This is a genomic window from Comamonas sp. (assembly GCF_036666375.1).
Classification (GTDB): Bacteria; Pseudomonadota; Gammaproteobacteria; order Burkholderiales; family Burkholderiaceae_C; genus Comamonas.
On the sequence record NZ_JAVWWA010000012.1, the window covers coordinates 1 to 55,743 of the forward strand.

A 55,743-nucleotide genomic window follows, 5' to 3' on the forward strand; every position below is an offset into this window, starting at 1 on the left:
CCCTAGGCGCCGATTTTCAAAACCGTGAATCCTTTTCAATCGGGAGATTTATGCTGAATCCTAAGAAATCGCCGTACACCACGCCGCTTGATGCCGCCCCAGGCATGGAACACTGGACCGCCAAACGCCGGGATTTCCTGCGCATGATGGGATATGGCGCCAGCGCCGCCGCGGTCGCGCCGCTGCTTGCGGCCTGCGGCGATGCCAACAGCCAATCCTCGATCAGCGAATTGCGCAGCCGGCTGGTGCAGGACGAAGCATTCTGGACCCAGGTCCAGTCCATGTTCGTGCTCAACCCGCAGCGCACCTACATGAACATCGGCACCGGCGGCTCCATGCCGCAGGTGGTGCTCGATGTGTTTGCCAAGGAAAACCTCCTCAAGGCCGAGGATTCAAGCAGCGGCTACGGCAATCTGCTGGACCTGCGCCAGCAGGTGGCGCCGGGCTTCGGCGTCGATGCCGACGAACTCGCGTTCTCGGCCAACACGTCGTCGGGAATGTGCCACGCTATCCTGGGAATCGACTGGCAAAAGGGCGACGTGGTCGTGACGACCAACCACGAGCACGGCGGCGGCAACACGCCGCTGAGCATAGCGGTGGCGCGCTACGGCATCGAAGTCTCGCGCATCGCCATGCCCGTGGGCAACGACCAGACCGCGGCCACCTACACCAACCTGTTCGACGAACGCATACGCGCGCTCAAGGCCCAGGGCAAGCGCGTGCGCGCCATGATGTGGTCTTCGCCGACCTACGTGACCGGCACCATGCTGCCGATCGCCGAACTCATGCAGGTGGTCAAGACCCATGAGCTGATCAGCATCGTCGACGGCGCCCATCTGCCCGGCATGATGGCCTATGACTACGCGGCGCTGGGCATGGACTTCATGTCGGGCGCGGGCCACAAATGGCAATGTGGCCCGGGCTCGACCGGCATCCTGGTGATACGCAACAAGATACGCGCCTCCAATCCGCTGCCGCTGCCCAAGTGGTATCCGGTGCACTCGAGCAGCTACTCGGCGCTGGAGCGCACGACGAATGGCACGGCAACCTACGACATCGCGGCCAGCGTCACCAGCTGCGGCAGCCTGCATGTGCCGATGTACAAGGCCTTGGCCCAGGCCTGCGCAAGCTGGGACACCATAGGACGCAAGAAGATAGAGACCTATGACCTGGCGCTGTCGTCCTACCTCAAGGAACGCATCGCCGAGCGCTGGGGCGTGGAGTCGCTGTACTCGCCCAAGGACGATCCCAAGCTGCTGTCGGCGCTGACCTGTTTCAACCCCTTCGCCAACAAGGCGGACGTCAAGGACGCGCAGAAATCGACGGCCTTCGTCAACCGCATGCTCAGCGACTTCGGTCCGGGCTTTGTGATCCGCAACGCCAGCTTTGCTGTCATAGGCGATAGCGCCAACCACAACGGCATTCGCATCTCGACCCACCTGTGGCACGACGCCAACGACATCGACCGGCTCGTGGATTCGATGTGGTCGCTGCGCAATTCGATGGCCTGAACCTTTGCTTCAATATTTACGGAGAACCTCTTCCATGACCTCTACCCGATCCATTCTCACGGCGCTGGGCGCCGCCCTGCTGCTCAGCACCCAGATTGCCGCTGCCCAGGACATCCGCGCGGTGTCATCGGCCGATGCCCCCAAGGCCATAGGCCCCTATTCCCAGGCCGTGGCTGCAGGCAAGGTGATCTATCTTTCGGGCCAGATTCCCATAGACCCCAAGACCGGCGAGCTGATGAAGGATGCCCCCATAGAAGCCCAGACCCGTCTGGTGCTGGAGAACCTCAAGGCCGTGCTGGCTGCCGAGAAACTGACGATGGCGCACATCGTCTCGACCACGGTCTACATGAAGGATCTCAACGATTTCGGCAAGATGAACGAGGTCTACGCAGGCTTCTTCAGCGGCGTCGCGCCCGCACGCGCCACGGTGCAGGTGGCGCGACTGCCACGCGATGTGGCAGTGGAAATCGGCGCAATTGCGGTCAGGCCTTGAACTGAATCGGTACGCCTGCGCCGCGGCGCAGGCGCAAGCCAGGCGGCCTCGGCTGCCTGGCTTTTTGCATTGCCGGCAGGCTTCGCTACGCCCCCTGACTACGCGAGCACGGCAGGGCGCAACCGCCTTGCTCCGCACGAATCAAGCTGCGCGCACCACTGTAGGCGTGGGAACCACCGTCGGCGTGGGCACGGCTGTCGTCGGCTCCTTGCGCGCCGGCGCCAAGCCCTTGGCCGCGCTGTGCCGCTGGAAGGCCTGCTCTTCCCATTCATGGATCTCCTGCTCCAGACGCTGGGCGCGTGTGGCATACATCTCCGCGGAGGACTGGTAGTACTCGGCGGCAATCGTGTGCTCGAGCACGGCCATGCGCGCTTCCTGCAGGTAGGCGCGTGTGCGGCGGATATAGCGGGGTTCGGACAAGCTCCCACCAAAGATTCTGCTGAACAACATGTCTGCTCCTCCTTCACGGCTTGCGCGCAACACAGGCATTTGCAACGTCTGCCGATAGACGTAAATTAAGGGCAAGCGGGCGCAACCTCTGTCAACACAAGACACCATCGGCTGTAGGATGCGCCCCTACCCCATTCAGGCGACCCTGGCGCCGCAGGCCTGCGAAAATGCCACCGTCCCATACGGAACGATCCCATGTCCAAATCCCTCGCCTGGCTTGCGCCGCACGACCCCTTTCCCGGCGTTGAACAGACCTGGGGCGAAAGCGATCCCATTCCCGGCCTGCTGGCCGCGGGCGGCCAGCTCGATGCCCAGCACCTGCGCAGCGCCTACAGCCAGGGAATCTTCCCGTGGTTCAGCGCGGGCCAGCCCATCCTGTGGTGGTCGCCCGACCCGCGCATGGTGCTGCAGACCGATGCCTTCCGGCTGCACCGCTCGCTGCGCAAGACACTGCAACGCTTTCGCGCCACGCCGGGCTGCGAGATCCGCGTGGACAGCGCGTTCGAAACCGTGATCCGCAGTTGCGCGCAGACGCCGCGCGACGGCCAGGACGGCACCTGGATCGTCGAGAGCATCGTTCAGGCCTATTGCGAGCTGCACCGCCAGGGTGACGCGCACAGCATGGAGACCTGGGTCGACGGCAAGCTCGTGGGCGGCCTGTACTGCGTGGCGCTGGGCCATGCCGTGTTTGGCGAGTCGATGTTCGCGCACGCCACCGACGCCTCGAAAATCGCGCTGGCCGCACTGGTCGCGCTGTGCCGCCGCCACGGCGCCCCGCAGATCGACTGCCAGCAGGCCACGCCGCACCTGGCCTCGCTGGGCGCGCGCACCATGGCGCGGCGGGATTTTCTGGCCGAAGTCGAGCGCCAGCGGCACAAGCCGCGCATGGATTGGCGCTTCGACGCCGTATACTGGGACGAGCTGAGCACCGCATGACGCAACTCAACGACCTCCCTCTTCAGGCACTGCAGTTCTATGCAACTGCGGCTTATCCCTGCAGCTACGTTGCCGGGAGGATGGCGCGCTCGCAGGTGGCAACGCCCAGCCATCTGATACAGAACGCGACCTATTCCGAGCTGGTCACGATGGGCTTTAGGCGCAGCGGCATGTTCACCTACCGCCCTTACTGCGACGGCTGCCGCGCCTGCGTTCCGCTGCGCGTGCTGACCCAGGCCTTCAAGCCTGATCGCAGCCAGCGCCGCGCCATGGCGCAGCACCAGGACCTGCAGGCTTCCATCTGCCGCCTGAGCTTCAGCGACGAACACTACCAGCTTTACCTGCGCTACCAGCGCCAGCGCCACAGCGGCGGCGGCATGGACGAAGACCGCATCGACCAGTACACCCAGTTCCTGCTGCAAAGCCGCGTCAATTCGCGACTGGTCGAGTTCCGGGCGCCCGCGACCGACGATGCGCCCGGCGCGCTGAAAATGGTCTCCATACTCGACGTGCTCGAAGACGGCCTGTCGGCGGTCTACACCTTCTACGAGCCCGAACCGCATGTGAGCTACGGCACGTTCAATGTGCTGTGGCAGATCGACCAGGCGCGCACCATGGGCCTGCCCTACGTCTATCTCGGCTACTGGATAGAAGGCAGCGCCAAAATGGATTACAAATCACGCTTTCTGCCGCATGAAGTGCGCATCCAGGACCTCTGGGAACGCATAGACCGGCGGCCGCGCGGCGCGCGCGAGCAAGCGGTTTCGTAGGCCCGCAGCGCCACTCGTGCGCGCGCCTGCGGGCAGGCGCTAGAATCGCGCATTGCCGCCCCGCTTCCGCATTATGAAAATCACCGATCCCGGCACTCCTTCCATACCCAGCGTCCAAGTTCTAGAGCGCATGTTCACCCTCATCGACGTGCTGGCCTCGCGCGAGGAAGCGGTGTCGCTCAAGGAAATCAGTGAAAAGACCGGCCTGCATCCGTCCACCGCGCACCGCATTCTCAACGACCTGACCATAGGCCGCTACGTCGACCGCCCCGAGTCGGGCAGCTACCGGCTGGGCATGCGCCTGCTCGAGCTGGGCAATTTGGTCAAAGCCAGGCTGAACGTGCGCGAGGCCGCGATGGCACCCATGCGCCTGTTGCACAAGCAGATCCAGCAGCCTGTGAACCTGAGCGTGCGCCAGGGCGACGAAATCGTCTACGTCGAGCGCACCTACAGCGAGCGCTCGGGCATGCAGGTGGTGCGCGCCATCGGCGGCCATGCACCGCTGCACCTGACGTCCACGGGCAAGCTGTTCCTGGCCGCCGACGATCCGCAGCGCGTGCGCGCCTACGCCACGCGCACCGGCCTCGCGGGCAATACCCACAACTCCATCACCCAGCTGGGCGTGCTCGAGAGCGAACTCGCCAAGACGCGCCAATACGGCATTGCGCGCGACAACGAGGAGCTGGAACTGGGCGTGCGCTGCATCGCGGCCGGCATTTACGACGACCAGGGCAAGCTGGTCGCGGGACTGTCGATCTCGGCGCCCGCCGACCGCATCGACGACGGCTGGCTGCCGCGGCTGCAGTCCACGGCCGCGGAAATTTCCATGTCGCTGGGCTTTGCGGGCTGGCGCTCGGTCGACGGCATGCCTGCCAGCAGTACGGCCGGATAAGACAAAGCCCCCCAGCGGTCTGCACCGCTGGAGGGCTCATGTCTTGCGGTCCTTGCGGACCTGTCAAAGGCCGGCGGCCTTCAACCCTTGATTTTATGGCTGGCCAGAACCGCGGACGCACCCGACTGGTTCTCGACCCAGTGGCGCACGCGCTCGGCATCGGCCAGGCGGCTGAACTTGCCTGCGGAATCGAGGAACACCATGATCAGCTTGCGGCCGGCGACTTCGGCCTGCATCACCAGGCATTGGCCGGCCTCGGAGATATAGCCGGTCTTTTGCAGACCGATTTCCCAGGCCGGGCTCTTCACGAGGCGGTTGGTATTGTTGTACTGCAGCGTGCGTGGGCCCTGGGCCACTTCGTAGCTGGGCGAAGTGCTGAGCTCGCGCACCAGCGGATCGCCATGGGCCACGTTGACCAGCACCGCGAGATCGCGCGCGCTCGACTGGTTGCGGCTGGACAGCCCCGTGGGCTCGACATATTTGGTGTCGGCCATGCCCAGCAGCTTGGCCTTGACATTCATCTGCGTGACGAATGCCGCGAGACCACCGGGATAGGTACGGCCCAGCGCATGGGCGGCGCGGTTTTCGCTCGACATCAGTGCCAGGTGCAGCATTTCGCCACGCGTGAGCGTCGCGCCCACGCGCAGGCGCGAACTGCTGCCCTTTTCGGTGTCCACGTCGTCCTGAGTAATGGTCAGGACCTCGTCCATGGGCAGACGCGCCTGCGAGATGATCAGCCCGGTCATGAGCTTGGTCAACGATGCAATGGGCAGCACCGCATGGTCGTTCTTGCTCAGCAGCACTTCATGCGTTTCCTGGTCCACGACCAGGGCCACGCTGGACTTCAGATCGAGCGGATCGGTGACGTCATGCAGGCCCGCGAGCTGACCGAACGACTGGCGTGCGGGCGCGTAAGCGACCGCTCGCACCGGACTGCGCGCACTGGCGGCAACGGCCCGGCCGGCCTTGCCAGCGGCGGCCTGCTTGCGCGGCGCGGCCTTGACCTTGGCGGTGTTGACGGCCTTGCTGGCGCGCGCGGGCTTGCTCGCGCTGCTGGCCTGCTGCTTCTTCGCCACTTTCTTTTGCGCCGCGGAAGCCCCGGAAAAGGCCAGTGCTCCGCTCAATGCAAAGGCGGCCGAGACCTGAAATAGACGGGCGATCACGGTGCGGTGACGGTGGTGCATCCAAATGCTCCAAGCAGCAAAAAATAGAAAAACAGGGAAGCCGAATCAAAAAAGTCGCACAAAACAACAAGTTGCACGACTTTCATGAGAATGTAAGCGAGATTATAGAGCCGACCTTCAACCTTGCGCCACCACCATTTCGCTGCTGCTGTGCAATTTGTTCAACGCGCTGAGGTAGGCCTTGGCCGATGCGACCACGATATCGGGGTCAGCGCCCACTCCATTGACCACCCTGCCGCTGCGTTGCAGCCGCACCGTGACCTCGCCCTGGCTCTCGGTCGAATCGCTGATCGCGTTGACCGAATACAACACCATGTCGGCACCGCTTTGCACCTGTGACTCGATCGCCTTGAACGACGCATCGACCGGCCCGTTGCCATCCGACTCGGTCTTGAGTTCCACGCCATCGCGGCTGAAGACCACACGCGCATGCGGGCGCTCGCCGGTCTCGCTGTGCTGGGCCAGCGAGACGAACACGAACGGATCGTGGTGGCCCAGCGCGCCCTGCTCGCTGACCAGCGCCAGGATGTCCTCATCGAAAATCTCGCTCTTGCGGTCGGCGAGCTCCTTGAAACGCGTGAAAGCCTCGTTGACCGCGGCTTCGCTGTCGAGGTCCACGCCCAGTTCCTGCAGGCGCTGGCGGAATGCATTGCGCCCGCTGAGCTTGCCCAGCACGATCTTGTTGGCCGACCAGCCCACATCCTCGGCGCGCATGATCTCGTAGGTGTCGCGCGCCTTGAGCACGCCGTCCTGGTGAATGCCCGAGGCATGGGCAAACGCATTCGCGCCGACCACGGCCTTGTTGGGCTGCACCACGAAGCCCGTGGTCTGGCTGACCATGCGGCTGGCGGCGAGGATATGTTCGGTGGCGATGTTCACGTCGAGGCCGAAGTAGTCGCGCCGCGTCTTCACGGCCATCACCACTTCCTCGAGCGAGCAGTTGCCCGCACGTTCGCCCAGGCCGTTGATCGTGCACTCGACCTGGCGCGCGCCGCCTATCTTCACGCCGGCCAGCGAGTTGGCCACGGCCATGCCCAGGTCGTTGTGGCAATGCACCGACCAGATCGCCTGGTCGCTGTTGGGAATGCGCTCGCGCAGGTTGCGTATGAACTCGCCGTAGAGCTCGGGAATCGCATAGCCCACGGTATCGGGCACGTTGATCGTGGTCGCGCCTTCGGCGATCACGGCTTCGATCACCCGGCACAGGAAGTCGGGGTCGCTGCGGTAGCCGTCTTCAGGGCTGAACTCGATGTCGGCAATCAGGTTGCGCGCGAAGCGCACCGACTGGCGCGCCTGCTCGAGCACCTGCTCGGGCGTCATGCGCAGCTTCTTCTCCATGTGCAGCGCGCTGGTCGCGATGAAGGTGTGGATGCGCCCGCGCTGCGCATCCTGCAGCGCTTCGGCCGAACGCGAGATGTCGCGGTCGTTGGCGCGCGCCAGCGAGCAGATGGTCGAGTCCTTGATGGCGCGCGCGATGGCCTGCACCGCCTCGAAGTCGCCCTGGGAGCTCGCGGCGAAGCCGGCCTCGATCACATCCACCTTGAGGCGCTCGAGCTGGCGCGCGATGCGCAGCTTCTCGTCGCGCGTCATGGATGCGCCCGGCGACTGCTCGCCGTCGCGCAAGGTGGTGTCGAAAATGATGAGTTGGTCTGTCATATGCACGCTCCAGAAAGAGACATCCGCCGACTTTACTCCGACAACTTCCGACACCGGCCCGGGGTTACCAGGCCTTGCGGGCTCAGACCGTGGCGGCGGCCACGGCGACCGGAGCGCGCTCCAGGCCCGAAACGATGGCGCTGATCGACGCCGAGACGATGTTCGCGTCCATGCCCACGCCATACACGACATGCGTGTCATCAACGCGCAGCTCCACATAGGCTGCAGCCTGGGCGTTGGCGCCCGCGCTCACCGCATGCTCGGCATAGTCGAGCACGCGGATGCTGCGGCCCGTGGCTTCGCTGAGCGCGCCGACAAACGCATCGATGGGGCCCGTGCCCTCGCCGCTCAAGGCGCGCACTTCGCCGTTGATCAGGAACTCGCCGCTGATGGCCACCGTGCCGCTTTCGCCGCTCAGGCGGTACTGCGGACGGCGCGTGGCGTCGAGGCGGTATTCGGTCTGGAACAGGCTCCAGAGATTCTGCGCCGTCAATTCCTTGCCGCTGGCATCCATCTCGCGCTGCACGGCCTGGCTGAATTCAATCTGCAGGCGGCGCGGCAATTGCAGGCCGTATTCGCTTTCAAGCAGATAGGCGATGCCGCCCTTGCCCGACTGGCTGTTGACGCGGATCACGGCTTCGTAGCTGCGGCCCAGGTCCTTGGGGTCTATGGGCAGGTAAGGCATGTCCCAGATGTCGCCTTCCTGGCGCGCGCTGAAGGCCTTCTTGATCGCGTCCTGGTGCGAGCCCGAGAACGAGGTGTAGACCAGGTCGCCGACATAGGGGTGGCGCGGGTGCACGGGCAGCTGGTTGCAGTGCTCGACCGTGGCGCGGATGTCGTCGATCTGCGAGAAGTCCAGGCCGGGATGCACGCCCTGGATGTACATGTTGAGCGCAACGTTGACGATGTCGAGGTTGCCGGTGCGCTCGCCGTTGCCGAACAGGCAGCCTTCGAGGCGGTCGGCGCCGGCCATCAGCGAGAGCTCGGCCGCTGCCGTGCCCGTGCCGCGGTCATTGTGCGGGTGCACCGACAGCACGATCGAATCGCGGCGCTCGAGGTGGCGGTGGGTCCACTCGACCATGTCGGCGAACAGATTGGGCGTCGAATGCTCGACCGTGGTCGGCAGGTTGATGATGCACTTCTTCTCGGGCGTGGGCTGCCACACGGCGGTGACGGCGTCGATCACGCGCTTGGAGAAGGCCAGCTCGGTGTCCGAATACATTTCGGGCGAATACTGGAAGGTCCAGTCGGTCTGCGGATAGTCGGCCGCGATGTCCTTGAACAGCTGGGCATTGCTGCGCGCGAGCTCGACGATCTCGTCCTCGTTCATGTTCAGCACCACGCGGCGCATCACGGGCGCGGTGGCGTTATAGAGGTGGACGATGGCGCGCGGCACGCCGGCCAGGGCTTCGAAGGTGCGGCGGATCAGGGGCTCGCGCGCCTGGGTCAGCACCTGCACCGTGACGTCCTCGGGAATGCGGTCTTCCTCGATCAGCTTGCGCATGAAGTCGAATTCGACCTGGGACGCGGAAGGAAAGCCGACTTCGATTTCCTTGAAGCCAATTTCCACCAGCTGCTCGAACATGCGCATCTTGCGCGGAATGTCCATGGGCTCGATCAGGGCCTGGTTGCCGTCCCGCAGGTCCACGCTGCACCACACCGGAGGCTGGCTGATCACCGCATCGGGCCAGGTGCGGTCAACGAGGCGGACGGGGGGAAATGCACGGTACTTGCTGGCGGGATTCTGCAACATCTTGGCTCTTTCGGAAAATTGAAAAGGGGGGTGTGCACCAGCGTTCCACAAAACAAAACGGCCCGTCGCTGATGCTACGGGCCGTAAGTAGGGGGAATGCGCGCGCGCTACTAGATCTGCCCGTGGGACATGGTTAGTAGGGCTAGCGACAGGTTTTGCATGAGGATCACTTTAGCACAAATAATTTGGCACTTGCCTTATTTGTGTAAACCGCGTTCTTCGGGCTCATCCTTGGAGGTGCTGATCACGCTGACCTGCTGGCCCTTGGCCTTGCGCCAGGCGTAGACCGCGTAGCCGCTGAAGCCGTAGAGCACGAACACGCCGAACAGCACCGTGGGCGCGTGGATGTTGATCACCGCGATCGCCAGCGCGATCAGCACGATGGCCGCAAACGGCACGCTGCGCTTCATGTGGACATCTTTGAAGCTGTAGAAAGGCACGTTGGTGACCATGGTCAGGCCCGCGTACAGCGTCAGCGCGAACATGGTCCAGGTCAGTTGCGTCCAGGTCAGCAGGCCGTCGGCGCCGCGCATCAGGCCCGAGTCGCTGAGCAGCCAGATGAAACCCGTGACCAGCGCGGCAGCGGCTGGCGAAGGCAGGCCCTGGAAGTAGCGCTTGTCGACCACGGCCGTGTTGACGTTGAAGCGTGCCAGGCGCAGCGCCGCGCAGGAGCAGTAGACAAAGGCCGCGATCCAGCCCCAGCGTCCCAGGCCCTTGAGCGCCCACTCATAGGCGATCAGCGCCGGCGCGACGCCAAACGACACCATGTCGGACAAGGAATCCATCTGCTCGCCAAACGCGCTTTGTGTATTGGTCATGCGCGCCACGCGGCCGTCGAGGCTGTCGAGCACCATGGCGCAGAACACGCCGATGGCCGCCAGCTCGAAACGGCCGTTCATGGCCATCACGATCGCATAGAAGCCGCCGAACAGCGCTGCCAGCGTGAACAGATTGGGCAGGATATAGATGCCCTTGCGGCGCTTGCGCACCACCACACCCGGGGTTTCCGTCAAATCGTTGCCGTCATGCATGTAATAAACCTCCACCACCGTGCCCGTTCGAACGGACCGCTGAAATCGCCATATGAGAAGGAGCGCCTTGACGCGCTCCATGTGTGTTGCAGTGTACCCGCGTGGACTGCACCGACATTCATAAATATGGGGCCCCGCATGCGCCGCGGGTGTAGGAGCCGGCCCATCCTTGGCCTGGGCATAAAAAAAGCCACCTTGCGGTGGCTTTCGATGACCGGTGCAGGGCCTGCGCCCTGCGTCCCATCAGTTCTTGGTTTGATCGACCAGCTTGTTCTTGGCGATCCAGGGCATCATGGCGCGCAGCTGGCCACCGACCTTTTCGATCTGGTGATCGGCGGTGTTGCGGCGGCGGGCGGTCATGCTGGGGTAGCCGGTGCGGCCTTCCAGGATGAACATCTTCGCGTATTCGCCGTCCTGGATGCGCTTGAGCGCATTGCGCATGGCCTGGCGCGATTCGGCGTTGATCACTTCGGGGCCGGTCACGTACTCGCCGTATTCGGCGTTGTTCGAGATCGAGTAGTTCATGTTGGCGATGCCGCCTTCATAGATCAGGTCGACGATCAGCTTGAGTTCGTGCAGGCACTCGAAGTAGGCCATTTCAGGCGCGTAGCCGGCTTCGACCAGGGTTTCGAAGCCCATCTTGATCAGCTCGACCGCACCGCCGCACAGAACAGCCTGTTCGCCGAACAGGTCGGTCTCGGTCTCTTCCTTGAAGTTGGTCTCGATGATGCCGGCCTTGCCGCCACCGTTGGCCATCGCGTACGACAGCGCCAGGTCACGGGCCTTGCCCGACTTGTCCTGGTGCACGGCGATCAGGTGGGGCACGCCGCCGCCTTGCGTGTAGGTGTTGCGCACGGTGTGGCCGGGAGCCTTGGGAGCGACCATCCACACGTCCAGATCGGCGCGCGGCACGACCTGGTTGTAATGCACGTTGAAGCCGTGGGCAAACACCAGCGAAGCGCCTTGCTTGATGTTGGGTTCGACGTTGTTCTTGTACACGGCTGCGATGTCTTCATCGGGCAGCAGGATCATGACCACGTCAGCGGCCTTCACGGCGTCGTTGACTTCCATCACATTGAGACCGGCCTTTTCGACCTTGGGCCACGAAGCGCCACCCTTGCGCAGGCCGACCACGACCTTCACGCCGCTTTCGTTCAAGTTCTGTGCGTGTGCATGGCCTTGGCTGCCGTAACCGATGATTGCAACGGTCTTGCCCTTGATCAGGCTCAGGTCGCAGTCTTTGTCGTAGAAAACTTTCATGTTGGCTCCAGTGGATGGGTTCTTAGGGGGTAAAAAAGGAAAGGCAGGGGGAAAATTCAAACGCGCAGGATGCGCTCGCCGCGACCGATGCCGCTCGCGCCGGTGCGCACGGTCTCGAGGATCGCAGCGCGTTCGATGGCCTGCAAAAAGGCGTCGTTCTTGGACTGGTCGCCCGTGAGTTCGATGGTGTAGCTCTTGTCGGTCACATCGATGATGCGGCCGCGGAAGATGTCGACCAGGCGCTTCATTTCTTCGCGCTCCTTGCCCACGGCCCGGACCTTGACCATCATCAGCTCGCGCTCGGCATAGGCGCCTTCGGTCAGGTCCACCACCTTGACCACCTCGATGAGGCGGTTCAGGTGCTTGGTGATCTGCTCGATCACGTCTTCCGAGCCCGTGGTCTGGATGGTCATGCGCGACAGCGACGGATCTTCCGTCGGCGCCACGGTCAGGGACTCGATGTTATAGCCTCGCGCCGAAAACAATCCGACCACGCGCGACAGCGCGCCGGGTTCGTTCTCGAGCAAGACTGCAATGATGTGCTTCATGGGTACAGATTCCTCTTTTCGCCGCCCTCCCCCGCGCACGGTAATGCGCGGGCTTGGCGGACAATAGATTCGTCAAAATGGGGGCCATCGGAAGATGGCCGGGAAGTGAGGCGTTGGGGCCGGGGCCCCTGCGCTCAGAGGTCTTCGGTGCCGAGCAGCATTTCGGTGATGCCCTTGCCGGCCTGGACCATGGGGAACACGTTCTCGGTCGGATCGGTGCGGAAGTCGAGGAACACCGTGCGGTCCTTGAGGCGGCGTGCCTCGCGCAGCGCGGGCTCGACGTCTTCGGGGCGCTCGATCAGCAGGCCCACATGGCCGTAGGCCTCGGCGAGCTTGACGAAGTCCGGCAGCGCGTCCATGTAGCTGTGGCTGTAGCGGCCCGAGTACTCGATCTCCTGCCACTGGCGCACCATACCGAGATAACGGTTGTTGAGCGAGCAGATCTTGATCGGCGTGTTGTGCTGCAGGCAGGTCGACAGCTCCTGGATGTTCATCTGCACCGAGCCTTCGCCCGTGATGCAGAACACTTCGGCGTCGGGCTTGGCCAGCTTGATGCCCATGGCATAGGGGATGCCCACGCCCATCGTGCCCAGGCCGCCGGAGTTGATCCAGCGGCGCGGCTCGTCAAAGCGGTAGTACTGCGCGGCCCACATCTGGTGCTGGCCCACGTCGGACGTGATGTAGGTGTCGGTGCCGCGCGTCATGTTGAACAGCGTCTCGACCACGTACTGCGGCTTGATCACATCGGGATTGCTGTTGTCGTAACGCAGGCAGTCGCGCTCGCGCCAGCCCTCGATGGTGTCCCACCAGGCGGCGAGCGCACCGGCATCGGGACGCGCGGGCGTCTCGCGCAGCATGGCGATCAGCTCGCCCAGCACGTCCTTGACGTCGCCGACGATGGGCACGTCGACACGCACGCGCTTGGAAATCGACGAAGGATCGATGTCGATGTGGATGATCTTGCGCTCGACCGACAGGAAGTGCTTGGGGTTGCCGATCACGCGGTCGTCGAAGCGCGCGCCCACGGCCAGCAGCACGTCGCAGTTCTGCATCGCGTTGTTGGCTTCGATGGTGCCGTGCATGCCCAGCATGCCCAGGTACTTGCGCTCGCTCGCGGGATAGGCGCCCAGGCCCATCAGCGTGTGGGTCACCGGCATGCCCAGCATGTCGACCAGCGTGCGCAGCTCGTTGCAGGCATTGCCCAGCAGCACGCCGCCGCCCGTATAGATATAGGGGCGCTTGGCGCTCAGCAGCAGCTGCAGCGCCTTGCGGATCTGGCCGCTGTGGCCCTTCTTGACCGGGTTGTACGAGCGCATCTCTATGCTCTGCGGATAACCGGTCCAGGCGGCCTTCTTGAAGGACACGTCCTTGGGGATGTCGACCACGACCGGACCGGGACGGCCCGAGCGCGCGATGTGGAAGGCCTTCTTCATCGTCGCCGCGATATCGCGCACATCCTTGACCAGGAAGTTGTGCTTGACGATGGGGCGCGTGATGCCGACGGTGTCGCATTCCTGGAAGGCGTCGGTGCCGATGGAGGCCGTCGATGTCTGGCCGCTGATCACGACCAGCGGAATGCTGTCGGTATAGGCGGTGGCGATGCCGGTGACGGCGTTCGTCAGGCCGGGGCCCGAGGTGACCAGCGCCACGCCGACTTCGCCGGTCGCGCGGGCAAAGCCGTCGGCGGCATGTACGGCCGCCTGTTCGTGGCGCACCAGCACATGCTGAATGGTGTCTTGCTTGTAGAGTGCGTCGTAGATATACAACACAGCGCCACCCGGATAACCCCACAGATGCTGCACGCCTTCGGCCTGGAGCGACTTGACGAGGATTTCGGCACCCATCAATTCAGTGGGACGCGGAGTGGACGACGCTGCTGCAGCGGCAGCGGAGGAGAGCTCTGCCTTGGAAATTTCCATGATCAACCTTTGCGAATTTCTCTAACGAAAAACCTTGGGTGCCCCTGGCCTGAGCCCTTGTGAGGCCGGTTTGGGACTTGAGGCCATGGCCATGGGCGAAATGTGTGGACGCCGGACCGTGACCCGTTTGCTTTTTTGATTTGCGCCCGGATTATCGCACTGCGGCGCAATGCCCTGGCATCCAGGTGCGGCAAAATATTCGATGGATGCGATAATTCGCTTCGACCTGAGCTGACGCCCGCCGTAATCGGCAGGCCGCAGCCGCAATCCCTTTCTGGCCACGGCGCCCTTTTCGCGGCAGGCTGATCTCTTTGGCAACCGAACAAGAACTCTCGCAATTTCTCAAGGATGTGGAAAAACGCGCTTTCAAGCGCGCGCTCTACCATGTCCGCGATGATGAGGCGGCGCTCGACATTGTCCAGGACAGCATGCTCAAGCTGGCCCACCATTACGGGGACAAGCCGCCCGCAGAGTTGCCCATGCTGTTCCAGCGCATCCTGTCCAACTGCACGCTCGACTGGTTCCGGCGGCAGAAAACACGCAATGCGGTGTTCTCGCGCATGAGCGATTTCGAGCCCGAAGGCGACGACGGCATGGACTTTGACCTGCTCGAGACCTATGCTGGCAACGGAAATGAACAGACGGTACAAAGTGCGGAAGAGCACACTCAGCGGGTACAAACGCTACAAAGCATAGAAAAAGAGGTCCAGGAGCTGCCAACACGTCAACGCGAAGCCTTTTTGATGCGTTATTGGGAGGAGATGGACGTCGCAGAGACCGCAGCCGCCATGGGTTGCTCTGAAGGCAGTGTGAAGACACACTGCTTTCGCGCCATTCAGACCCTCAGCAAGGCACTGAAGGCCAAAGGAATCCAGTTATGAACATTGCAGTATCACCCTCGGTAGAGCAGGCCGCCGATCATTTCGCCCGGCGCGTGACCGCGCGCCTGAGCGAAAACAACCAATTGCTGGCCTACGACATCAGCGAACGTCTGCGCGCCGGGCGTGAGCGCGCGCTGTCCGAGCGCCGGCGTGAAGTGCTGGTCCACCAGCGCGTCACGGCCAGCGCCGTGCAGAACCAGGGCGGCGTCGCCTCCCTGGGCGCGCCCGGACGGCACAGCTGGTGGCGCGGTGCGCTCACCGCGGCGCCGCTGGTCGGTCTGGCCATCAGCCTTGCGGTCTTCATCACCTCGCAGACCGATTTCGGCACGCACGAAGTCGCTGAAGTGGACGCCGCGCTGCTCACCGACGACCTGCCGCCTTCGGCCTACACCGATCCAGGCTTCCTGCAATTCATCCAGACACCGCCCGCGGTCTCGACACTCTGATCCTAGCGATTTCCCGGTTGCATGCCCCCTGTCCCGCGCACTGAACACCGTAATTTGAGCAGCGTCGCCCTCGCGTCGGCGCTGCTGTTGGCGTTCACCGCGCTTGCGGCCTGGGTCGTGCCGCAGGTGCGGCAGGCGCCCAGCGCGCTGGCCATGGCCACGGTCGCGCAGGCGCCTTCCGCGGATTCGGACGCGCCGCGCAACGGCCTGTCGCAGCGCCGCCTGCTGGCCGCCGGCCCCAACTGGGGTGAGCTCACGAAAGCCCAGCAACGCGTGCTGCAGCCGCTGGAAAAGCGCTGGCCTTTCATGGGCGAAGTGCAAAAGAGCCGCTGGATCGTGCTTGCCGGCACCTTCGACACGCTGCCCGCGCAGGAACAGCTCAAGCTGCGCGACCGCATGGAGTCCTGGGCCAGCCTCAGCGCCCAGCAGCGCAGCCAGGCCAGGCTCAACTACGCGATCACCAACCGCATGGCGCCCAAGGACAAATGGGCGCAATGGGAAGCCTACCAGGCGCTCAGCGACGAACAAAAGCGCGCGCTTGCGGCCAAGGCTGCCGCGGCCAAGCCCGCGGGCGGCGCGGCGCCGGCGCTGCGCCCCGTGCCGGCGAAGAAGCTCGCACGCGTGCCGGCCGCCACGGCGACCGTGACCACCGCCCCCAACCTGCCCAATCTGCCCAAGATTCCCACGCCCACGGCCCAGGCCACACACCATATCGCGCCGCCCGCGCCGGCGGTCGCCGTCGAAACCCGTCCGGTGACCATGCCCAGCGTGGTCGAGACCGCGCCCGTCAACCTGTCGACCGCAACCGCCCTGCCCCTGCCAGCGCTGGCGCCTCTAGGCGGCGACACGACCGCGGGCACGGGGCTGGGCGATCCGCCACCACCGTAATGCCTTCCTCCAACACGCTTTCCACGGCTGAACCGCACACTCCCGGCCTGCGCCGGCGCATGGCCTGCTGGCTCTATGAAGGACTGCTGCTGTTCGGCGTGGTGTTCATCGCCGGCTATCTGTTCGGCACGCTGAGCCAGACGCGCAATGCGATGGACAACCGCCACGCGCTGCAGGCCTTCCTGTTCGTGGTGTTCGGCATCTACTTCACCTGGTTCTGGTCCAAGGGCCAGACGCTGGCGATGAAGACCTGGCATATCCGCGTGACCGACAAGTCGGGCCGGGCGCTGAGCCAGGGCCGGGCGCTGGCGCGCTATCTGCTCAGCTGGCTGTGGTTTCTGCCGCCGCTGGCGGTGATTGCGCCGTTCCAGCTGCCCGCGGGCGAGACCACGGTGCTGATGCTGGGCTGGATCGCGGTCTGGGCGCTGCTCAGCCGCCTGCACCCGCAGCGCCAGTTCCTGCACGATGCGCTGGCCGGCACGCGCCTGGTGCACGACGCCCAAGGTGAAGCGCGCGCCCGGCTCAAGCGGCGCAAGGCCGACGGACTGGCCTAGGCTAGCGTATCCTCTCGGCCCATGCCTCCAGAGATTCCACCGGTCAACCTGCAGAAAACCCGCCGCGGTCTGCACCGCATATGGCATGCGACCGGCTACTCGCTGCAAGGCCTGCGCGCGGGCTGGGGCGAAAAAGCGTTTCGCACCGAAGCCATTTTGGCGCTGTGCCTGCTGCCGTTTGCTCCCTGGCTGGGCCGCAGCTGGAGCGAAAGCGTATTGCTGGTCGCCAGCGTCGTGCTGGTGCTGATCGTCGAGCTGCTCAACAGCGGCATCGAATCCGCGATCGACCGCATAGGCCCCGAATGGCATGCGCTTTCCAAGCGTGCCAAGGACATGGGCAGCGCCGCGGTGCTGCTGGCCGTACTGCTGTGCGCGGGCACCTGGCTGTCCGCCCTTTACTTGAAATTCCTATGACGAACTCCACCAAACCTGCTTTTTCCCTTTGCGTCTACCTGGGCTCGCGCCCCGGCGTCAACCCGCTGTTCACCGAAGCCGCGATCGCAGTCGGTACGTGGATAGGCGCGCATGGCGGCCAGCTGGTCTATGGCGGCGGACGCTCGGGCCTGATGGGCACCGTGGCCGAAGCCACGCGCCTGGCCGGCGGCCGCGTGGTCGGCATCATTCCCCAGGCGCTGGTCGACAAGGAACAGGCCAACCATGCCTGCGACGAGCTGCACATCGTGCAGACCATGCACGAGCGCAAGGCCATGATGGCCGAGCGCTCGGATGCCTTCGTGGCCCTGCCCGGCGGCATAGGCACCTTCGAGGAACTGTTCGAAGTCTGGACCTGGCGCCAGCTCGGCTACCACGACAAGCCCATAGGCCTGCTCAACACCGATGGCTATTACGACAACCTGCTGACGTTCCTGGCCACCAGCGTGCAAAGCGGCCTGATGGGCGAATGGCAGATGGGGCTGATCGAGCACCATGCCGACGCGGCCGTGCTGCTGCCGTCGCTGATCGAGGCCGCGGGCACGGCCGACGAAACCAAGGCGCTGCGCGAAGTTATCTGAGGCGCGGCGACTGGGCAGCGCTGCGACCGTTCGCCCTGAGCCTGCCTCGCCGGCCGCGCCGAAGGCTGACCGCACCCGAGCCAAGATGGAGCACCAACGACGCAGGTCGCCAAATCCTGCGCTCGAAGATCAGATGGCGGAAGCGTCCAGATCGCCGGTACGGATGCGCACCACGCGCTCCACGGGCGTGACGAAGATCTTGCCGTCGCCGATCTTGCCGGTGCGCGCCACGTTGACGATGGCGTCGACGCAGCGGTCCACATCTTCGGTCTTGACCACGACTTCGATCTTCACCTTGGGCAGGAAATCGACCACGTATTCCGCGCCACGGTAAAGCTCGGTATGGCCCTTCTGGCGGCCAAAGCCCTTGACCTCGGTGACCGTGAGGCCGGTGACGCCGCAATCGGCCAGCGCTTCGCGCACCTCTTCGAGTTTGAACGGCTTGATGACAGCGGTGATCATTTTCATGGGAACTCCTGGATGTGGGAATGCGTTGGCGCCATGCATTGCTGCATCACGCCCGGAATTTATTGGTGATCGGATAGCGCCAATCCTTGCCGAAGCTGCGGCGCGTGAGGCGCACGCCTATCGGCGCCTGACGGCGTTTGTGCTCGTTGATCTGGATCAGGCGCGTCACGCGCTCGACATCGGCCGCGGCAAAGCCCGCGGCCACGATGTCCTGCACCGATTCGTCATTTTCCATGTATCGCTCGACAATGGCGTCGAGCACTTCATAAGGCGGCAAGCTGTCTTGGTCTTTCTGGTCCGGGCGCAGCTCGGCGCTGGGCGGGCGCGTGATGATGCGTTCGGGAATCGGATTGCTGCCGGTGGCGAACGGATCGTGCGCATTGCGCCAGTTGGCCAGCGCGAACACCTGGGTCTTGACCAGATCCTTGATCACCGCGAAGCCCCCGGCCATGTCGCCGTAGAGCGTGCAGTAGCCCGTGGCCATCTCGCTCTTGTTGCCTGTGGTCACGACCAGCGCGCCGAACTTGTTCGACAGCGCCATCAGCAGCGTGCCGCGGATGCGCGCCTGCAGGTTCTCTTCGGTCGTGTCTTCGGCGCGGCCGGCGAAATCGGCGGCCAGCGCGGCCTTGAAGGCCTCGAACTGCGGCACGATGGAAATTTCCTCGTAGGCCGCGCCCACGCGCTCGGCCATGTCGCGCGCATCGATCCAGCTGATGTCCGCCGTATAGGGCGAAGGCATCATCACCGTGCGCACCTTGTCGGCGCCCAGCGCGTCGACGGCAATCGCCAGCACCAGCGCCGAGTCTATGCCGCCCGACAGGCCCAGCAGCACGCCGGGAAAACGGTTCTTGCCCACATAGTCGCGCACGCCCAGCACCAGCGCGCGCCACAGCTGCTCGTGCGCGCTGGCCAGCGGCTGCACCTCGCCCTGCAGCGCCAGCGCGCCGCCCTGGGCCGTCACCTGCACGCTCATCAGGCTTTCCTCGAAGCCCGGCGCGCGCGCAACCACCGCGCCGTCGGCGCCGAGCGCGAAAGAATGACCGTCGAACACCAGCTCGTCCTGGCCGCCGACCAGATGGGCATAGACCACGGGCAGGCCGGTTTCCTGCACGCGCTCACGCAGCATGGCTTCGCGCACCGAGGGTTTGTCGCCATGGAAAGGCGAAGCATTGATGACGGCGAGCAGCTGCGCGCCGGCCTGGGCGGCGCGCTGCGCCGGGCCGGGCAGCCAGGCGTCCTCGCAGACCAGCAGGCCGATGCGCACGCCGTCGACCTCGAACACGCAGGGCGCGTCGCCGGGCGTGAAATAGCGCTGCTCGTCGAACACGCCGTAATTGGGCAGGGCCTGCTTGGCATAGCTGGCTTCGACAACCCCGTGGCGCAGCACGCTGGCCGCGTTGTGGCACAGTCGCTCGCCGGCCAAGCGCCGCGGATGGCCCAGCACAATCGCCAGGCCCGTGAGGTCGGCGGTTTCCCGTGCTACGGTATGCAGCGCCTGCTCGCAGGCATCGAGAAACGCGGGCCGCAGCAGCAGATCTTCGGCCGCGTAGCCGCACAGCGCGAGTTCGGGCGTGAGCAGCACGCGCGCGCCGGCCGCATGGGCCGCGCGTGCGGCGTCGATGATTTTTTGCGCATTGCCAGGCAGGTCGCCCACAACAAAATTGCGCTGAGCAGTGCAGATGGAGAACGTCATGGATAGAAATCAGGCCGACAAGGCCCATCGCAAAAGCGCTTCTCCCGGAGCAGGAAATTCGGCACGCGACGCCGGGAGCAGGCATGGCTGAAAGCGCAATTATCACCCGCGTGTTCACCGCGGTGCAGGAGATCCCCGCGCAGGCCTGGAATGAGCTGCTCGCGCGCCAGCCCGTGCCCACGCCTTTCATGCGCCACGAGTATCTGGCAGCGCTCGAATCCAGCGGCAGCGCAACGCTGGAAACCGGCTGGCAGCCCTGCTTCATCACGCTGTGGGCAGGCGAAGAACTGGTCGCGGCATGCCCGCTCTATGCCAAGAACCATTCTTCGGGTGAATACGTGTTTGACTGGGCCTGGGCGCGCGCCTATGCCGAGCATGGCCTCGAGTACTACCCCAAGGCGGTGATTGCCGTGCCGTTCACGCCCGTGCCCGGCTCGCGCCTGCTGGCGCGCGACGCGGCGCTGCGCGCGCTGCTGGCGCAGACCGTGCGCCGCTGGGTCCAGGCCCAGGACGGCTGGTCGTCGGTGCACGCACTGTTCACCGAGGAGGCCGATCTCGCGGCCTGCCGCGCCGACGGCTGGATGCAGCGTGGCGGCGTGCAGTTCCACTGGAACAACCAAGCGCTCGATGCCGCCGGCCCGCGCGCGCTGCGCGATTTCGACGATTTTCTCGCGCAACTGCAGCAGGAAAAGCGCAAGAAGATCCGCCAGGAACGCCGCAAGGTGGCCGCGGCCGGCGTCACGTTTCGTGCGCTGCATGGCGCACAGATAGAGACCGCGGACTGGGATTTCTTCTACAGCTGCTACGCGCGCACCTATTACGAGCATGGCAACGCACCTTATCTTTCGCGCGACTTCTTCGCGCGCCTGGGCGCGCAGATGGCTTCGCACTGGCTGCTGTTCATCGCCGAGCGCGCGGGCGCGCCCATCGCCGCAAGCCTGATCGCGCTCAACGCCGCTGCGGCCGAAGATGCGGGCGCGTCAGGCGGCGTCGCCTATGGCCGCTATTGGGGCGCGCTCGAGCGCGTCGATTGCCTGCACTTCGAAGCCTGCTATTACCAGCCTATCGAATGGTGCATTGCGCACGGCGTGGCGCACTTCGAGGGCGGCGCGCAAGGCGAGCACAAGATGGCGCGCGCGCTGCTGCCCACGCCCACGGCCAGCGCCCACTGGATCGCCCACCCGGCGTTTGCCGATGCCGTGGACCGGTTTCTCGCGCGCGAAGGCGCGGGCGTGCAGGACTATCTCGAGGAGCTGCAAGCGCACAGTCCGCTGCGCGCAGCCAGCCCGCCGGCCGCGCAGCCGCAGCCTTAGAAGCTTTCCCAGTCGTCGGTACCGGAGCCGGCCTGCGCAGGCCGGCCGCGCGAGCTGACGCTCAGCGGCACCGCGGGCGCGGCGGCGCTCGGCACGGCAGGCGCCGCCTTCACTGCCACAGGCTTGCGCGGCGCGGCTGGCGCCGGGGCGCTGCGTACTGCGGGCTGCACCCGGGCAACGCTGGCATGGCCGTCATCGAGACGGAACACCGCGACAGCCTGGACCAGTTCCTGGGCCTGGCGCTGCAGGCTGTCGGCCGCGGCCGCGCTTTGCTCGACCAGCGCCGCGTTCTGCTGCGTTGTCTGGTCCATCTGCGTGATCGCTTCGCCGACCTGGGCCACGCCCGTGCTCTGCTCGCTGCTGGCCGCGCTGATCTCGCCCATGATGTCGGTCACGCGGCGTATCGCGCCCACCACTTCGGTCATGGTCTCGCCGGCGAGATCCGCCTGCTGCGTACCCTGCGCCACGCGCTCGACGCTGGCCGTGATCAGCGCCTTGATTTCCTTGGCCGCCTCGGCGCTGCGCTGCGCCAGGCTGCGCACTTCACTGGCCACGACCGCAAAGCCCCGGCCCTGCTCGCCCGCGCGCGCCGCTTCGACGGCGGCGTTGAGCGCAAGAATATTGGTCTGGAACGCAATGCCGTCGATCACGCCGATGATGTCGGCGATCTGGCGGCTGCTGTCGTTGATGCCCTTCATCGTGCCCACCACCTGGGCCACGACGTCGCCGCCCTGCACCGCCACGGTCGAGGCGTTGAGCGCCAGCTGATTGGCCTGGCGCGCGTTGTCGGCGTTCTGGCGCACGGTCGAGCCCAGTTGCTCCATCGACGCCGCGGTCTGCTCGAGTGCGCTGGCCTGCTCTTCGGTGCGGCCCGACAGGTCGTTGTTGCCCGAAGCGATCTGGGCGCTCGCCGTGGCCACGGCTTCGGAGCCCTGGCGCACGTTGGCCACGATGTTGCGCAGGTTGTCCTGCATTCCGGCAAGGCGGCGCAGCATCTGCGCGGTTTCGTCCTTGCCGCTGGCATCGATCTGCGAAGTCAGATCGCCATTGCGGATGGCGCCGGCGACATCGGCAGCCCGCTGAATCGGGCGGGTGATCGAACGCGTGGTCAGCGCGCCCAGCAGCAGGCCGGCGAGCAGCGCCAGCGCTGCGCCGGCGGCCAGCACCACCTGGCTGGTCGTCGCCGACTCCTGGGCATCTGCCTGTACGGCCAGCAGGCTCTTGGCGGCGCTGTCGGCGACCTGGAAAACGGAATTCAGGTAGCTGTCGGCGAGCGGCTTGAGACGGGTCTCGAGCTCTTGCGAGACATCGTCGCCCTGTGCCAGACGCTTTTGCAGACTGGCGCGCAGTTCCGAATACGCCTTGCGCTTTTGTGCCACATCCGCCATCAGTGCCCGGCTCTGCTCGTCCTGCACCATGGCTTCGATCTGCTTTTGCGCCGCGCTGACGCTATCGCTGGCGGCCGCCATGTCCTTGCGCAAAGTCGCGAGAAAAACCGGATCGCTGCTGCGCATGACGGCCGAAGTACGCACCCAGTTGGCTTCGATCCACGACGCCCAGCGCTGGGTGAGCAGGCTGCGCTGCGTGTGCACCGTGGCAATTGCCTGATTGGCCTCCTTGAGCGACTCGAGGCGCCAGACGCCCATGCCGGCGATCCCGGCGGTAATCAACAACAGGATGGAAAACGCCAGGGTCAGGCGGGTGCCGATTTTCAAGTGTGCGTAGCGCATGAGTCTTGCCTCTGATGAATCGCCCCGGTGGCCCGGGATCAATGTAATGAATTGTCTCGCGCACTCTAGCTGAGACGAAAATGCCCCGGAGCATCACTACGCCATTGCCCGAGCGGCGCACAGGCCGCTCCTGCGTGTCGGGTCAGCCCACAGCGGCCTTGAGCAGGCCCATGTCGGCCGAACTCAACAGGGCTTCGATGTCCATCACGATCAGCATGCGCTCGCCGACGGTGGCGATGCCCTTGATGAAGGCTTCGTCGACCTGCGACTGGAACTGGGGCGTGGGGCGGATCGCGTCCAGCGCCAGATTGACCACATCGGCGACCGAATCCACGACCACGCCGAGCACGGTGTCGGCCACATTGAGAATGATCACCACGGTGAACGCCGTGTACTCGACGGTGGGGCAGCCAAGCTTCATGCGCAGGTCGACGATGGGCACGATCACGCCGCGCAGATCGACCACGCCCTTGATGAAGTCGGGCGCGTGCGCAATGCGCGTGGGCGTCTCATAGGAGCGGATTTCCTGCACGCGCAGGATGTCGATGCCGTACTCTTCCTGGCCCAACTGAAAAGTCAGGAACTCGGCCTTGGCCACCTGGGCCGTCTGGGAAGCGGAGCGCGAACGCAGGCCGCCGGAAGAAGAAAGATTCGAAAGCATGAAGGCTCCCTTGGGTTGAGATCGCCGCGTTGGCGGACGCATCTGGATCGCGGATGCACGGCGGGCCACAGGCGTCAAGCCTTGTCTCCCGCGCCGATTCCAGGTCTGTGTGAATGGGGATCCGGCGGCATGGGCAGCGCCCGCGCACGACCGGATTACATATTGTCACTAAAAAGCGAGGGCAGGCCCCAAAAAAAGGACTTGTCGCGTCAGAACGTTTCCCAATCGCTGTCGGCGGTCTGGCGCGCCACGGCTGTTGGAGCAGCCGGCGCCAATGCCGCTGGCGCGGGTGCTGCGGCAGCCGGTGCTGCGGCAGCCGATGCTGCGGCAGCCGGTGCTGCGGCAGCCGGCGCTGCGGCCACCTGCGGCACCTTGGCCGGCGCGCGCGGCGCCGCAGGCAGCTCGGTGGCGCGCGCAGTGGGGTGCTGGACTGTGGGCAGCGCACTGGCGCTCGCGGCGCGCTGGTGCGCGTCCTGCGCGAGTCGGAACACCGCCACGGCCTGGACCAGATCCTGCGCCTGGCGCTGCAGACTGTCGGCTGCAGCCGCGCTTTGCTCGACCAGCGCCGCGTTCTGCTGCGTTGTCTGGTCCATCTGCGTGATCGCTTCGCCGACCTGGGCCACGCCCGTGCTCTGCTCGCTGCTGGCCGCGCTGATCTCGCCCATGATGTCGGTCACGCGGCGTATCGCCCCGACCACTTCGGTCATGGTCTCGCCCGCCAAATCTGCCTGCTGCGTGCCCTGCGCCACGCGCTCGACGCTGGCCGAGATCAGCGACTTGATCTCCTTGGCGGCTTCGGCGCTGCGCTGCGCAAGGCTGCGCACTTCGCTGGCCACCACGGCAAAGCCCCGGCCCTGCTCGCCCGCACGCGCGGCTTCCACGGCCGCGTTCAGCGCGAGGATGTTGGTCTGGAACGCAATGCCGTCGATCACGCCGATGATGTCGGCGATCTTGCGGCTGCTTTCGTTGATGCCCTTCATCGTGCCGACCACCTGGGCGACCACGTCACCGCCCTGTGCCGCGACCGCCGACGCATTCAGCGCCAGCTGGTTGGCCTGGCGCGCGTTGTCGGCGTTCTGGCGCACCGTCGAGCCCAGCTGCTCCATTGACGCCGCGGTCTGCTCGAGCGCGCTGGCCTGCTCTTCGGTGCGGCCCGACAGGTCGCTGTTGCCCGAGGCGATCTGCGCGCTCGCCGTGGCCACGCCCTCGGCGTTGTTGCGCACGCTGTTGACGGTCTGCACCAGGCTGATCTGCATGCGCTGCAAGGCCGTGAGCAGATCGCCCATTTCGTCCTTGTTGCCCGGCGCAATCGACTGCGACAGATCGCCCAGGGCGATGTGGTTCGCCGCATCGACCGCCTGCCGCGCAGGCCGCGTCACGGAGCGCGTCACCAGTGCGCCGAACAATGCCGCGATGACGGCGCTCAGGGCCACTCCGGCCACCACCCAGAGGCGTGCGCTGTCATAGGCCGCGGCCGCCGCCTGCTGGGCCTGCCGGGCGCGCTGCTGGCTGATCGCATTGAGCCGGCCCACGGTTTCCGTGAGCGCCACGAACGCCGTTTCCGACGCGCCGCGGTAGACATTGCCGACCGCGTCGCCCAGCAGCGAATCCTGCTCGAGCAGCGTGTAATCCTTTTCCTTGGCGGCCTGGAACAGCGCTTCGCGGCTGCCGACATAGCTTTTGCGTTCGGTCTGGTACTGGGCCATCAGCGTGCCTTCTTCGGCATTGTGGTCAAGCGCTTCATAGGCGCGTTCCAGCGTCTGCAGCTGCTCCATGATGGCCGGTGCCTGCGTTGCCAGCGCGGCAGCTTCCTCGGCGCTCTTGGCCGACATCAGGCCGGCGTCCAGGCGCCGCAGACGGTTCCACTGCACGCGGATATCACCGGTATCCGACACGCTTGGCAGTGCCTGCCCGCCCAGAAAGCTCGCGGCCGCATTGATTTTCTGCAACTGCCACAGCGCCAGGCCGCCGACCGCCACTGTCAACAGCACCACCAGAAAAAATCCCAGCCCCAGCTTCAATCCCAGGCGCATATCAGCCAACTTCATTGTGTTTGTCTTTCCAACGCTTGCCATCCCCTCATCCGCCCGCGCGCACCTCCCCGGCACCTGCAGGCGGATGCCCCACAACAAAACAGCGTGCTGTCATTGCTGACAACACGCTGCGAATTCAACGCCCATCGCCCGGTAGGCACGCCCGGCTCGCCGTTCTGCAACGGCGTCGCTGAAAGCGCGTGCGGCAGGCCATGGCTTGCGCTGCGGCTCAGGCCTTGTAGTTGGCGATGCCGTCGACGATTTCCTTCTTGGCGGCGTCCACGCCTTGCCAGCCTTGCACCTTGACCCACTTGCCCTTTTCGAGGTCCTTGTAGTGTTCGAAGAAGTGCGAAATCTGCGCCAGCGTGATTTCAGGCACGTCGGCAATCGATTCGATCTTGGCGTATTGCGGCAGGATCTTGGCGGTGGGCACGGCCAGCACCTTGCCGTCGACGCCGGCTTCGTCTTCCATCATCAGAATGCCCAGCACGCGGCAGGGCACGACCACGCCCGGGGGCAGCGGGAACGGCGTCATCACCAGCACGTCGACCGGATCGCCATCGCCCGACAGGGTTTGCGGAACATAGCCGTAGTTGGTGGGGTAGTGCATGGCCGTGGTCATGAAACGGTCGACGAAGATCGCGCCCGATTCCTTGTCGACTTCGTACTTCACGGGATGGGCGTTGGCCGAGATTTCGATGACCACGTTGAACGTGTCGGGCGCATTCTTGCCAGGGGAGACTTTGTCGAAGGACATGATGATGTTGAGTTGAGTGAAACAAGAGGTCCGCAGCGGGATTGGCCATGATTTTAGGCGCAGCCTCGGGTCGCCCCGGCATGCACCGGGAAAATCAACCCGGCAACCAGGCGGCAGCGCTCGCATGCACTGTTTTTGACCTCAGGGTTTCCATGCGTTATTAAAATCCGCAGGCATGCGTCAATAGGGTGTTGTCCATTCACCGCCCGGTATGTCGTGATGCTGACGCAAGCGCCTTCACCTCTTTATTCGCCGCTGCTGCCCGAACACCTGATCATCCTGCGTTCGGGCCGCTGGTTCCATGAACTGCCCAAGGCCCTGGCCCAGCAGCTCACGGGATTGGCCCGCGTGCAGCAGCTCGCCGCCGGCGAAGCCGTGTTCGTGCGCGGCGATCCACCCGGCGGGCTCTACGCGGTGCTGCGCGGCACGCTGTCCATCTCCAGCGCCGGCAGCGGCGCCCACGCGCGCAGCACGCTGCTGACGCTGCTCGAGTCGCCGGCCTGGTTTGGCGAACTGTCGCTGTTCGACCAGTCACCGCGCATCCATGATGTCTACGCCACCGAACCAAGCTGCGTGCTGCAGGTGCCGCTGGCGCCGCTGCTGCAATGGCTGGAGCAGCATCCCGAACATTGGCGCTCGCTGGCGCTGCTGGTCACGCTCAAGCTGCGCCAGGCGCTGATCACGCTGGAGGACCAGTCGGTGCTCGCCGCGCCGCAGCGGCTGGCGCGCCGGCTGGTGAACATGGCCGAAGACTACGGCCTGCGCCTGGACACCACGCAGTCGCGGCGCATGCTCAATCTGTCACAGGAACAGCTCGCGCGCATGCTCGCGCTGTCGCGCCAGACCACCAACCAGATACTGCAGGAGCTGCAGCAGCGCGGCATGATCCGCCTGTACCGCGGCAAGCTGGAGATCCTGGACCTGGCGAAGCTGCGCGAAAGCTGCCTGGCAGTGGCGCCCATGCTGACCTGAGCCGCGCACAGGTGCTTGCCTGGGCGGCGTTTGTTCGCTACGGTGGGGGCATGCGGCAGCTCAACGACAGCGCCGGTCCCGAAGAATCCACGATGCCCCTGACAGAAATTCCCCACCGCACCCCCCAACATCTGCGCGATGTGCGCTATCGCAGCTTCGAGCGCCCCGACGGCCTCTGGGACATAGAAGGCGAGCTGCACGACAGCAAGGCCGTGGACCGCGTGCTGAGCAGCGGGCAACTGCTGCGCGCGGGCACGGCCATCCACCACATGTGGATACGCGCCACCATCAACGACGCGCTGCAGGTACAGGCCATCGAGGTGGCCATGGACTCCCACCCGCTGGGCAACTGCCCCGAAGCCGCGGCCGCGCTGCAGAAGATGGTCGGCTGCCATATGGGCCGCGGCTGGCGCAAGTCCATCCAGGAACATCTGGGCGGCGTCAGCAGCTGCACCCATTTGCGCGAACTGCTGTTCAACATGGCGACGGCGGCGTTCCAGTCCATGCCCAACGTGTTCGCCGACGGCGACCCCGGCCAGCCGCCACGCCACCTGGGCCAATGCCTGGGCTGGGACTTCGACGGCCCGGGCGTGGCTGCGCACTACCCGCAGTTCGTGCACTGGCGCCCCCAGCCCGTGGCCGGCAAGTCCGGCGCCTAGCCCCGGTGCCCACTCAAGCATCCCGCACGCCCGGGCCGAACGCCGCCGATTGCGGCAAAATACCTCCCATGGCTGTACGAGTGATTCCTCTGGTAGATCAGCGCACAGCAGCCTTGACGGCGGCTGTGCCGCAACTGCCCACCTCCCCTTCCGGTCATTTGCTTGACCAGTTGGGCAGGCCGCTGCGTGATCTGCGCATCAGCGTCACCGATCGCTGCAACTTCCGCTGCCAGTACTGCATGCCCAAGGAGGTGTTCGACAAGAACTACACCTACCTGCCGCACAGCGCCTTGCTGAGCTTCGAGGAAATCACGCGCCTGGCGCGCGTCTTCCTGGCCCACGGTGTGCAGAAAATCCGCCTCACCGGCGGCGAGCCGCTGCTGCGCAAGAACCTCGAGGCCCTGGTAGAGCAGCTCGCGGCGCTGCGCACCGCCGCAGGCCTTGCGCCCGACGTGACGCTGACCACCAATGCCTCGCTGCTCGCCCGCAAGGCACGCGCGCTCAAGGATGCGGGCCTGAACCGGCTCACCGTGAGCCTGGACGCGCTCGACGACGCGGTGTTCCGCCGCATGAACGATGTCGACTTTGCCGTGACCGACGTGCTCAAGGGCATAGAAACCGCCCAGGCCGTGGGCTTCGGGCGCATCAAGGTCAACATGGTGGTGCAGCGCGGCACCAACGACGACCAGATACTTCCCATGGCGCGCTTTTTCCGCGGCACGGGCGTGACGCTGCGCTTCATCGAATACATGGATGTGGGCGCGACCAACGGCTGGTGCATGGATGAAGTCCTGCCTTCGGCCCGGGTGCGCGAACGCCTGCAGGCCGAATTCCCGCTGGTCGCGCTCGCGCCGGGCAGCACGGGCGAGACCGCGGCGCGCTGGGGCTATGCGAACGCTCAGGGCGAATACGATCCCGCTCTGGGCGAAGTCGGCTTCATCAGCAGCGTCACCGAAGCCTTCTGCGGCGACTGCAACCGCGCCCGGCTGTCGACCGAAGGCAAGCTGTACCTGTGCCTGTTCGCCTCTCAGGGCTGGGATCTGCGCAGCCTGCTGCGCGCCGGCGCCAGCGATGCAGAGCTGGCCGGCGCGATCGCGCCGCTGTGGCAGCAGCGCAGCGACCAATACTCGCAATTGCGCAGCAGCCTGCCGCCCAGCAGCGCCAGCCCCGGCCGGCGCATAGAGATGAGCTACATCGGTGGCTGAAGCCCCCGCCCACGACATCACCGGCCTGGTGCTGGCCGGAGGCCGCGGCACGCGCATGGGCGGCATAGACAAGGGACTGCAGCCGTTTCGCGGCCTGCCCCTGGCCCAGCATGCGCTGCAGCGGCTCGCGCCCCAGGTCGGCAGCTGCCTGATCAACGCCAACCGCCATCTTGACCACTACGCCGGCTTCGGCGTGCCGGTCTGGCCAGACAGCCTCAGCGACTACGCGGGGCCGCTGGCCGGCTTCCTCAGCGGCCTGGCGCATTGCAGCACGCCCTGGCTGCTGACCGTGCCCTGCGACACGCCGCTGTTCCCGCACGATCTCGCGCAGCGCCTGGCCCAGGCCGCGGCCGCGCACGATGCCGACATCGTGTTTGCCGCGGGCCGGGAAACCGACGCCCAGGGCCGCACGCGCTGGCGCGAGCAACCCGTGTTCTGCCTCATGCGCGCCACGCTGCAAGCCAGCCTGGCGCACTACACGACCCAGGGCGGACGCAAGATCGACACCTGGGCGCGCGCGCACCGCTGCATCAGCGTGGCGTTCGATCGCCCCGAAGACGACGCGCGCGCTTTCGCCAACGCCAACACCCTGGAAGAACTGCACGCACTGGAAAACGCCCGATGACCTCCCTGCCGGAAATTGCCGCCCGCCTGCAAGGCTATGACCCCGACGACCTGGACGTCGCCACGGCCCAGCGCTTTCTGAGCGCCTTGGTGAGCGCGCCCGAAGAAACCGAAACCCTGGCGCTGAGCCAGGCCCTGGACCGGGTGCTGGCGCATGACCTGATCTCGCCGATCAACGTGCCCGCGCACGACAACTCCGCAATGGACGGCTATGCGTTCGCCGGCGGCGCGCTGCAGCCCGGCCAGGCCCTGAAGCTGCGCATCGCGGGCCGCGCGCATGCGGGCGCCACCTGGGAGCGTGCGCTTGCGCCCGGCGAATGCCTGCGCATCATGACCGGCGCGGTCATGCCGCCGGGCCTGGACACCGTGGTGCCGCAGGAGCTCGTGACGCTGGCCGACGACGGCCATGTCGAGATCGCGCCCGATTTGCTGCAGCCCGGCGCCAACCGCCGCCATTGCGGCGAAGACCTGCGCCAAGGCGCGGTGGCGCTGGCGCGCGGCGAACGCCTCACGCCGGCGGCCCTCGGCCTGCTCGCCAGCCTGGGGCTGGCGCAGGTTCAGGTCTTTCGCCGGCTGCGCGTCGCGTATTTCTCCACCGGCGACGAGATTCAGAGCCCCGGCGAGGCACCGCGCGCGGCCGCGGTCTACGACAGCAACCGCTACACCATCTGCGCGCTGCTGCGCCGGCTGGGTGTCGAAGTCATCGAAGGCCCGCCCGTGGGCGACGATCCGGCGCTGCTCGAAGCCGCATTGCGGCGCGCGGCCGGCGAAGCCGATGCGGTGATCACCAGCGGCGGCGTGAGCACGGGCGACGCCGACCATCTGCGGCCGCTGCTGCAGCGCCTGGGCGAAGTGATCTTCTGGCGCATCGCGATGCGTCCCGGCCGGCCGCTGGCCGTGGGGCGGCTGGGCAGCGGACACCGGCCCGCCATACTGTTCGGCCTGCCGGGCAACCCGGTCGCGGCCATGGTGGCTTTCATTGCGCTGGTGCAGCCCGCGCTGCAGCAGATGATGGGCAGGCGCGCACAGCCCCAGCCGCTGCTGCAGGCCGTCAGCGGCGAAACCCTGCGCAAGCGCCCGGGCCGCACCGAGTACCAGCGCGGCATCGTCAGCACCGGCACCGACGGCAGGCTGCAGGTGCGCACCACGGGCAACCAGGGCTCGGGCGTGCTCAGCTCGATGGTGCAGGCGAACGGCCTGATCGTGCTGCACCATGACCAGGCGACGGTGCAGGCCGGCCAGGCCGTCGACGTGCTGATGTTCGACGGCGCGATATGACCTTACAAATCACCCCCGAGCCGGCATAATCGGCGCTCAGGCGCTGGTCTGCCTCCTCGGAGGCGCAGCATTTTTGCCACCCCTTCAGGGCACGACAACATCTGCATGCGTTCCCGCTCGCCTTCTCCGCCACCGACTGCCGAAGTCGCGACCGATGCCCTGCCGGCCTTGCTGCTGCAAGCCATCGAGCAGGCCTTCAATGCCGTGCTGATCACCGATGCCGCCGAGAACGACCACCGCATCGTCTATGTCAATCCCGCGCTGTGCGCGATGACCGGCTATGCGGCGCACGAACTGCTGGGGCGCAATCCGCGCATGCTGCAGGGCCCGCACACCTGCCCCATGGTCATCGCGGAACTGCGCAGCTGCGTTGCCGAAGGCCGGTTCTTCAAGGGCTCGACCTTCAACTACCGCAAGGACGGCACGCCCTACCTGCTCGAATGGAACATCTCGCCGGTGCGCGACAGCCACGGACGCATCACCCACTTCGTTTCGGTGCAGCACGACCTGAGTGCGCTGGCCATGGCCAGGGCGTCGTCGGACATCTTCGCGCGCACGCTCGATGCGACCGAGGACGGCGTGCTGATCTGCAACCATCTGGGAATCATCGAGTTCGCCAACCAGGGCTACGAAAAGATCACCGGCCTGCGCGCCAGCGAACTGATAGGCCGCAAGCCTTCGGTCGCCCAGTCCGGTCAGCATGAGCCGGCGTTCTATACCGAACTCTGGGCCAGGCTCAAGGACGGCCGGCCGGTGCGCGAGATATTCATCAACCAGCGCACCGACGGCACGGAGGTGCATTGCGAGCAGAGCATCACGCCGCTGCGCAACCGCGAAGGCGAGGTCACGCACTATGTGAGCATGGTGCGCGACATCACGGCCAAGGTGCTGTCGGAGCGCGCATTTCGCGAACAGATGCAGCACGACAGCCTGACCGGCGCGCTGACGCGCACCTCGGGCAGCCTGCACCTGGAGAAGGCCGTCGCCGAGTCGCGCGCGGTCGGCGCCGCACTCGCGCTGGCGCTGGTCGATGTCGACTATTTCAAGCAGGTCAACGACCGCTTTGGCCATCCCACGGGCGACAAGGTGCTGACCACGGTGGCCAGGACCGTGGCCGCATGCCTGCGCACCAGCGACAAGATCATCCGCTGGGGCGGCGAGGAATTCCTGCTGATCATGCCGGGCTGCGACCAGGCCAATGCCGTCGCCACGCTGGACCGCTGCCGGCATGCGGTGCGCCAGGCCTGCGCCGACATGCTGCCCATGCCCATCACGATTTCCGCGGGCGTGGGCCAGATCGAACCCGGCCAGGAGCTGGCCGACTGCATTGAACGCATAGACCAGTTGCTGTACCGTGCCAAACAAGAAGGCCGCGATCAGGTGCGCGCGGTGCGCAACAGCGACGGCTGAAGCCCTGGCCGGGCAGTGGCCCGGCCTTCACTCATTCAACAGGAACCCCGCATGCCTTTCCAGACCCAGCCCATCACTCCTGCCCCTTCCGCGCAAGACGTGCAGGCCCTGCGCGGCAATACCGTGCTGGAGTTCGGCACCGACTGGTGCGGCTGGTGCAAGGGCGCGCAGCCGCTGATCCGCGAAGCGCTCGAATCGCGCGCCGATGTGCAGCATCTGAAGATCGAAGACGGCCCGGGCCGGCCCCTGGGGCGCAGCTTTCGCGTCAAGCTCTGGCCCACGCTGGTGTTTTTGCGCGACGGCCAGGAAGTGGGCCGCAGCGTGCGCCCGCAGGACGGCGCGACGCTCGCGGCCGAACTCGCCAGGCTGCCGCGCGACTGAGGTCAGCCCCGACCCAGGGCCTTTTCCACGCCCTTGTTGGCCAGCATGTCGGCGCGCTCGTTGCCCGGATCGCCCGCATGGCCCTTGACCCAGCGCCAGTCGATGCGGTGGCCGCTCTTGCTGACCAGTTCGTCCAGGCGCTGCCAGAGTTCCACGTTCTTCACGGGCTCCTTGGAGGCCGTGCGCCAGCCCTTGGCCTTCCAGCCGTGTATCCATTCGGTGATGCCCTTGAGCACGTACTGGCTGTCGATGAACAGCGTCACGTCGCAAGGCCTCTTGAGCGCGGCCAGGGCCTCGATCACCGCCTGCATTTCCATGCGGTTGTTGGTCGTGCCCAACTCGCCGCCGAACAATTCCTTTTCCATGGTCCCGGCGCGCATCAGAACGCCCCAGCCTCCGGGTCCGGGGTTGCCCTTGCAGGCACCGTCGGTATAGATCACTACTTGATTCAACTTCGTCTTTCTCTAGGTTTCTCGATGGCTGCGGTGGGCCAGCGGCGCGGCCGCGGCGGCCGCGGACTGCTGGCGCTGGCGCCAGGCCGGCTCCAGCAGTCGCATTCCCGGCACGCGCTTGGTCGCCACCACGCAATAAACGCCCCCGAGTATGGGCCACGCGCGCTCGCCCAGCGCGTCCATCCAGCCCCAGCGCTGATGCCATTGCGCGGATTGCACCGCGGGCCGGTGGCAGCCGAACTCGACCGCCTGCACGTCCAGCGCCAGCAGCCGCAGCCAGTCGCGCAGCCGCCAATAGCCTATGGCACTGCGCACATCGGGCAGGCGCGCGCTGCGCGGCGAAAGCGCCGACTGCATTCCCCACCAGCTCGCAGGGTTGATGCCGCAGATCACCACCCGCCCTTCGGGCACCAGAACGCGCGCCACTTCGCGCAGCGCGCCATGCGGGTCGGCGGTGCGTTCCAGCGTGTGCGGCAGCACCAGCAGGTCGAGGCTGGCTTCGGCAAACGGCAGGGCCGACGCTTCGAGCACGGCCTGGGCGGGCCAGTCCTGTGCGGGCGCAATGCCGGCCCATGCGGCGGCCTCGGCACCCGATTCGAGCGCCAGCCAACGATGGGGCATGCGGTTGGCGCGCAAGCCCTGTAGCATAGGCAACCCCAGCTGCAGGCTATGGTAGCCAAACACATCCGCCACGGCTTCGTCGCAGCGTTGCTGCTCCCAGTCGAGCAGATAGCGCCCGGTAGGGGAATCAAGCCAGTGGTGCATCCCTATAATTTTGTCGCTCATGAACCTGTTGCCGCTGCCCGCTTTTTCTGACAACTATATTTGGATGCTGCACGACGGCCGCAATGCCCTGGTCATAGACCCGGGCGAGGCGGCTCCCGTGTTCGCGGCCTTGGAGCGCCATGCGCTGCAATTGCAATCCATTCTAATCACGCACCACCATCCTGATCATGTCGGCGGCGTGGCAGCGCTGCGCGCGGCCACCGGCGCGCAGGTCTGGGGCCCGGCGCGCGAGACCCTGCCCGAGCCGGTGACGCGCGTGCAGGGCGGCGATCAGGTCGACGTGCTGGGCGGCCCCTGGCAGGTGATCGACGTGCCCGGGCATACCGCGGGCCATATTGCCTACTACAGCGCCACGGCCATGCCCGAGCCCGTGCTGTTCTGCGGCGATACGCTGTTCTCGGGCGGCTGCGGGCGGCTTTTCGAGGGCACGCCCGCGCAGATGCAGCAGTCGCTCGACGCACTGGCCGCGCTGCCCGACAACACCCAGGTGTGCTGCGCGCATGAATACACACTTTCTAACCTTCGCTTTGCGCTGGCGGTGGAACCAAACAACGCCGCCCTGCTCCACCACATGGAGCACTGCGAGGCCCTGCGTGCACAGGGCCGACCCACCCTGCCTTCGAGCATGGTGCTGGAACGCAGCATCAACCCCTTTCTTCGTACGCGTGAAACCGCGGTGGTCGCAGCCGCCCACCGCCATGACACGCGTATCCACCCGCAGCAAGCCCACGAGGTGCTTGCGGCATTGCGTGCCTGGAAAAACGATTTCTGATGAATCTTCTCTACCCCGTATTGCTCAGCAGCGTGCTCTGGCTCGCCGGCTGCGCCACCGTCACCCCCGACGCCGCCCCCCCGGCCGATGCCGACACCACGGCCGCGCACACGCCGCGCTATCCGAATGGCGCGCTGAGCCCCATCACCCGCGCCCAGGTGACCACGCCCGGCGTGGCCTCGCTGTCAGCGCCGGCCGATCTGTGGGATCGCATACGCCGCGGCTTCGCGATGCCCGATCTGGACCATGAACTGGTGCAGGACCGCGAGCAGTGGTATGCGAGCCGGCCCGACTACATACTGCGCATGACCGAGCGCTCGAGCAAGTACCTGTTCCACATCGTCGAAGAGCTGGAGCGCCGCGGCATGCCCACGGAACTGGCGCTGCTGCCCTACATCGAGAGCGCGTTCAACCCCCAGGCCGTGTCCAGCGCCAAGGCCGCGGGCATGTGGCAGTTCATGCCCGCCACCGGCACCTATTTCGACCTCAAGCAGAACGTCTTCCGCGACGATCGCCGCGACGTGCTGGCCTCGACCCGCGCCGCGCTCGACTACCTGCAAAAGCTCCACGGCATGTTCGGCGACTGGCACCTCGCGCTGGCCGCCTACAACTGGGGCGAAGGCAGCGTGGGCCGCGCGATCGCGCGCAACCGCAAGGCCGGCCTGGGCATCTCCTACGCCGAACTCAACATGCCCGCGGAAACACGCATGTACGTGCCCAAGCTGCAGGCCGTGAAGAACATCGTCAACACGCCCGAAGCCTTCCGCGCCGAGCTGCCGCTGATCGAGAACCACCCCTATTTCCAGGCCGTGGACATCAAGCGCGACATCGATGTGGAACTCGCCGCCAAGCTCGCCGACGTCACGCCCTCCGACTTCCGCGCGCTCAATCCTTCGCTGAGCCGGCCCGTGATCTTCGCCGCCGGCACGCCGCAGATCCTGCTGCCCTGGGACAACGCCAAGGTGTTCGAGCGCAATCTCGATGCCTACGGCAAGGGCCAGTACTCGAGCTGGACGGTCTGGACCGCGCCTTCGACACTCACGGTGGCCGATGCGGCCCAGCGCGTGGGCATGAGCGAGGACGGCCTGCGCGCGATCAACAACATTCCGCCGCGCATGGTGATCAAGGCCGGCTCGGCGCTGATGGTGCCGCGCACCGCCAGCACGCTGGCCGATGTGTCCAGCCAGGTAGCCGACAACGGCCATGTGGCGTTCGCGCCCGAAATCGTCACGCGCCGCACCACGGTCAGGGCGCAAAAACGCGACACGCTGGCCAGCCTCGCCCAGCGCCACCGCGTCAGCGTCGCCAACCTGGCCGACTGGAACGACCTCAAGGTCGGCGCGAGCCTGAAGGCGGGACAATCGATCGTCATGTTCCTGCCGCTGCGCGCGGCATCGGCCGCCGGTCCACGCGCCAGCGGCAAGGTGGCGGTCTCGACGCGTTCGGCCAAGGCGCCCGCGCAGACCAGCAAGAAGGGCGGCACGCCATCCAAGGTGCGCAAGCGCTGACCCATGCCGCGCGCGGGCAGCGGGCTCAGTGGTAACCGATGAACAGGATTGCCACGTTGACGAGCATGGCCGCAGCCCAGACCAGGCTGCGCGCCGTGGCCATGTCGGCCACATACATCAGGATGTAGAAGCCGCGCAGCAGCACGAACAGCAGCGCCAGCAGGTCCAGCCAGGTCTGCTGTGCGCCCAACTGATGGGCAATGATCACCGCACCGATGAAAAACGGCAGGGCTTCGAAGCTGTTGGCCTGGGCGGCATTGGCGCGCGCCTGAAAGCCCGTCTGCTGCTGCAGCCAGGCGCGCGGGTTGTGGTTGTCGAAGCCGCCCTCCCCGCCGGACTTGCCCAAGCCCCGGCTCTTGGCCAGGTAGGCGCAGACCGTGGGCAGCAGCGCGGCGATCAGCACGCACCAGTAGGCAACGGTGAAATGGGGGGTCAGGGCATTCATGGCAGTTCCTTGGGCTTGCGCCGCAGGCCCTTCGACAGGCTCAGGGCGAACGATGATCTAGAACGCAGTGAAAGACTTCGTTCGGGACAGCTTAGCAGCGGCGGCGCGTTCAGCGCCGATCCACCAGCGCATGCGCAATCGTGCCCAGATCCACATACTCCAGCTCGCTGCCCACTGGCACGCCGCGCGCCAGCCGCGTCACATGCACGCCACGGCTCTTGAGCGCCTCGCTGATCGCATGCGCGGTGGCCTCGCCTTCGGCCGTGAAGCTGGTCGCGAGAATCACTTCCTGCACGCCGTCCTGGACGGTGCGCTCGAGCAGCTCGGGCAGGCCCAGGTCGCGCGGACCCACGCCGTCGAGCGGCGACAGGCGGCCCATCAGCACGTAATAACGGCCCTGGTAGGCGCCCGTGCGTTCCATCGCAGCGAGATCGGCCGGGGTCTCGACCACGCACAGGCGCGCCGCGTCGCGGCTTTCGTCCTGGCAGATCGCACACAGCCGGCCCACGGTAAAGGTATGGCACTGGGCGCAATGCTGTACCTCCTGCAGCGCGGTGTCCAGCGCGCGCGCGATCTGCAGCGCGCCTTCGCGGTCGCGCTGCAGCAATTGGTAGGCCATGCGCTGGGCCGACTTGACACCCACGCCGGGCAGGCGACGCAAGGCCTGGATCAAATCGTCGAGGGGATGTACATCGGGGACGGCCATGGATACTCCGGAAAACACAGAAAGAACGGCCCCCACGCTTGCTCGCTGCGCCTAGCCGCTGCCCCCCAAGGGGGCTTTTTGTCCTGGGGCGGCCCGACGACAAAAAAAGACCTGCACGAGGCAGGTCACGGCAAGGGCCTGCAGGGCTGCCCTGCAGCCGCCACCGTCAGAAGGGGAATTTCATGCCGCCGGGCAGACCAGGCATGCCGGCAGTCAGCTTGCCCATCTTTTCCTGCGAAGTCTCTTCAGCCTTGCGCACCGCAGCGTTGAAGGCCGCGGCCACGAGATCTTCGAGCATGTCCTTGTCTTCGGCCAGCAGGCTGGGGTCTATGGTCACGCGCTTGACGTCGTGCTTGCAGGTCATCAGCACCTTGACCAGGCCGGCGCCGGATTCGCCTTCGACCTCGACATGGGCCAACTCATCCTGGGCCTTCTTGAGGTTGTCCTGCATGGCCTGGGCCTGCTTCATGAGACCGGCGAGTTGTCCTTTGTTGAACATATGTTGTTTCCTTTTCAGTGTTTAAGCAGGTTTGATACTACCCGGCACAATGCGCGCGCCATGCTCGCGCATCAATGTTTGCACCAGGGGGTCGTTCATCACGATCTCTTCGGCCACGCGCTGGCGCTGCTGCGCCGCGGCCGCATTGCGGCGCGCGGGAGTGTCGCTGACCGCGCCTATCTCCACGCTCAGCTGCTGCGCCAGGCCGGCCTCGGCCAGCGCCGCGCGCAGGCGTTCGCGCGCCGTCGCCTGGTTCAGCGACTGGCGCTGCACGCACAGCGTCCAATGGTCGCCTTCGCAGTGCATGAGCTGCGACTGCAGCGCGAGCTCGCGCACCAGCGCCGTGATGGCTTCGCTGGCAATCAGCTGCTGCACGGCCGCATACCAGCGGTCGCCTTCGGGCGTGGTCGCCACGGGTTCGCCTGACGGTTCGGACGGCGTCCAGGCCGGCCGGGCCACCACGATGGGCTCGGGCGCGGGTTCGGATTCGGGGGAATGCTCCACCGGCGCCAGCCGCTGGACGGGGGCGCGCGCCACAGGTTCGGCGGCGTCCGACGGCAGCGATTCCCAGGGCGGAACTTCCAGCGGCGCGAATTCCACGCTGTCCATGCCTATGGCGTCGCCGTCGGTGTCAAAGGCCACGGCTTCGGGCATGGGCTGGCGCTGTGCGGCGGCCGGCTCGACGCGCTGGCGCGGCGCGGGCGCCGCAACCATTGCCGGGGCGGGAGCGGCCAGGGGCGCGGTTGCGCGCAGCGGCGCGGGCGCCGGGCGTGGCGCAGCAATCGGCGTTGGAGCTGGAGCCGGCGCAGCGATCGGCGCCGGAGCCGGCGCAGGCATGGGAGCCGGAGCAGCAACGGCAGCTGGCGCAGGTCCCGGGGCCGGGGCAGGCGCCACCGGCCTGGGCGCGGCGGCCGGGGCCGTGTCAGCTATCGCTGGAGTTTTTTTTTCAGCCGGTGCCTTGAAGGCCAGCAGTCGCAGCAGCGCCATGGTCAGCGCCGCGTATTCGTCGGGCGCGAGCCCGAGTTCCGCGCGCCCGTGCAGGCAGATGCTGTAGAGCAACTGGGTTTCGTCGGCCGGCATCACATCGGCCAGGCGCGCGATCTCGCTGGCTTCGGGGTCGCTGGCGTCATGCGCCATCTGCGGTACGGCCTGGACCACGGCCATGCGCTGCAGCACCGCGGCCATTTCTTCCAGCGTGGACGCGGCCGAAAGGCCGTTCAGGCGCAATGCATCGGCGGTTTCCACCACGCTGCGGCCATCGCCTTCGGCCAGCGCGGCGATCAGGCGAAACACATAGGAGCGGTCCACGCTGCCCAGCATCTGGCGCACGCCGGCTTCTAGCAGTTGCCCGCTGCCGAACGCAATCGCCTGATCGGTCAGCGACAGCGCATCGCGCATCGAGCCGCGCGCGGCGCGCGCGAGCAGGCGCAGCGCCTGGGGTTCGGCGGGAACGTTCTCTGCCGCCAGCACCTGGCCCAGATGGTCGAGCACGGTCTCGGGCGCCATGGGCCGCAGGTTGAATTGCAGGCAGCGCGACAGCACCGTCATCGGCACTTTCTGCGGATCGGTCGTCGCCAGCACGAACTTCAGGTATTCGGGCGGCTCTTCGAGCGTCTTGAGCATGGCGTTGAACGCCGTGTTCGTGAGCATGTGCACTTCGTCGATCATGAAGACCTTGAAGCGCCCCTGCACCGGCTTGTAGACGGCCTGCTCGAGCAGGCCCTGGACTTCGTCGACGCCGCGGTTGGACGCCGCGTCGAGCTCGGTGTAATCGGGAAAGCGGCCGCTGTCGATCTCGGTGCAGGCGGCGCAGACGCCGCAGGGCGTGGCGGTGATTCCGCCCTGGCCATCGGCGCCCTGGCAGTTGAGCGACTTGGCCAGAATGCGCGACACCGTGGTCTTGCCGACGCCGCGCGTTCCCGTGAACAGGTAGGCGTGGTGCAGGCGCTGCTGTGTCAGGGCATTCGACAACGCCTGCACGACGTGCTCTTGCCCCACCATTTCGGAGAAATTGCGGGGACGGTATTTGCGGGCAAGCACGAGGTAGGACATGGCTGCGATTCTACGGGGGCCGGCCGGGACCGGTGGCCATCCCGGGATTTTTCGCTGCGCGGCCCGTTTCCGGCCGGCTCCATTGCCCTGCGGGTGACCGCTTATGCATGGCGGTCATTGGCCGCGCGCCAGCGGCGAAATTGCTACAAGGCTTATCATCCGTAAGCGCTTTTTACATATTCCGTCTACTCATAATTACCCCTACGAACCACAGATTTCGATGCGTTTCTCTTCCTTGAAAATCGGGCAACGTATTGCCCTGGGTTTCGCAGCCGTGTTGCTGCTGACCATCGTCGGCCTCGCCGCGAGCCTGATCCAGTTGTCCAGCGTCGCGCAGCAGACGCGCACCATGATGAACAACCCGCTCGCCAAGGAGCGCCTGATCGCCGACTGGTACGCACTGGTGCTCGCGGGCTCGCAGCGCACCACCGCCATTGTCCGCAGCCCTGACGCCGAACTCGGCCGCTTTTTCGCGGAAACGGCGCGCAAGTCATCGGCCGATGCCGGTGCCCTGCTCAAGCGCTTCGAGCCGCTGATCAACTCTGACGCCGAGCGCTCGCTGTTCGCGCATGCGAGCCAGACCCGCGAGAAGTACAACGCGGCGCGCGCCCAAGTCACCAAGGCCAAGGACGAAGGACTCGAGACCGAGGCCATCTTCAACAACGTCTATGCGCCCAGCACCCAGGCCTATGTGGACAGCATCAAGGCCCTGCTCGAATTGCAGCGCAAGGAAATCGACAGCACGGCCGCAGCCATTGAGCGCACCTACCAGACCAGCAGCAACCTGCTGCTGCTGCTGAGCGTGCTGATCGTCGCCATCGGCGCGGTCATCGCCGCCGTGCTGAGCCTGGGAATCGTGCGTCCACTGCGCGCTGCGGTGAAGATCGCCGACGAAGTCGCGGGCGGCAACCTGCACCTCGAGATCCCGCAAGAAAGCATGCGCGGGCGCGACGAAACCGCGCAGCTGATGCAGTCGCTGTCGCAGATGGAAACCAACCTGCGCCGCCTGGTCTCCGAAGCGCGCAAGGGAAGCGATTCGGTGGCCAATGCCGCGGCTGAAATCAGCTCGGGCAACCTCGACCTGTCGGCGCGCACCGAGGAGCAGGCCAGCTCGCTGGAGCAGACCGCAGCCTCGATGGAGGAGCTGACCTCGACGGTGCGCAACAACACCGCGAGCGCCCAGCAAGCCGACCAGCTGGCAAAGGAAACGTCGGTGCTGGCGGTTCAGGGCGGAGAGTCGGTCAACCAGGTGGTGCGCACCATGGCCGAGATCCTGCAGACCTCCAAGCGCATCGAGGACATCATCGGCGTGATCGACAAGATCGCGTTCCAGACCAACATCCTGGCGCTCAACGCCGCCGTCGAAGCCGCGCGCGCGGGCGAACAGGGCCGGGGCTTTGCTGTGGTTGCGGGCGATGTGCGCAGCCTGGCGCAAAGCTGCGCCAACGCGGCCAAGGAAATCAAGGGCCTGATCGACGCTTCGGGACAGCGCATCGCCACGGGCAGCCGCCTGGTCGAGCAGGCCGGCGGCACCATGGACAAGGTGGTCCAGGGCGTGCAGAAGGTCACCGACCTGGTCGGCGAAATCAGCCACGCGAGCAGCGAACAAATGGCCGGCCTCGAGCAGGTCAACCAGGCCGTTGCCCAGATGGACCAGATGACGCAGCAGAACGCCGCGCTGGTCGAGGAATCTTCGGCCGCGACCCAGTCGCTCGAAGTCCAGGCGGCGCAGCTCAACCGTTCGCTCAGCGCGTTTCGCCTCTGAAGACCGACCCCGGGCCCGGCCTGGGGTCTCTTTTCAAACCCGCGGCCCAGTCTGCGCTACAATTGCCGGTGACGGGCCTCCCCGCATGGCGAAGCAGCCAACCGGGTCAGGTGGGGAACCAAGCAGCCCTAACTGTAGAGTCAGTGCCGGGGGTAAGGCTCGTCAACTTCTTTTCAGGATGTCTGCCATCGCAGAGATCCTCGCGACACAAGGCGCCGCCGCCTTGGCGCCCTTCCCCATTTGATACATCAGCCCACCGCGCGTGGGCTTTTTCGTTTGCGGCCAGCGCACTGCGCCGGCCGCAATCCCCATCAGCTCCTGGAAGCTTCGCGCAGAAACTGCTGCACGCCTTCGGCGACCTGCACGCCGCTGGCCAGGCTGGCCGTCAGCAGATAGCCGCCCGTGGGCGCTTCCCAGTCGAGCATTTCACCCGCGCAGAACACGCCGGCAATCGCCTGCAGCATGCCGTTGGCGTCCAGCGCTTCGAACGCCACGCCGCCTGCGGTGCTGATCGCTTCGGCGACCGGGCGGGGTGCGATCAGCGTCAGCGGCAGCGCCTTGATGGCCGCGGCCAGCGCCTGCGGGTCGTTGACGCCGTCACGCCCCAGCACTTCATACAGCAGGCCCATCTTCACGCCGTCTATGCCCAGGCGGCTCTTGAGGTGGCTGCTGAGGCTGCGCGAGCCGCGCGGGTGGCGCACTTCGGCGGCGACGCGCTCGGCGTCGTGCTCGGGCAGCAGGTCGAGGTGCAGCGTGGCATGGCCCTGGGCGCTGATTTCATCGCGCAGCCATTGCGAAGCCGCATAGACCAGGCTGCCTTCGATGCCGGCTTCGGTGACCACGAATTCTCCGCGCCGCGCGAATTCATGGCCCTGGCTGTCGGTAAAGGACAGTTCCACCGATTTGACCGGCTGGCCCGCAAAGCGCTCCTTGAAATGCGGCGTCCAGCCGCGCGCCGGCGCGGTCTCCAGTCCCACGAGTTCGCGCAGGAAACTGCGCCGCGTTTCCGCGCTGCCCGAAGCAACGTTGAGCACATCGAAGCCGCAGTTGGCGGCCTGCAGCGGCGCAATCTGCACGCCGCGCTCCTGCAGCCAGGGCGCCCAGGCGCCGTCGGAGCCCAGCTGCGGCCAGCTCGCGCCGCCCAGCGCCAGCACCAGGGCGCGCGCGCGCACCAGCTGCTCGCCCGCGGGCGTGGCAAAGCGCAGCGCGCCTTCGCCGTCCCAGCCCAGCCAGCGGTGGCGCGTATGGAACTGCACGCCCAGGCCGCGCAGTTGCACCAGCCAGGCACGCAGCAGCGGCGCGGCTTTCATTCCCACCGGGAATACACGCCCCGAGGTTCCGACAAAGGTTTCCACGCCCAGGGCCGCGGCCCAGGTCTTGACCTGCTCGGCGCCGAACGCCTGGAGCATGGGCTCGATCTGCGCGCGGCGCGCGCCAAAGCGCCCCGCAAACGCATCGGCGGGCTCGGAGTGGGTCAGGTTCAGCCCGCCCTTGCCGGCCAGCAGGAATTTGCGCCCCACCGAAGGCATGGCATCGAACAGATGCACGCTGGCGCCGGCTTGCGCCAGGCGCTGGGCAGCCATCAGGCCGGCCGGCCCGCCACCGACGATGGCGACCTCGCAGTCCAGTGGCGCATTGTGGGTGGGGGCTTCGGTCATTCAGGTGTTCCTCGTTAAGACAAATCGGCCGCACGCGCATCCGCAGCGCGCACTGCCACATCCGTATTCTCATCGTTTTCCGCTATGACAGTCATAGCACCAAGTGTCGCCCACACGCAGCGACTGGAGATGGGTTTCTGTCACAATCGAAACCAGTAGCGAACCTTCGCCCCATTCAGCCAACACACCAAGGAAAAATCCATGGCAAGCGCCCTCATCAAACATCTCTCCGACGCCTCCTTCGAAGCCGAAGTGCTGCAAGCCGGCACCACGGTGCTGGTGGACTACTGGGCGGAGTGGTGCGGTCCCTGCAAGATGATCGCCCCCATCCTCGACGAAGTCGCCGGCACCTACCAGGGCAAGGTCACCATCGCCAAGATGAACGTCGATGAAAACCGCGAAATCCCCGCGAAGTTCGGCATCCGCGGCATCCCCACGCTGATGCTGTTCAAGAACGGCGAACTCGCCGCGACCAAGGTCGGTGCATTGAGCAAGGCCCAGCTCACCGCATTCCTCGACGAACAGCTGGCTTGATTCCCAGACGGCCCGGCGCGCAGCCGCTGCGCCCGGGCCGGGCTTGAATCTGGGGCAGCGCGACGCTCCCCAGTTGTTTATTTCAGACCTGCAGATCTTTTCCTGTCATAATCTGCGCAGATCACCGGCCCCTTGCATTGACGGCCGTTTCGAGATCCCTAGGCAAGCTTGGCCCACGACCCCGTGTATCGCCCAGCCTTCCGCCTCATTCCTGATTCCACTAACTCCGCCAAGGAGTAACCCCATGCACCTTAACGAACTCAAGGCACAGCACGTGTCTGAAGTCTTGAAGCAGGCCGAAGAGCTCGAGATCGAAAACGTTGGCCGGATGCGCAAACAGGAAATCATGTTTGCCATCATCAAGAAGCGCGCAAAAGCCGGTGAACAAGTGTTTGCCGACGGCGTGCTTGAAATCCTGCCCGACGGCTTCGGTTTCCTGCGCAGCCCCGACACCAGCTACACCGCGAGCACGGACGACATCTACATCTCGCCGAGCCAGGTGCGCCGCTTCAACCTGCACACCGGCGACATGATCGAAGGCGAAGTGCGCACGCCCAAGGATGGCGAACGCTATTTCGCGCTGACCAAGCTCGACAAGGTCAACGGCGGCCCGCCAGAACAGAACAAGCACAAGGTGATGTTCGAGAACCTGACGCCGCTGTTCCCCAAGGAGCAGCTGCGCCTCGAACGCGAGATCAAGTCGGAAGAGAACATCACCGGCCGCATCATCGACATCATCGCTCCCATAGGCCGCGGCCAGCGCGCGCTGATCGTCGCCCCGCCCAAGAGCGGCAAGACGATGATGATGCAGAACATCGCCCACGCGATCACCGCCAATCATCCCGACGTGCACATGATGGTGCTGCTGGTCGACGAGCGCCCGGAAGAAGTCACGGAAATGCAGCGCTCGGTCAAGGGCGAAATCATTGCCTCGACGTTCGACGAGCCCGCGACGCGCCACGTGCATGTGGCCGAAATGGTGATCGAGCGCGCCAAGCGCCTGGTCGAACTCAAGAAGGACGTCGTGATCCTGCTGGACTCGATCACGCGTCTGGCCCGCGCCTACAACAACGTCGTGCCCTCGTCGGGCAAGGTGCTGTCGGGCGGTGTCGACTCCAACGCCCTGCAGCGCCCCAAGCGCTTCTTCGGCGCGGCGCGCAAGGTCGAGGAAGGCGGCTCGCTGACCATCATCGCCACGGCGCTGGTCGATACCGGCAGCCGCATGGACGAAGTGATCTTTGAAGAATTCAAGGGCACGGGCAACAGCGAACTGCACCTGAACCGCCGCCTCTACGAGAAGCGCGTGTTCCCGGCGATCGAGCTCAACAAGAGCGGCACGCGCCGCGAAGAGCTGCTGCTGTCGCCCGAGATCCTGAACAAGACGCGCATCCTGCGCCAGTTCCTCTACAACATGGACGACGTCGAAGCCACCGAGCTGATGATCAAGAACATGAAGGCCACGAAGACCAACAACGACTTCTTCGACATGATGCGCCGCGGCGGTTAATTCCCACCGCGCCGCAAGGCTGTGCCTTGACCCAAAGCCCCCGAGGTATACTCGGGGGCTTTTCTATTGCGGAAAGTACGTTCAATTCGAACCGGTGCAAAGGTTGCATCGGGTTGGGCACGGCTACCGCACTTGACCTAAGGAAGATCATGAAAGAAGGAATTCACCCCAACTACCGCGAAGTGCTGTTCGTTGACCTGTCCAACGGCTTCAAATTCGTGACCCGTTCCTGCGTGAACACCAAGGAAAAGGGTACGACCGAAGACGGCCGCGAACTGCCTATGTTCAAGCTGGACACTTCGAGCGAATCGCACCCCTTCTACACCGGCACGCAAAAGTCGGTCGACAACATGGGCGGCCGCGTCGAGCGCTTCCGCAACCGTTTCGGCAAGACTGCTGCAAAGTAATTTCAGCGCGTTCACGCCAAAGGCAGCCCGGGCAACCAGGCTGCCTTTTTCTTTGCCCGCACCCGACGCGACGGCCATGACCGGACACCTGCGCCCGAAAAATCGGCCCGGGTTCGCGTATTCTTGCCATTTCCCTTGATGTCCTTCTCCGCGTGAACCAACCTACCCCCGCCATCGTTTCACAACAGGCCGTGCGCACCCTGCCGCGCTGGGCGCTGGTCCTGCTGTGCCTGGCCTATGTCGTGCCGGGCTTCGTCGGTCGCGCGCCCTGGAGAAACACCGACATCACGGCCTTCGGCTACATGCTCGCGCTGTTCGAGGGCCGCACCGAATGGATGTCACCTCTGCTCGCCGGCATGGTGCCCCAGCCCGATGGCCTTCTGCCCTACTGGCTGGGCGCCTGGGCGCTGCAGCTGGCGCCGGCCGCGATGCCCGCGGAAATGGCCGTGCGCCTGCCTTTCATGCTGCTGCTGCTGGTGGCCATGGCCGCGACCTGGTGGGGCGTGTACTGCCTCGCGCGCAGCCCCGGCGCCCAGCCCGTGGCGTTTGCGTTCGGCGGCGAAGCCAACCCCATCGACTACGCGCGCGCCATGGCCGATGGCGGCCTGCTGGCACTGATCGCCTGCCTGGGCCTGGCCCAGCTGTCACACGAGACCACCAGCTATGTGACGCAGCTGGCCTGCACCACGCTGGTCTTTTTCGCCGCCGCCGCCATGCCCTACCGCCGCAGCGCCCCGGCCGCGGCGATGCTGCTGGGAATGGCCGGCCTGGTGCTCAGCGGCGCGCCCGCGATGGCGGTGCTGATGGGCCTGGGCTGCGCGGCCCTGGCCTGGTTTTCGCCGCCCGCCGAAGCCACCTGCGCGGCGCGCGGCTGGAGCCTGGCCTGGCTCGCGAGCACGGCGCTTGCCGGCCTGCTGGCCACGGCGCTGGACCTGTGGCAATGGCGCATCGCGCTGCCGCCGCTGGACAGCCCTGAATGGGCCAGCCTGCTGCGCCTGCTCGCCTGGTTCAGCTGGCCCGCCTGGCCGCTGGCCTTGTGGACGCTGTGGCGCTGGCGCCGGCAGATTGCCCACCCCATGCGCCATCGCCATCTGGTGCTGCCGATCTGGTTTGCCGGGCTGGCCTTCATCGCCGCCGTGTTGACCCAGCCCGCAGACCGTGCGCTGCTGCCCGGCCTGCCGGCCATCGCCACACTGGCCGCATTCGCGCTGCCCACGCTGCGCCGCAGCATAGGCGCGCTGATCGACTGGTTCACGCTGATCTTCTTCAGCGTGTCGGCCATCGCCATCTGGGTGATCTGGATTTCCATGCAGACCGGCGTGCCCGCCAAGCCCGCGGCCAACGTCGCCAAGCTCGCTCCGGGCTTCGTTCCCGAATTCTCGCTGCTGGCGTTCATCGTCGCGCTCACGGCCAGCGTGGCCTGGTGCGCGCTGGTGGTCTGGCGCACTTCGCGCAATCGCGCGGCCATCTGGAAGACGCTGGTGCTGCCCGCCGGCGGCGCAACGCTGGGCTGGCTGCTGCTGATGACGCTGTGGCTGCCGCTGCTCGACTACGCGCGCAGCTACGCACCCCAGATCCAGCAGGTCATGGCCGCGATCGGCGAGCCGGCGCCGCGCTGCGTCGCCACCTACGGCCTGAGCCGCGCGCAGCTGACCGGCCTGGAATTCCACGGCCGGGTCGCGACCACGCAGATCTCCACCATCAGCGAAGACCGCCGGCCGTGCGACTGGCTGGTGGCCGACGCGCAGATGTGGGACGCGACCCAGGACCGCGCGCTGCAGCGCGGCTGGCAGCCCGTGGCGCGCATCGCGCGACCCACCGTCAAGAACGATCAACTGATACTGCTGCGCAAGCGCCCCGGTCGATGAAGTCCGAACTTTCGACCATTGCCCGCCACGCACTCACCGTGCTCGCGGGCCAGCTGGCCATCATGGCGTTCGGCGTGACCGACACCATCGTCGCCGGCCGCTACTCGCCCGCGGCGCTGGCCGCGCTGTCGGTGGGCTCGGCGGTGTTCGTCAGCGTCTACATCTCGCTGATGGGCATTCTGCAGGCGCTGCTGCCGCTGTGGTCCGAGCAGCGCGGCGCGGGCCGGTTGCCGGCCATGGGCCGCTCGCTGCGCCAGTCGCTGTATCTGTGCCTGGGCATCTGCGTGGTCGGCATGACCGTGCTGCTGTCGCCCGAGGCGGTACTGCGCTGGACCGATGTGCCCGAGGCCTTGAAGGCCGACGTTCGCAACTATCTGACCATCCTCGCCTGGGGCCTGCCGCCCGCGATGCTGTTTCGCATCTACAGCACGCTCAACCAGTCGCTGGGCCGGCCCCAGCTAGTGACCTGGCTGCAGGTCGGTGCGCTGGCGCTCAAGCTGCCGCTGTCGATCTGGCTCACCTTTGGCGGCGCCGGCCTGCCCGCGCTGGGCGTGGCCGGTTGCGCCTGGGCGACGCTGATCGTCAACTACACGCTGCTGGGCGTGGGACTGTGGCTGATGCGCACCCAGTCGCTGTATGTGCCGCTGCAACTGTGGCAGCGCATGGAGCGCCCGGACTGGGCCCAGATCGGCCAGTTCCTGCGTCTGGGCGTGCCCGCGGGCATGGCAATCCTGGTGGAAATCACTTCGTTCACGCTGGTCGCGCTGTTCGTCGCGCGCCAGGGCAATCTCGCCGCGGCCAGCCACCAGATCGCCGCCAACCTGGCCGCGGTCTGCTACATGGTGCCGCTGTCGCTGGCCATTGCCTGCAGCGCGCGCGTGAGCTGGTGGCGCGGCGCGGGCAATGAGGAAAACGCGCGCCGGCTGGCGCTGCTGGGCTGGCGCCTCGCGGCGCTGCTGGGCCTGCTGCTCGGCGGCGTGCTGCTGCTGGGCCGGCATTGGCTGGCTTCGGTCTATACCAACGACCCCGCGGTCGCCGCGCTGGCCGCTGCGCTGCTGCTGTGGGTTGCGCTTTATCAGGCGGCCGATGCCGTGCAGTGCTTTTGCATCTTCGTGCTGCGCTGCTACCGCATCACGGTGCTGCCGTTGCTGACCTATTGCGTGCTGCTGTGGGGCGTAGGCCTGACCGGCGGCTACGGGCTGGCCTATGGCGGCATTGGCCCCTGGAGCGGCGCACCAACGCCCGCGCCGTTCTGGGCCATGAGCGCGCTGGCGCTGGGCGTGACCGCCCTGGCCTTCAGCGCTCTGCTGTGGCGCACGCTGCGCAGATACAGCGTGCCGGCCGCGTCATGACGCGGTTTCGGCCGCGCCCAGCACCGGTGCCTGGCGCAGGCGCTGCGCGGGGAAAGTGACGGAAAACACCGAACCGCTGCCCACGGTGCTGCGCACGGCCAGCGTCGCGCCATGGCGCTGCAGCACATGCTTGACGATGGCCAGGCCCAGGCCCGTGCCGCCGGTGTCGCGCGAGCGGCTGCGGTCCACGCGGTAGAAGCGCTCGGTCAGCCGCGACAGGTGCGCCGGGTCTATGCCCGGGCCTGCGTCCTGCACCGAGAAGGTGGCGCTGCCATCGGCGTTCTTTTCCCAGCGCACCACCACGCGGCCGCCGGCCGGCGTGTAGCGCAGCGCATTGGCCAGCAGGTTGGAAAACGCGCTTTGCAGCTCGGTCGCCGCGCCGGCGATATCGCCCAGCGCCGCGCCCGGCGGGGAATCGGGAAATTCAATCACATGGGGCCGGTTCTGCGCCCGCGTCAGGGCCACCGACAGCCCGCGCGCCTCGTCTTCGCATTGGCGCAGCAGCAGCGCGACCGAAGTCCACTGCGAGAAGCCCGGCAACGGACTGCCTTCGAGGCGCGACAGCGCCAGCAGATCCTCGACCAGATGCTGCATGCGCGCCGACTGCTGGGCCATCAGCGTCAGATAGCGTGCGCGCTCCTCGTCGGGCAGCTGCAGCGTCTGCAGCGTTTCGACAAAGCCGACCAGCACCGTGAGCGGCGTGCGGATTTCATGCGAGACATTGGCGACGAAGTCGCGGCGCATGGCTTCGGCCTGCTCCTGCGCCGTGACGTCGCGCGCCAGCAGCAGGCGCCGGCCATCGCCATAGGGATAGAGCTGCACCGACAGGCGCACCGGCCGTCCGGGCGTGCTGTCGCGGCCTTGCAGTATCAGATCGTGGCTGAAGTCCTGGGTGTGCAGATAGTGGCTGAATGACGGGTCGCGCACCAGGTTGCCGATGTTCTGCATGCGGTCGCGCGCCGCGTCGAAGCCGAACTGCGTGTTGGAGATCTGGTTGCACCATTCGATGCGGCCCTCTTCGTCGAGCAGCACCACGCCGTTGGGGCTGGCCTGCAGCGCCGACAGCATGTCGTTGAGACGCTCGTCGCTGGCCTGGGTGCGCTGGCTCTGCAGGCGCAGCCAGCGGCGCGCGCGCTGACCGATCTCGCCCCAGAGACCGCGCTGCGCGGGCGCATTCGCAAGTTCCGAGCTGCGCAGCCAGGACAACAGCCGCGACGCACTCCAGCTGTCCTGCGCGAGCCAGAGCCAGCTGCCCGCCAGCACACCGATCAGCGCACCCGGCAGATTGCCCAGCCACCAGCCCGCTGTGCCCCCGAGCAGTTGCATCCCCAGAAACCAGAAACTACGCCACACCATATTTTTCGCCTTTTGCTGCGCCGACCCGGGATGTCCGGCCGCGCGCCCCTGGCGCATGCGCTGCGCCAGTTTCCAGTTCTCAGACCTGCGCTGGCAGGCTCAGCCGATAACCCGCACCGCGCACGGTCTCGACCAGGCCGCTGGCTTCGCCCAGCGCCTCGCGCAGGCGCTTGACATGCACGTCGACTGTGCGCTCCTCGATGAACACATGGTCGCCCCAGACCTTGTCGAGCAGTTGCGAGCGGCTGTGCACGCGCTCCGGGTGCTTCATGAAGTAATGCAGCAGCTTGAATTCGGTGGGTCCGAGCTTGAGCGGCTCGCCGCTGTAGCTCACGCGGTGGGCCGCGGCGTCGAGCACCAGGGCGCCCGCGCTGACCTGGTCCTGCAGCTGCTCGGGAGCACGGCGGCGCAGCACGGCGCGGATGCGCGCCAGCAGTTCCTGGGTGGAGAACGGCTTGGTGATGTAATCGTCGGCGCCCGCGTCCAGGCCCGCGACCTTGTCGGGCTCGTCGCCCCGGGCCGTGAGCATCAGAATGGGCACGGGCTTGGTGCGCGCGTCGGCGCGCCACTTGCGCGCCAGCGCGATGCCGCTGGTGCCGGGCAACATCCAGTCCAGCAGGATCACGTCGGGCAGCACGGCGTCGAGCTCGCGCTGCGCCGAGATGCCGTCTTCCGCCCAGATGGGTTGGAAGCCGTTGTGCCGCAGATTGACCGCAATCAACTCGGCAATCGCGGGCTCGTCCTCGACAATGAGGACCAAGGGCAGTTTTTTCATCCCTGTCGTCTTTCTGGCTTAGAGCACGGCCGATTCAATGGCGGCCATGGTCTGGTGGCGCACGTCCTTGCCTTCCACCAGGTAAATGATCAGTTCCGCCAGGTTCTTCGAGTGGTCGCCTATGCGCTCGATGGCCTTGGCCAGGAACAGCAGGTCCAGGCTGGCCGAGATGGTGCGCGGATCTTCCATCATGTAGGTGATGAGCTTGCGCACGAAGCCGTCGAATTCCTGGTCGATCTGGTCGTCTTCCTTGAGGATGGCGACCGCGGCCTTGGTGTCCAGGCGCGCGAGCGCGTCCAGCGTCTTGCGCAGCAGGCCCGACGCGAGGTCGGCGGCCACGCGCAGCTCGTTCGAGGGCAGGACCCGCGCCGAGCCGCTGCTGACGATGGAGCGCACCATGCGCGACATCTTGTGCGCCTCGTCGCCCATGCGCTCGAGGTTGGCCGTGGCCTTGGAGAACGCGATCAGCAGGCGCAGGTCGCGCGCCGTGGGCTGGCGCCGGGCGATGATCGACGACAGCTCGTGGTCGATCTCGACTTCCATCGCATTGATACGCTGCTCGGCCGCATCGACCTGTTCGGCGGCTTCGACGCTGAACTCGGCCAGCGAATAGATGGCCAGGCGGATCTGCGACTCGACCATGCCGCCGAGCTCCATCACGCGCGAGGAGATGCGGTTGAGTTCGGAGTCGAACTGCGACGAGAGGTGTTTTTCTGTCATGTTGCCTGTCTCCTCAGCCGAAACGGCCAGTGATGTAATCCTCGGTTTCCTTGCGCTGGGGCTTGAAGAACATCTGCTCGGTTTCACCGAATTCCATCAAGTCGCCCAGGTACATATAGGCGGTGTAGTCGCTGCAGCGCGCTGCCTGCTGCATGTTGTGCGTGACGATCACCACCGTGTAGTCGTTCTTCAGCTCGGCAATCAGCTCCTCGATCTTCGCCGTAGAGATCGGGTCCAGCGCCGAGCAGGGTTCGTCGAGCAGCAGCACTTCGGGCTTGATTGCAATGCCGCGCGCGATGCACAGGCGCTGCTGCTGACCGCCCGACAGGCCCGAGCCGCTTTGCTGCAGCTTGTCCTTGACTTCGTTCCACAGCGCGGCCTTGCGCAGCGCCCATTCGACGCGGTCGTCCATGTCGGTGGCGCTCAGACGCTCGAACAGTTTGACGCCAAACGCGATGTTGTCGTAGATCGACATCGGAAACGGTGTGGGCTTCTGAAAGACCATGCCGATCTTGGCGCGAATCAGCGCCACGTCCTGCTTGCTGGTCAGCAGGTTCTCGCCATCGAGCAGGATTTCGCCCTGCGCGCGCTGGTCGGGATAGAGCTCGTACATGCGGTTGAACGTGCGCAGCAGCGTCGACTTGCCGCAGCCCGAAGGACCGATGAAGGCCGTGACTTTCTTCTCGGGAATGTCCAGGTTGATGCCCTTGAGGGCGTGGAACTTGCCGTAGTAGAAATTGAGGTTGCGCACCGTCAGCTTGGACGACAGCGCGGAAACGGGAGAAAGAGTGGTCGACATGGGAAGTTACCTTGCCTTATTTTTGGCGCGTGAGCACACGCGCCAGGATATTGAGACCCAGCACGGCCACGGTGATCAGGAAGACGCCGGCCCAGGCCAGCTGCTGCCAGTTCTCGTACGGGCTCATTGCAAACTTGAAGATGGTCACCGGCAGGCTCGCCATGGGCTTGCTCAGGTCGGCGTTCCAGAACTGGTTGTTCAGCGCGGTGAACAGCAGCGGCGCGGTCTCACCCGCGATCCGCGCCACGGCCAGCAGCACGCCGGTGATCACACCGGCGCGCGCGGCACGCAGCGTGACCATCATGATGACTTTCCACTTGGGCGTGCCCAGTGCGTAGGCGGCTTCGCGCAGGCTCGAGGGCACCAGCATCAGCATGTTCTCGGTGGTGCGGATCACCACCGGAATCACGATCAGCGCCAGTGCCACCACACCGGCGATGCCGGAGAAGCTCCTGAGCTGGGCCACGACCACGGCATAGACAAACAGGCCGATCACGATGCTGGGCGCGGACAGCAGGATGTCGTTGACAAAGCGCGTGGTGCGCGCGAGCCAGCCGCGCTGCTCGTACTCGGCCAGATACACGCCGGCCAGGATGCCGATGGGCGTGCCTATCAGCGTCGCCATGGTCACCATGATCAGCGAGCCGACGATGGCATTGGCCAGGCCGCCGGCTTCGTTGGGCGGCGGCGTCATGTCGGTGAAAAGCATCAGGTTCAGGCCACCCAGGCCCAGACGGATGGTTTCCCACAGGATCCAGATCAGCCAGAACAGGCCGAAGGCCATCGCGGCCAGCGCCAGCGTCAGCGCGACCTGGTTGACACGCTTGCGCGAGGCATAGCGTGCCTGGCGCTGGGCGGCCAGTTCGGCCGCCTGCAGGACCCGTTGGGCCGTGCCGTTCACAGGGGTCTGGCTCATGAGCGGGTTCCTTCATTCTTCTGCAGGCGGGACAGCAGCACCTTGGACATCGACAGCACCACGAAGGTGATGAAGAACAGGATCAGTCCCAGATAGATCAGCGAGGCCTGGTGCAGGCCTTCGCCGGCTTCGGCAAACTCGTTGGCCAGCGCCGAGGTGATGCTGTTGGCGGCTTCAAACACCGACAGCGAGTTGAGCTGGTTCATGTTGCCGATCACGAACGTGACGGCCATGGTCTCGCCCAGCGCGCGTCCCAGGCCCAGCATCACGCCGCCAAGCACACCGGTCTTGGTGTAGGGCAGCACGACTTTCCAGACCACTTCCCAGGTGGTCGCACCCAGGCCGTAGGCCGACTCCTTGAGCAGGGCCGGCGTGACTTCGAACACATCGCGCATCACCGAGGCGATGAACGGAATGACCATGATGGCCAGAATGATGCCGGCCGACAGAATGCCTATGCCCACGGGCGGGCCGGACACGAAAGCTTCGAGATAAGGCACGCCCGCAAACAGCGACTGCAGCGGCATCTGCACGTAGGTGGCGAGCACGGGGCCGAAAACCATCAGGCCCCACATGCCGTAGACGATGGACGGCACGGCGGCCAGCAGTTCGATGGCCGTTCCCAGCGGGCGCTTGAGCCAGGCCGGGGAGAGTTCGGTCAGGAACAGCGCGATGCCGAAGCTCACGGGCACGGCAATCACCAGCGCGATGATCGAGGTGGCCAGCGTGCCGTAGATCATCACCAGTCCGCCGTACTGGTTCTGCACGGGGTCCCAGACACTGCTGGTGAAGAATCCCAGTCCGTATTCACGGATCGCGGGCCAGGCGCCGACCAGCAGCGAGCCCAGGATGGCGGCGAGCAGACCCAGGGTCAGCACGGCCGCGGCGCGCGCGAGCCAGGCAAAGCCGCGGTCTGCCCAGGCGCCGGACAGGGCGTTCAGGCGGCGGGGTGTTGGGCCGCGTGGTGTGGCTGCAGTCTTTACGGACGCAGGCATCGGACGGGCAGTCGATGGAGTGGACACGCTGAGCGCCTCTTCAAAATAGGTTCATCACACAAGCACCGAAAAGGCGGTGCACGCAGGGTGCACCGCCATCGGTACGCTTACTTTACAGCGATGGTGTTACCGGAAGAGTCCTTGATCTCGGCCCAGGCCTTGTAGATCACTTTCTTCACTTGCTCGGGCATGGGCACATAGTCCAGGCCGCTGGCCGTGGCATCGCCCGACTTGTAGGCCCAGTCGAAGAACTTCAGCGAAGCGGCGGCTTGCGCGGGCTTGTCCTGCACCTTGTGCATCACGATGAACGTGGCCGAAGTGATGGGCCAGGCATCCTTGCCAGGCTGGTTGCCCAGGATCTGGTAGAAGCTCTTGGTCCAGTCGGCGCCGGCGGCAGCGGCCTTGAACGACGTGTCATCGGGCGAGACGAAGTTGCCGTCGCGGTTTTGCAGCAGCGCGTAGGTCATCTTGTTCTGCTTCACATAGGCGTACTCGACGTAGC

55 protein-coding genes and 1 other RNA gene (1 of these 56 only partly in view) are annotated in these 55,743 nt (G+C 65.9%); 28 read left to right on the forward strand and 28 right to left on the reverse strand.

The genetic code is table 11. From position 1 onward, the window contains the following. The first annotated feature begins 104 nt into the window (after positions 1–104). Together RR928_RS04615 and RR928_RS04620 are read left to right on the forward strand one after the other, a co-directional pair. Positions 105–1,511 carry an aminotransferase class V-fold PLP-dependent enzyme gene (locus RR928_RS04615; protein WP_332681645.1) on the forward strand — a complete coding sequence of 469 codons (1,407 nt, stop codon included), beginning with the start codon at positions 105–107 and terminating at the stop codon, positions 1,509–1,511. A 34-nt stretch (positions 1,512–1,545) separates the two neighbouring features. Next, on the forward strand, positions 1,546–2,004 hold the full coding sequence (locus RR928_RS04620) for a RidA family protein (RefSeq protein WP_332536011.1): 459 nt from the start codon (positions 1,546–1,548) through the stop codon (positions 2,002–2,004). Between the two features lie 141 nt (positions 2,005–2,145). Here RR928_RS04620 and RR928_RS04625 read toward each other — a convergent pair whose 3' ends face one another. Beyond that, entirely contained in the window at positions 2,146–2,454 is a 309-nt protein-coding gene (locus RR928_RS04625) for a hypothetical protein (protein WP_332536013.1), read from the reverse strand. 195 nt (positions 2,455–2,649) lie between these two features. On the opposite strand from RR928_RS04625, the gene aat reads away from it, so the two are divergent. The 3 genes from aat (at position 2,650) to RR928_RS04640 (ending at position 5,052) form a co-directional block, all read left to right on the forward strand. Next, complete coding sequence (gene aat, locus RR928_RS04630) at positions 2,650–3,390, forward strand: leucyl/phenylalanyl-tRNA--protein transferase (RefSeq protein ID WP_332549158.1); 741 nt, start codon at positions 2,650–2,652, stop codon at positions 3,388–3,390. Next, positions 3,387–4,160, forward strand: coding sequence for an arginyltransferase (locus tag RR928_RS04635; RefSeq protein WP_332681619.1), 774 nt, complete (start codon positions 3,387–3,389; stop codon positions 4,158–4,160). The genes aat and RR928_RS04635 overlap by 4 nt, the downstream gene beginning before the upstream one ends. A gap of 73 nt (positions 4,161–4,233) precedes the next feature. Beyond that, the gene (locus RR928_RS04640; RefSeq protein ID WP_332536016.1) at positions 4,234–5,052 is read left to right on the forward strand and encodes an IclR family transcriptional regulator; all 819 of its coding nucleotides are present in this window, start codon (positions 4,234–4,236) and stop codon (positions 5,050–5,052) included. 80 nt (positions 5,053–5,132) lie between these two features. Here the strand turns inward: RR928_RS04640 and pbpG are convergent, their stop codons facing one another. The 7 genes from pbpG to RR928_RS04675 form a co-directional block, all read right to left on the reverse strand. Further along, the gene (gene pbpG, locus RR928_RS04645; RefSeq protein ID WP_332536018.1) at positions 5,133–6,236 is read right to left on the reverse strand and encodes a D-alanyl-D-alanine endopeptidase; all 1,104 of its coding nucleotides are present in this window, start codon (positions 6,234–6,236) and stop codon (positions 5,133–5,135) included. Between the two features lie 117 nt (positions 6,237–6,353). Further along, entirely contained in the window at positions 6,354–7,892 is a 1,539-nt protein-coding gene (locus tag RR928_RS04650) for a 2-isopropylmalate synthase (RefSeq protein WP_332536019.1), read from the reverse strand. 82 nt (positions 7,893–7,974) lie between these two features. Beyond that, positions 7,975–9,645 (reverse strand): 2-isopropylmalate synthase, encoded by a 1,671-nt coding sequence (gene leuA, locus RR928_RS04655; RefSeq protein WP_332536021.1) that lies wholly within the window; start codon positions 9,643–9,645, stop codon positions 7,975–7,977. 197 nt (positions 9,646–9,842) lie between these two features. Then, entirely contained in the window at positions 9,843–10,676 is an 834-nt protein-coding gene (gene pssA / locus RR928_RS04660; protein ID WP_332536022.1) for a CDP-diacylglycerol--serine O-phosphatidyltransferase, read from the reverse strand. A 243-nt stretch (positions 10,677–10,919) separates the two neighbouring features. Next, positions 10,920–11,936 carry a ketol-acid reductoisomerase gene (ilvC, locus tag RR928_RS04665; RefSeq protein WP_159913874.1) on the reverse strand — a complete coding sequence of 339 codons (1,017 nt, stop codon included), beginning with the start codon at positions 11,934–11,936 and terminating at the stop codon, positions 10,920–10,922. A 56-nt stretch (positions 11,937–11,992) separates the two neighbouring features. Then, on the reverse strand, positions 11,993–12,484 hold the full coding sequence (gene ilvN / locus RR928_RS04670) for an acetolactate synthase small subunit (RefSeq protein WP_332536024.1): 492 nt from the start codon (positions 12,482–12,484) through the stop codon (positions 11,993–11,995). A 134-nt stretch (positions 12,485–12,618) separates the two neighbouring features. Continuing rightward, positions 12,619–14,403: an acetolactate synthase 3 catalytic subunit gene (locus tag RR928_RS04675; protein WP_332549159.1), complete on the reverse strand. Its 1,785-nt coding sequence runs from the start codon at positions 14,401–14,403 to the stop codon at positions 12,619–12,621. A 311-nt stretch (positions 14,404–14,714) separates the two neighbouring features. Between RR928_RS04675 and RR928_RS04680 the strand changes: the two genes are divergently transcribed. The 6 genes from RR928_RS04680 to RR928_RS04705 are packed head-to-tail and all read left to right on the forward strand — an operon-like array spanning position 14,715 to position 18,185. Beyond that, the gene (locus RR928_RS04680) at positions 14,715–15,284 is read left to right on the forward strand and encodes an RNA polymerase sigma factor (RefSeq protein ID WP_332536028.1); all 570 of its coding nucleotides are present in this window, start codon (positions 14,715–14,717) and stop codon (positions 15,282–15,284) included. Next, positions 15,281–15,730: a DUF3619 family protein gene (locus RR928_RS04685; RefSeq protein ID WP_332536029.1), complete on the forward strand. Its 450-nt coding sequence runs from the start codon at positions 15,281–15,283 to the stop codon at positions 15,728–15,730. Before RR928_RS04680 ends, RR928_RS04685 begins: the two co-directional genes overlap by 4 nt. Positions 15,731–15,784: 54 nt before the next feature. Then, positions 15,785–16,618 (forward strand): DUF3106 domain-containing protein, encoded by an 834-nt coding sequence (locus RR928_RS04690; RefSeq protein ID WP_332536030.1) that lies wholly within the window; start codon positions 15,785–15,787, stop codon positions 16,616–16,618. Beyond that, complete coding sequence (locus RR928_RS04695; RefSeq protein ID WP_332536031.1) at positions 16,618–17,172, forward strand: RDD family protein; 555 nt, start codon at positions 16,618–16,620, stop codon at positions 17,170–17,172. The genes RR928_RS04690 and RR928_RS04695 overlap by 1 nt, the downstream gene beginning before the upstream one ends. Before the next feature lie 21 nt (positions 17,173–17,193). Further along, positions 17,194–17,586 carry a diacylglycerol kinase gene (locus RR928_RS04700; RefSeq protein WP_332536032.1) on the forward strand — a complete coding sequence of 131 codons (393 nt, stop codon included), beginning with the start codon at positions 17,194–17,196 and terminating at the stop codon, positions 17,584–17,586. Further along, positions 17,583–18,185, forward strand: a complete 603-nt coding sequence (locus RR928_RS04705; protein ID WP_332536033.1) for a TIGR00730 family Rossman fold protein — start codon at positions 17,583–17,585, stop codon at positions 18,183–18,185. The genes RR928_RS04700 and RR928_RS04705 overlap by 4 nt, the downstream gene beginning before the upstream one ends. A 129-nt stretch (positions 18,186–18,314) precedes the next feature. On the opposite strand, the gene RR928_RS04710 is transcribed toward RR928_RS04705, so the two are convergent. Continuing rightward, entirely contained in the window at positions 18,315–18,653 is a 339-nt protein-coding gene (locus tag RR928_RS04710; RefSeq protein ID WP_332536034.1) for a P-II family nitrogen regulator, read from the reverse strand. Between the two features lie 46 nt (positions 18,654–18,699). Further along, a complete protein-coding gene (locus tag RR928_RS04715) occupies positions 18,700–20,346 on the reverse strand; it encodes an NAD+ synthase (protein WP_332536035.1) in 1,647 nt (548 codons plus the stop codon). 83 nt (positions 20,347–20,429) lie between these two features. Between RR928_RS04715 and RR928_RS04720 the strand changes: the two genes are divergently transcribed. Further along, on the forward strand, positions 20,430–21,659 hold the full coding sequence (locus tag RR928_RS04720) for a GNAT family N-acetyltransferase (protein WP_332681620.1): 1,230 nt from the start codon (positions 20,430–20,432) through the stop codon (positions 21,657–21,659). On the opposite strand, the gene RR928_RS04725 is transcribed toward RR928_RS04720, so the two are convergent. The 4 genes from RR928_RS04725 to ppa form a co-directional block, all read right to left on the reverse strand. Further along, positions 21,656–23,389, reverse strand: a complete 1,734-nt coding sequence (locus RR928_RS04725; RefSeq protein WP_332536038.1) for a methyl-accepting chemotaxis protein — start codon at positions 23,387–23,389, stop codon at positions 21,656–21,658. The two genes, RR928_RS04720 and RR928_RS04725, sit on opposite strands and share 4 nt — an antisense overlap. A gap of 142 nt (positions 23,390–23,531) precedes the next feature. Further along, positions 23,532–24,050 (reverse strand): chemotaxis protein CheW, encoded by a 519-nt coding sequence (locus RR928_RS04730; RefSeq protein ID WP_332536040.1) that lies wholly within the window; start codon positions 24,048–24,050, stop codon positions 23,532–23,534. A gap of 209 nt (positions 24,051–24,259) precedes the next feature. After that, entirely contained in the window at positions 24,260–26,098 is a 1,839-nt protein-coding gene (locus tag RR928_RS04735) for a methyl-accepting chemotaxis protein (RefSeq protein WP_332681621.1), read from the reverse strand. A 214-nt stretch (positions 26,099–26,312) separates the two neighbouring features. After that, entirely contained in the window at positions 26,313–26,840 is a 528-nt protein-coding gene (gene ppa / locus RR928_RS04740) for an inorganic diphosphatase (protein WP_332536043.1), read from the reverse strand. Between the two features lie 219 nt (positions 26,841–27,059). On the opposite strand from ppa, the gene RR928_RS04745 reads away from it, so the two are divergent. From RR928_RS04745 to RR928_RS04775, 7 genes are all read left to right on the forward strand, one after another. Next, complete coding sequence (locus RR928_RS04745) at positions 27,060–27,812, forward strand: Crp/Fnr family transcriptional regulator (protein WP_332536044.1); 753 nt, start codon at positions 27,060–27,062, stop codon at positions 27,810–27,812. A gap of 92 nt (positions 27,813–27,904) precedes the next feature. Further along, positions 27,905–28,471 (forward strand): DUF2889 domain-containing protein, encoded by a 567-nt coding sequence (locus tag RR928_RS04750; RefSeq protein ID WP_332536045.1) that lies wholly within the window; start codon positions 27,905–27,907, stop codon positions 28,469–28,471. 68 nt (positions 28,472–28,539) lie between these two features. Then, positions 28,540–29,676, forward strand: coding sequence for a GTP 3',8-cyclase MoaA (gene moaA / locus RR928_RS04755; RefSeq protein WP_332536047.1), 1,137 nt, complete (start codon positions 28,540–28,542; stop codon positions 29,674–29,676). A 55-nt stretch (positions 29,677–29,731) separates the two neighbouring features. Beyond that, positions 29,732–30,301 (forward strand): molybdenum cofactor guanylyltransferase MobA, encoded by a 570-nt coding sequence (mobA, locus tag RR928_RS04760; protein WP_332536082.1) that lies wholly within the window; start codon positions 29,732–29,734, stop codon positions 30,299–30,301. After that, complete coding sequence (moeA, locus tag RR928_RS04765) at positions 30,298–31,578, forward strand: molybdopterin molybdotransferase MoeA (RefSeq protein ID WP_332681622.1); 1,281 nt, start codon at positions 30,298–30,300, stop codon at positions 31,576–31,578. Before mobA ends, moeA begins: the two co-directional genes overlap by 4 nt. Before the next feature lie 105 nt (positions 31,579–31,683). Next, positions 31,684–32,988, forward strand: a complete 1,305-nt coding sequence (locus RR928_RS04770; RefSeq protein ID WP_332536051.1) for a sensor domain-containing diguanylate cyclase — start codon at positions 31,684–31,686, stop codon at positions 32,986–32,988. A 51-nt stretch (positions 32,989–33,039) separates the two neighbouring features. Further along, complete coding sequence (locus tag RR928_RS04775; RefSeq protein WP_332548752.1) at positions 33,040–33,369, forward strand: thioredoxin family protein; 330 nt, start codon at positions 33,040–33,042, stop codon at positions 33,367–33,369. A gap of 2 nt (positions 33,370–33,371) precedes the next feature. On the opposite strand, the gene rnhA is transcribed toward RR928_RS04775, so the two are convergent. Then, positions 33,372–33,821 (reverse strand): ribonuclease HI, encoded by a 450-nt coding sequence (gene rnhA, locus RR928_RS04780; RefSeq protein ID WP_332536055.1) that lies wholly within the window; start codon positions 33,819–33,821, stop codon positions 33,372–33,374. Between the two features lie 12 nt (positions 33,822–33,833). After that, positions 33,834–34,586, reverse strand: coding sequence for a class I SAM-dependent methyltransferase (locus RR928_RS04785; protein ID WP_332536084.1), 753 nt, complete (start codon positions 34,584–34,586; stop codon positions 33,834–33,836). A 19-nt stretch (positions 34,587–34,605) separates the two neighbouring features. On the opposite strand from RR928_RS04785, the gene gloB reads away from it, so the two are divergent. Both gloB and RR928_RS04795 read left to right on the forward strand, forming a co-directional pair. Then, positions 34,606–35,379, forward strand: coding sequence for a hydroxyacylglutathione hydrolase (gloB, locus tag RR928_RS04790; RefSeq protein WP_332536056.1), 774 nt, complete (start codon positions 34,606–34,608; stop codon positions 35,377–35,379). Beyond that, the gene (locus RR928_RS04795; RefSeq protein WP_332536057.1) at positions 35,379–36,887 is read left to right on the forward strand and encodes a transglycosylase SLT domain-containing protein; all 1,509 of its coding nucleotides are present in this window, start codon (positions 35,379–35,381) and stop codon (positions 36,885–36,887) included. The genes gloB and RR928_RS04795 overlap by 1 nt, the downstream gene beginning before the upstream one ends. A gap of 25 nt (positions 36,888–36,912) precedes the next feature. Here the strand turns inward: RR928_RS04795 and RR928_RS04800 are convergent, their stop codons facing one another. The 4 genes from RR928_RS04800 to dnaX all read right to left on the reverse strand — a co-directional run bounded on the left by RR928_RS04800 (position 36,913) and on the right by dnaX (position 40,589). Beyond that, complete coding sequence (locus tag RR928_RS04800) at positions 36,913–37,332, reverse strand: MAPEG family protein (protein ID WP_332536058.1); 420 nt, start codon at positions 37,330–37,332, stop codon at positions 36,913–36,915. A gap of 109 nt (positions 37,333–37,441) precedes the next feature. Further along, positions 37,442–38,038, reverse strand: a complete 597-nt coding sequence (gene recR, locus RR928_RS04805; RefSeq protein ID WP_332536060.1) for a recombination mediator RecR — start codon at positions 38,036–38,038, stop codon at positions 37,442–37,444. 166 nt (positions 38,039–38,204) lie between these two features. After that, the gene (locus RR928_RS04810) at positions 38,205–38,537 is read right to left on the reverse strand and encodes a YbaB/EbfC family nucleoid-associated protein (RefSeq protein WP_332536062.1); all 333 of its coding nucleotides are present in this window, start codon (positions 38,535–38,537) and stop codon (positions 38,205–38,207) included. A 21-nt stretch (positions 38,538–38,558) separates the two neighbouring features. Beyond that, complete coding sequence (gene dnaX / locus RR928_RS04815) at positions 38,559–40,589, reverse strand: DNA polymerase III subunit gamma/tau (protein WP_332548747.1); 2,031 nt, start codon at positions 40,587–40,589, stop codon at positions 38,559–38,561. A gap of 220 nt (positions 40,590–40,809) precedes the next feature. Here dnaX and RR928_RS04820 point away from each other — a divergent pair, with 220 nt between their 5' ends. Both RR928_RS04820 and ffs read left to right on the forward strand, forming a co-directional pair. Beyond that, positions 40,810–42,354, forward strand: a complete 1,545-nt coding sequence (locus tag RR928_RS04820) for a methyl-accepting chemotaxis protein (RefSeq protein ID WP_332536066.1) — start codon at positions 40,810–40,812, stop codon at positions 42,352–42,354. 70 nt (positions 42,355–42,424) lie between these two features. After that, positions 42,425–42,521: signal recognition particle sRNA small type (ffs, locus tag RR928_RS04825), an RNA gene on the forward strand. Between the two features lie 144 nt (positions 42,522–42,665). Here ffs and RR928_RS04830 read toward each other — a convergent pair. Next, positions 42,666–44,012, reverse strand: coding sequence for a TIGR03862 family flavoprotein (locus tag RR928_RS04830; RefSeq protein ID WP_332681623.1), 1,347 nt, complete (start codon positions 44,010–44,012; stop codon positions 42,666–42,668). A 201-nt stretch (positions 44,013–44,213) separates the two neighbouring features. On the opposite strand from RR928_RS04830, the gene trxA reads away from it, so the two are divergent. The 5 genes from trxA (at position 44,214) to RR928_RS04855 (ending at position 49,680) form a co-directional block, all read left to right on the forward strand. Then, on the forward strand, positions 44,214–44,546 hold the full coding sequence (gene trxA, locus RR928_RS04835; protein WP_175504525.1) for a thioredoxin TrxA: 333 nt from the start codon (positions 44,214–44,216) through the stop codon (positions 44,544–44,546). 244 nt (positions 44,547–44,790) lie between these two features. After that, a complete protein-coding gene (gene rho, locus RR928_RS04840; protein WP_159913814.1) occupies positions 44,791–46,053 on the forward strand; it encodes a transcription termination factor Rho in 1,263 nt (420 codons plus the stop codon). 149 nt (positions 46,054–46,202) lie between these two features. Further along, the gene (locus RR928_RS04845) at positions 46,203–46,460 is read left to right on the forward strand and encodes a type B 50S ribosomal protein L31 (protein ID WP_159913812.1); all 258 of its coding nucleotides are present in this window, start codon (positions 46,203–46,205) and stop codon (positions 46,458–46,460) included. Positions 46,461–46,612: 152 nt separating this feature from the next. Then, positions 46,613–48,328 carry a hypothetical protein gene (locus tag RR928_RS04850; RefSeq protein WP_332536068.1) on the forward strand — a complete coding sequence of 572 codons (1,716 nt, stop codon included), beginning with the start codon at positions 46,613–46,615 and terminating at the stop codon, positions 48,326–48,328. Beyond that, entirely contained in the window at positions 48,325–49,680 is a 1,356-nt protein-coding gene (locus RR928_RS04855; protein WP_332536069.1) for an MATE family efflux transporter, read from the forward strand. The genes RR928_RS04850 and RR928_RS04855 overlap by 4 nt, the downstream gene beginning before the upstream one ends. Here RR928_RS04855 and phoR read toward each other — a convergent pair. From phoR to pstS, 7 genes are all read right to left on the reverse strand, one after another. Beyond that, positions 49,675–51,036 (reverse strand): phosphate regulon sensor histidine kinase PhoR, encoded by a 1,362-nt coding sequence (gene phoR, locus RR928_RS04860; RefSeq protein ID WP_332536070.1) that lies wholly within the window; start codon positions 51,034–51,036, stop codon positions 49,675–49,677. The two genes, RR928_RS04855 and phoR, sit on opposite strands and share 6 nt — an antisense overlap. A gap of 79 nt (positions 51,037–51,115) precedes the next feature. Beyond that, complete coding sequence (gene phoB / locus RR928_RS04865; protein ID WP_332536071.1) at positions 51,116–51,811, reverse strand: phosphate regulon transcriptional regulator PhoB; 696 nt, start codon at positions 51,809–51,811, stop codon at positions 51,116–51,118. An 18-nt stretch (positions 51,812–51,829) separates the two neighbouring features. Further along, the gene (gene phoU, locus RR928_RS04870; RefSeq protein ID WP_332536072.1) at positions 51,830–52,531 is read right to left on the reverse strand and encodes a phosphate signaling complex protein PhoU; all 702 of its coding nucleotides are present in this window, start codon (positions 52,529–52,531) and stop codon (positions 51,830–51,832) included. A gap of 13 nt (positions 52,532–52,544) precedes the next feature. After that, positions 52,545–53,330 carry a phosphate ABC transporter ATP-binding protein PstB gene (pstB, locus tag RR928_RS04875; protein ID WP_332536073.1) on the reverse strand — a complete coding sequence of 262 codons (786 nt, stop codon included), beginning with the start codon at positions 53,328–53,330 and terminating at the stop codon, positions 52,545–52,547. A gap of 16 nt (positions 53,331–53,346) precedes the next feature. After that, complete coding sequence (gene pstA / locus RR928_RS04880) at positions 53,347–54,246, reverse strand: phosphate ABC transporter permease PstA (protein ID WP_332536075.1); 900 nt, start codon at positions 54,244–54,246, stop codon at positions 53,347–53,349. Further along, the gene (pstC, locus tag RR928_RS04885; RefSeq protein WP_332536077.1) at positions 54,243–55,241 is read right to left on the reverse strand and encodes a phosphate ABC transporter permease subunit PstC; all 999 of its coding nucleotides are present in this window, start codon (positions 55,239–55,241) and stop codon (positions 54,243–54,245) included. The genes pstA and pstC overlap by 4 nt, the downstream gene beginning before the upstream one ends. A gap of 107 nt (positions 55,242–55,348) precedes the next feature. Then, positions 55,349–55,743: the 3' portion of a phosphate ABC transporter substrate-binding protein PstS gene (pstS, locus tag RR928_RS04890; protein ID WP_332536079.1), read on the reverse strand. The gene runs 646 nt beyond the window's last position; the window shows 395 of its 1,041 coding nt (coding positions 647–1,041); its start codon lies beyond the right edge, outside the window; its stop codon occupies positions 55,349–55,351.

Bases quoted from the DNA above. Each gene is read 5' to 3' on its own strand.
- RR928_RS04720 (WP_332681620.1), top strand. From the start codon at position 20,430: ATGGCTGAAAGCGCAATTATCACCCGCGTGTTCACCGCGGTGCAGGAG.
- RR928_RS04650 (WP_332536019.1), bottom strand. From the start codon at position 7,892: ATGACAGACCAACTCATCATTTTCGACACCACCTTGCGCGACGGCGAG.
- RR928_RS04820 (WP_332536066.1), top strand. From the start codon at position 40,810: ATGCGTTTCTCTTCCTTGAAAATCGGGCAACGTATTGCCCTGGGTTTC.
- RR928_RS04725 (WP_332536038.1), bottom strand. From the start codon at position 23,389: ATGCGCTACGCACACTTGAAAATCGGCACCCGCCTGACCCTGGCGTTT.
- RR928_RS04795 (WP_332536057.1), top strand. From the start codon at position 35,379: ATGAATCTTCTCTACCCCGTATTGCTCAGCAGCGTGCTCTGGCTCGCC.
- RR928_RS04620 (WP_332536011.1), top strand. From the start codon at position 1,546: ATGACCTCTACCCGATCCATTCTCACGGCGCTGGGCGCCGCCCTGCTG.
- phoU (WP_332536072.1), bottom strand. From the start codon at position 52,531: ATGACAGAAAAACACCTCTCGTCGCAGTTCGACTCCGAACTCAACCGC.
- pssA (WP_332536022.1), bottom strand. From the start codon at position 10,676: ATGCATGACGGCAACGATTTGACGGAAACCCCGGGTGTGGTGGTGCGC.
- ppa (WP_332536043.1), bottom strand. From the start codon at position 26,840: ATGTCCTTCGACAAAGTCTCCCCTGGCAAGAATGCGCCCGACACGTTC.
- pstB (WP_332536073.1), bottom strand. From the start codon at position 53,330: ATGTCGACCACTCTTTCTCCCGTTTCCGCGCTGTCGTCCAAGCTGACG.
- RR928_RS04675 (WP_332549159.1), bottom strand. From the start codon at position 14,403: ATGGAAATTTCCAAGGCAGAGCTCTCCTCCGCTGCCGCTGCAGCAGCG.
- RR928_RS04775 (WP_332548752.1), top strand. From the start codon at position 33,040: ATGCCTTTCCAGACCCAGCCCATCACTCCTGCCCCTTCCGCGCAAGAC.
- phoR (WP_332536070.1), bottom strand. From the start codon at position 51,036: ATGGTGTGGCGTAGTTTCTGGTTTCTGGGGATGCAACTGCTCGGGGGC.
- ilvC (WP_159913874.1), bottom strand. From the start codon at position 11,936: ATGAAAGTTTTCTACGACAAAGACTGCGACCTGAGCCTGATCAAGGGC.
- RR928_RS04715 (WP_332536035.1), bottom strand. From the start codon at position 20,346: ATGACGTTCTCCATCTGCACTGCTCAGCGCAATTTTGTTGTGGGCGAC.
- RR928_RS04785 (WP_332536084.1), bottom strand. From the start codon at position 34,586: ATGCACCACTGGCTTGATTCCCCTACCGGGCGCTATCTGCTCGACTGG.
- RR928_RS04705 (WP_332536033.1), top strand. From the start codon at position 17,583: ATGACGAACTCCACCAAACCTGCTTTTTCCCTTTGCGTCTACCTGGGC.
- phoB (WP_332536071.1), bottom strand. From the start codon at position 51,811: ATGAAAAAACTGCCCTTGGTCCTCATTGTCGAGGACGAGCCCGCGATT.
- RR928_RS04700 (WP_332536032.1), top strand. From the start codon at position 17,194: ATGCCTCCAGAGATTCCACCGGTCAACCTGCAGAAAACCCGCCGCGGT.
- RR928_RS04830 (WP_332681623.1), bottom strand. From the start codon at position 44,012: ATGACCGAAGCCCCCACCCACAATGCGCCACTGGACTGCGAGGTCGCC.
- gloB (WP_332536056.1), top strand. From the start codon at position 34,606: ATGAACCTGTTGCCGCTGCCCGCTTTTTCTGACAACTATATTTGGATG.
- rho (WP_159913814.1), top strand. From the start codon at position 44,791: ATGCACCTTAACGAACTCAAGGCACAGCACGTGTCTGAAGTCTTGAAG.
- RR928_RS04625 (WP_332536013.1), bottom strand. From the start codon at position 2,454: ATGTTGTTCAGCAGAATCTTTGGTGGGAGCTTGTCCGAACCCCGCTAT.
- RR928_RS04810 (WP_332536062.1), bottom strand. From the start codon at position 38,537: ATGTTCAACAAAGGACAACTCGCCGGTCTCATGAAGCAGGCCCAGGCC.
- pbpG (WP_332536018.1), bottom strand. From the start codon at position 6,236: ATGCACCACCGTCACCGCACCGTGATCGCCCGTCTATTTCAGGTCTCG.
- RR928_RS04745 (WP_332536044.1), top strand. From the start codon at position 27,060: ATGCTGACGCAAGCGCCTTCACCTCTTTATTCGCCGCTGCTGCCCGAA.
- aat (WP_332549158.1), top strand. From the start codon at position 2,650: ATGTCCAAATCCCTCGCCTGGCTTGCGCCGCACGACCCCTTTCCCGGC.
- leuA (WP_332536021.1), bottom strand. From the start codon at position 9,645: ATGTTGCAGAATCCCGCCAGCAAGTACCGTGCATTTCCCCCCGTCCGC.
- moeA (WP_332681622.1), top strand. From the start codon at position 30,298: ATGACCTCCCTGCCGGAAATTGCCGCCCGCCTGCAAGGCTATGACCCC.
- RR928_RS04730 (WP_332536040.1), bottom strand. From the start codon at position 24,050: ATGCTTTCGAATCTTTCTTCTTCCGGCGGCCTGCGTTCGCGCTCCGCT.
- dnaX (WP_332548747.1), bottom strand. From the start codon at position 40,589: ATGTCCTACCTCGTGCTTGCCCGCAAATACCGTCCCCGCAATTTCTCC.
- moaA (WP_332536047.1), top strand. From the start codon at position 28,540: ATGGCTGTACGAGTGATTCCTCTGGTAGATCAGCGCACAGCAGCCTTG.
- RR928_RS04750 (WP_332536045.1), top strand. From the start codon at position 27,905: ATGCCCCTGACAGAAATTCCCCACCGCACCCCCCAACATCTGCGCGAT.
- mobA (WP_332536082.1), top strand. From the start codon at position 29,732: ATGGGCGGCATAGACAAGGGACTGCAGCCGTTTCGCGGCCTGCCCCTG.
- RR928_RS04845 (WP_159913812.1), top strand. From the start codon at position 46,203: ATGAAAGAAGGAATTCACCCCAACTACCGCGAAGTGCTGTTCGTTGAC.
- RR928_RS04770 (WP_332536051.1), top strand. From the start codon at position 31,684: ATGCGTTCCCGCTCGCCTTCTCCGCCACCGACTGCCGAAGTCGCGACC.
- RR928_RS04735 (WP_332681621.1), bottom strand. From the start codon at position 26,098: ATGAAGTTGGCTGATATGCGCCTGGGATTGAAGCTGGGGCTGGGATTT.
- RR928_RS04710 (WP_332536034.1), bottom strand. From the start codon at position 18,653: ATGAAAATGATCACCGCTGTCATCAAGCCGTTCAAACTCGAAGAGGTG.
- pstA (WP_332536075.1), bottom strand. From the start codon at position 54,246: ATGAGCCAGACCCCTGTGAACGGCACGGCCCAACGGGTCCTGCAGGCG.
- RR928_RS04635 (WP_332681619.1), top strand. From the start codon at position 3,387: ATGACGCAACTCAACGACCTCCCTCTTCAGGCACTGCAGTTCTATGCA.
- RR928_RS04800 (WP_332536058.1), bottom strand. From the start codon at position 37,332: ATGAATGCCCTGACCCCCCATTTCACCGTTGCCTACTGGTGCGTGCTG.
- ilvN (WP_332536024.1), bottom strand. From the start codon at position 12,484: ATGAAGCACATCATTGCAGTCTTGCTCGAGAACGAACCCGGCGCGCTG.
- RR928_RS04615 (WP_332681645.1), top strand. From the start codon at position 105: ATGGAACACTGGACCGCCAAACGCCGGGATTTCCTGCGCATGATGGGA.
- pstC (WP_332536077.1), bottom strand. From the start codon at position 55,241: ATGCCTGCGTCCGTAAAGACTGCAGCCACACCACGCGGCCCAACACCC.
- recR (WP_332536060.1), bottom strand. From the start codon at position 38,038: ATGGCCGTCCCCGATGTACATCCCCTCGACGATTTGATCCAGGCCTTG.
- trxA (WP_175504525.1), top strand. From the start codon at position 44,214: ATGGCAAGCGCCCTCATCAAACATCTCTCCGACGCCTCCTTCGAAGCC.
- RR928_RS04685 (WP_332536029.1), top strand. From the start codon at position 15,281: ATGAACATTGCAGTATCACCCTCGGTAGAGCAGGCCGCCGATCATTTC.
- RR928_RS04855 (WP_332536069.1), top strand. From the start codon at position 48,325: ATGAAGTCCGAACTTTCGACCATTGCCCGCCACGCACTCACCGTGCTC.
- RR928_RS04640 (WP_332536016.1), top strand. From the start codon at position 4,234: ATGAAAATCACCGATCCCGGCACTCCTTCCATACCCAGCGTCCAAGTT.
- RR928_RS04695 (WP_332536031.1), top strand. From the start codon at position 16,618: ATGCCTTCCTCCAACACGCTTTCCACGGCTGAACCGCACACTCCCGGC.